The 57671-nt window shown below is 39.2% G+C and carries 43 protein-coding genes (1 of these 43 only partly in view); 22 read left to right on the top strand and 21 right to left on the bottom strand.

The window, feature by feature from the left end; all coding sequences use genetic code 11:
* The first annotated feature begins 67 nt into the window (after nt 1-67).
* The 7 genes from A3GM_RS0103800 to A3GM_RS0103765 all read left to right on the top strand — a co-directional run bounded on the left by A3GM_RS0103800 (nt 68) and on the right by A3GM_RS0103765 (nt 8752).
* Nucleotides 68-985: a dihydrodipicolinate synthase family protein gene (locus A3GM_RS0103800; RefSeq protein WP_018362064.1), complete on the top strand. Its 918-nt coding sequence runs from the start codon at nt 68-70 to the stop codon at nt 983-985.
* Between the two features lie 107 nt (nt 986-1092).
* A complete protein-coding gene (locus tag A3GM_RS0103795; RefSeq protein WP_018362063.1) occupies nt 1093-2283 on the top strand; it encodes an AGE family epimerase/isomerase in 1191 nt (396 codons plus the stop codon).
* A 31-nt stretch (nt 2284-2314) separates the two neighbouring features.
* Nucleotides 2315-3550: an MFS transporter gene (locus A3GM_RS0103790; RefSeq protein ID WP_018362062.1), complete on the top strand. Its 1236-nt coding sequence runs from the start codon at nt 2315-2317 to the stop codon at nt 3548-3550.
* Between the two features lie 234 nt (nt 3551-3784).
* A complete protein-coding gene (locus A3GM_RS0103785) occupies nt 3785-4849 on the top strand; it encodes a cyclically-permuted mutarotase family protein (RefSeq protein WP_018362061.1) in 1065 nt (354 codons plus the stop codon).
* Nucleotides 4850-6153: 1304 nt separating this feature from the next.
* Nucleotides 6154-7206, top strand: a complete 1053-nt coding sequence (locus tag A3GM_RS0103775; protein ID WP_018362059.1) for a pyridoxal phosphate-dependent aminotransferase — start codon at nt 6154-6156, stop codon at nt 7204-7206.
* Entirely contained in the window at nt 7203-7931 is a 729-nt protein-coding gene (locus A3GM_RS0103770) for a phosphocholine cytidylyltransferase family protein (protein WP_018362058.1), read from the top strand. Before A3GM_RS0103775 ends, A3GM_RS0103770 begins: the two co-directional genes overlap by 4 nt.
* Nucleotides 7932-7933: 2 nt before the next feature.
* Nucleotides 7934-8752: a LicD family protein gene (locus A3GM_RS0103765; protein ID WP_018362057.1), complete on the top strand. Its 819-nt coding sequence runs from the start codon at nt 7934-7936 to the stop codon at nt 8750-8752.
* Between the two features lie 448 nt (nt 8753-9200).
* On the opposite strand, the gene A3GM_RS0103760 is transcribed toward A3GM_RS0103765, so the two are convergent.
* The 6 genes from A3GM_RS0103760 to A3GM_RS0103735 form a co-directional block, all read right to left on the bottom strand.
* Nucleotides 9201-9854: an alpha-crystallin domain-containing protein gene (locus A3GM_RS0103760; protein WP_018362056.1), complete on the bottom strand. Its 654-nt coding sequence runs from the start codon at nt 9852-9854 to the stop codon at nt 9201-9203.
* Between the two features lie 25 nt (nt 9855-9879).
* A complete protein-coding gene (locus tag A3GM_RS10965) occupies nt 9880-11340 on the bottom strand; it encodes a leucine-rich repeat domain-containing protein (protein WP_162149444.1) in 1461 nt (486 codons plus the stop codon).
* 303 nt (nt 11341-11643) lie between these two features.
* A complete protein-coding gene (locus A3GM_RS0103750) occupies nt 11644-13158 on the bottom strand; it encodes a PKD-like domain-containing protein (RefSeq protein ID WP_018362054.1) in 1515 nt (504 codons plus the stop codon).
* Between the two features lie 78 nt (nt 13159-13236).
* Complete coding sequence (locus tag A3GM_RS0103745) at nt 13237-13872, bottom strand: DUF4843 domain-containing protein (protein ID WP_162149445.1); 636 nt, start codon at nt 13870-13872, stop codon at nt 13237-13239.
* A 60-nt stretch (nt 13873-13932) separates the two neighbouring features.
* Nucleotides 13933-15234 (bottom strand): RagB/SusD family nutrient uptake outer membrane protein, encoded by a 1302-nt coding sequence (locus tag A3GM_RS0103740; RefSeq protein WP_238299270.1) that lies wholly within the window; start codon nt 15232-15234, stop codon nt 13933-13935.
* 113 nt (nt 15235-15347) lie between these two features.
* A complete protein-coding gene (locus A3GM_RS0103735; RefSeq protein WP_154648083.1) occupies nt 15348-18323 on the bottom strand; it encodes a SusC/RagA family TonB-linked outer membrane protein in 2976 nt (991 codons plus the stop codon).
* A gap of 725 nt (nt 18324-19048) precedes the next feature.
* Between A3GM_RS0103735 and A3GM_RS0103725 the strand changes: the two genes are divergently transcribed.
* The 3 genes from A3GM_RS0103725 to A3GM_RS0103715 are packed head-to-tail and all read left to right on the top strand — an operon-like array spanning nt 19049 to nt 21847.
* Entirely contained in the window at nt 19049-20176 is a 1128-nt protein-coding gene (locus A3GM_RS0103725) for a PCMD domain-containing protein (protein WP_025829879.1), read from the top strand.
* A 17-nt stretch (nt 20177-20193) separates the two neighbouring features.
* On the top strand, nt 20194-20973 hold the full coding sequence (locus A3GM_RS0103720) for a porin family protein (protein ID WP_018362049.1): 780 nt from the start codon (nt 20194-20196) through the stop codon (nt 20971-20973).
* A gap of 19 nt (nt 20974-20992) precedes the next feature.
* On the top strand, nt 20993-21847 hold the full coding sequence (locus A3GM_RS0103715; protein ID WP_018362048.1) for a PfkB family carbohydrate kinase: 855 nt from the start codon (nt 20993-20995) through the stop codon (nt 21845-21847).
* A gap of 373 nt (nt 21848-22220) precedes the next feature.
* On the opposite strand, the gene A3GM_RS0103710 is transcribed toward A3GM_RS0103715, so the two are convergent.
* From A3GM_RS0103710 to A3GM_RS0103680, 6 genes are all read right to left on the bottom strand, one after another.
* Complete coding sequence (locus tag A3GM_RS0103710; RefSeq protein ID WP_018362047.1) at nt 22221-25118, bottom strand: C10 family peptidase; 2898 nt, start codon at nt 25116-25118, stop codon at nt 22221-22223.
* Nucleotides 25119-25755: 637 nt separating this feature from the next.
* Entirely contained in the window at nt 25756-26337 is a 582-nt protein-coding gene (locus A3GM_RS0103705) for a hypothetical protein (protein WP_018362046.1), read from the bottom strand.
* Nucleotides 26338-26773: 436 nt separating this feature from the next.
* A complete protein-coding gene (locus A3GM_RS0103700; protein ID WP_018362045.1) occupies nt 26774-27298 on the bottom strand; it encodes a WG repeat-containing protein in 525 nt (174 codons plus the stop codon).
* A gap of 568 nt (nt 27299-27866) precedes the next feature.
* On the bottom strand, nt 27867-28877 hold the full coding sequence (locus A3GM_RS0103695; RefSeq protein ID WP_025829882.1) for a M28 family peptidase: 1011 nt from the start codon (nt 28875-28877) through the stop codon (nt 27867-27869).
* A gap of 52 nt (nt 28878-28929) precedes the next feature.
* Nucleotides 28930-30735, bottom strand: a complete 1806-nt coding sequence (locus A3GM_RS0103690) for a fused gamma-glutamyl-gamma-aminobutyrate hydrolase/peptidase (protein ID WP_018362043.1) — start codon at nt 30733-30735, stop codon at nt 28930-28932.
* 342 nt (nt 30736-31077) lie between these two features.
* Nucleotides 31078-32763, bottom strand: a complete 1686-nt coding sequence (locus A3GM_RS0103680) for a Na/Pi cotransporter family protein (protein WP_018362041.1) — start codon at nt 32761-32763, stop codon at nt 31078-31080.
* Nucleotides 32764-32911: 148 nt separating this feature from the next.
* Between A3GM_RS0103680 and A3GM_RS0103675 the strand changes: the two genes are divergently transcribed.
* Nucleotides 32912-34582: a nucleoside kinase gene (locus A3GM_RS0103675; RefSeq protein ID WP_202898620.1), complete on the top strand. Its 1671-nt coding sequence runs from the start codon at nt 32912-32914 to the stop codon at nt 34580-34582.
* Between the two features lie 102 nt (nt 34583-34684).
* Nucleotides 34685-35506, top strand: a complete 822-nt coding sequence (locus tag A3GM_RS0103670; RefSeq protein WP_018362039.1) for a pyridoxamine kinase — start codon at nt 34685-34687, stop codon at nt 35504-35506.
* Nucleotides 35507-36057: 551 nt separating this feature from the next.
* Here the strand turns inward: A3GM_RS0103670 and A3GM_RS0103665 are convergent.
* From A3GM_RS0103665 to rplM, 6 genes are all read right to left on the bottom strand, one after another.
* Nucleotides 36058-36642 (bottom strand): hypothetical protein, encoded by a 585-nt coding sequence (locus A3GM_RS0103665; protein ID WP_025829886.1) that lies wholly within the window; start codon nt 36640-36642, stop codon nt 36058-36060.
* A 96-nt stretch (nt 36643-36738) separates the two neighbouring features.
* Nucleotides 36739-37344 carry a hypothetical protein gene (locus A3GM_RS0103660; protein WP_018362037.1) on the bottom strand — a complete coding sequence of 202 codons (606 nt, stop codon included), beginning with the start codon at nt 37342-37344 and terminating at the stop codon, nt 36739-36741.
* 382 nt (nt 37345-37726) lie between these two features.
* On the bottom strand, nt 37727-38569 hold the full coding sequence (tsf, locus tag A3GM_RS0103655; protein ID WP_018362036.1) for a translation elongation factor Ts: 843 nt from the start codon (nt 38567-38569) through the stop codon (nt 37727-37729).
* A gap of 146 nt (nt 38570-38715) precedes the next feature.
* Nucleotides 38716-39537, bottom strand: a complete 822-nt coding sequence (rpsB, locus tag A3GM_RS0103650; protein ID WP_018362035.1) for a 30S ribosomal protein S2 — start codon at nt 39535-39537, stop codon at nt 38716-38718.
* Between the two features lie 356 nt (nt 39538-39893).
* A complete protein-coding gene (rpsI, locus tag A3GM_RS0103645) occupies nt 39894-40280 on the bottom strand; it encodes a 30S ribosomal protein S9 (RefSeq protein ID WP_018362034.1) in 387 nt (128 codons plus the stop codon).
* Between the two features lie 12 nt (nt 40281-40292).
* Nucleotides 40293-40754, bottom strand: a complete 462-nt coding sequence (gene rplM, locus A3GM_RS0103640) for a 50S ribosomal protein L13 (RefSeq protein WP_009227862.1) — start codon at nt 40752-40754, stop codon at nt 40293-40295.
* Between the two features lie 461 nt (nt 40755-41215).
* Between rplM and A3GM_RS0103635 the strand changes: the two genes are divergently transcribed.
* The 10 genes from A3GM_RS0103635 to A3GM_RS0103590 all read left to right on the top strand — a co-directional run bounded on the left by A3GM_RS0103635 (nt 41216) and on the right by A3GM_RS0103590 (nt 55854).
* Entirely contained in the window at nt 41216-43735 is a 2520-nt protein-coding gene (locus tag A3GM_RS0103635) for a ribonucleoside-diphosphate reductase subunit alpha (RefSeq protein ID WP_018362033.1), read from the top strand.
* A gap of 76 nt (nt 43736-43811) precedes the next feature.
* A complete protein-coding gene (locus A3GM_RS0103630; protein ID WP_018362032.1) occupies nt 43812-44855 on the top strand; it encodes a ribonucleotide-diphosphate reductase subunit beta in 1044 nt (347 codons plus the stop codon).
* 297 nt (nt 44856-45152) lie between these two features.
* Nucleotides 45153-45335, top strand: coding sequence for a hypothetical protein (locus A3GM_RS11495; protein ID WP_154648082.1), 183 nt, complete (start codon nt 45153-45155; stop codon nt 45333-45335).
* A 153-nt stretch (nt 45336-45488) separates the two neighbouring features.
* Complete coding sequence (locus A3GM_RS0103620) at nt 45489-48899, top strand: AAA domain-containing protein (protein ID WP_018362030.1); 3411 nt, start codon at nt 45489-45491, stop codon at nt 48897-48899.
* A gap of 163 nt (nt 48900-49062) precedes the next feature.
* The gene (locus A3GM_RS0103615) at nt 49063-49650 is read left to right on the top strand and encodes a porin family protein (protein WP_018362029.1); all 588 of its coding nucleotides are present in this window, start codon (nt 49063-49065) and stop codon (nt 49648-49650) included.
* 131 nt (nt 49651-49781) lie between these two features.
* Nucleotides 49782-50777 (top strand): YqiA/YcfP family alpha/beta fold hydrolase, encoded by a 996-nt coding sequence (locus tag A3GM_RS0103610; protein WP_026216109.1) that lies wholly within the window; start codon nt 49782-49784, stop codon nt 50775-50777.
* 311 nt (nt 50778-51088) lie between these two features.
* Nucleotides 51089-51265 carry a hypothetical protein gene (locus A3GM_RS11670; protein ID WP_018362027.1) on the top strand — a complete coding sequence of 59 codons (177 nt, stop codon included), beginning with the start codon at nt 51089-51091 and terminating at the stop codon, nt 51263-51265.
* A 25-nt stretch (nt 51266-51290) separates the two neighbouring features.
* Nucleotides 51291-53072: a hypothetical protein gene (locus A3GM_RS0103600; protein ID WP_018362026.1), complete on the top strand. Its 1782-nt coding sequence runs from the start codon at nt 51291-51293 to the stop codon at nt 53070-53072.
* A 398-nt stretch (nt 53073-53470) separates the two neighbouring features.
* Nucleotides 53471-54772 (top strand): MFS transporter, encoded by a 1302-nt coding sequence (locus A3GM_RS0103595; RefSeq protein ID WP_018362025.1) that lies wholly within the window; start codon nt 53471-53473, stop codon nt 54770-54772.
* A 107-nt stretch (nt 54773-54879) separates the two neighbouring features.
* Nucleotides 54880-55854, top strand: coding sequence for a glycoside hydrolase family 130 protein (locus tag A3GM_RS0103590; RefSeq protein WP_018362024.1), 975 nt, complete (start codon nt 54880-54882; stop codon nt 55852-55854).
* 448 nt (nt 55855-56302) lie between these two features.
* On the opposite strand, the gene A3GM_RS0103585 is transcribed toward A3GM_RS0103590, so the two are convergent.
* The 3 genes from A3GM_RS0103585 to A3GM_RS10960 form a co-directional block, all read right to left on the bottom strand.
* Nucleotides 56303-56824: a hemerythrin domain-containing protein gene (locus A3GM_RS0103585; RefSeq protein ID WP_018362022.1), complete on the bottom strand. Its 522-nt coding sequence runs from the start codon at nt 56822-56824 to the stop codon at nt 56303-56305.
* Between the two features lie 52 nt (nt 56825-56876).
* Nucleotides 56877-57380 carry a pyridoxamine 5'-phosphate oxidase family protein gene (locus tag A3GM_RS0103580; protein WP_018362021.1) on the bottom strand — a complete coding sequence of 168 codons (504 nt, stop codon included), beginning with the start codon at nt 57378-57380 and terminating at the stop codon, nt 56877-56879.
* A gap of 185 nt (nt 57381-57565) precedes the next feature.
* Nucleotides 57566-57671 carry the 3' portion of a S8 family serine peptidase gene (locus A3GM_RS10960; protein WP_154648081.1) on the bottom strand. It continues 227 nt past the right edge of the window, so the window shows 106 of its 333 coding nt (coding positions 228-333); its start codon lies off the right edge, out of view; the stop codon is at nt 57566-57568.

Genomic DNA, 57671 nt, shown 5'->3' with positions numbered 1-57671 from the left:
TTTGCAAGTTCGTTTCATTTGCTTATCTTTGTGCTATACTAAAAATTCTAAACAACAAAATAAGTAAATGGAAAAGATCAAAGGATTAATCGATGCGCCATTCACTCCTTTTTATAGTAATGGTGAGGTGAATTATGAGCCAATCGAGCGCTATGCAGCGATGTTAAAGAATAATGGTTTGAAGGGAGTTTTTATCAATGGTTCGAGCGGTGAGGGCTATATGCTCACAGAAGAAGAGCGTATGAAGCTTGCTGAAGCATGGATGAAGGCTGCTCCAAGCGACTTTAAAGTGATTGTACATGTGGGTAGTACTTGCGTAAAAACAAGTAGACGCCTTGCAGAACACGCACAAAAAATAGGTGCATTTGGTATTGGTGCGATGGCAACTCCATTTCCAAAGGTTGGCAGAATAGAAGAGTTGGTGAAGTATTGTGAGGAAATTGCAGCAGGAGCACCACAGCTTCCATTCTATTATTATCACATTCCTGCATTCAATGGAGCCTACCTTTCTATGGTAGAATTATTGAAAGCAGTAGACGGAAGAATTCCTAATTTCGCAGGAATCAAATACACTTACGAAAGTTTATACGAGTATAACCAATGCCGTTTGTATGCAAATGGCAAGTTTGATATGCTCCATGGCCAAGATGAAACAATCCTTCCATGCCTCGCAATGGGTGGAGCTCAAGGCGGAATTGGCGGAACAACCAACTATAATGGTCGTTGTTTAACTGGAATCTTAAAGGCTTGGGAAGAAGGAAACATCGAAGAAGCACGTGAACTTCAAAACTTTGGACAAGAAGTGATCAATGTTATATGCCGTTATCGTGGTAATATTGTGGGCGGAAAGCGTATTATGAAGCTCATAGGATTAGACCTTGGACCTAACAGAACACCATTCCAAAACATCACAGATGATGAAGAACGTGCATTGAAAGCAGAGCTCGAGGCTATCGACTTCTTCAATAAGTGCAACGTATTCTAAGCGTTTTACCTTATTATATATAGGGGCTTGCGTGTTACAAGCGTCTTTTTACAACATAAAAGGCTAACACACAAGTCCTTTTTCTTTACTCCTAAACAATAAATAATATGAATTTATCGGCAGAACAAAAAACATATTTAGCTCAATGGGCTAACTCTTATAAGCAAGATTTAGAAGAAAACATTCTTCCTTTTTGGTTAAAATACGGCTTAGATACCGTTAATGGCGGTGTTTATACATGCGTAAACAGAGACGGAAGCTTGATGGATACCACCAAATCGGTGTGGTTTCAAGGTCGTTTCGGCTTTATTTGTGCCTTCGCTTACAACAATATTGCACAAAAAGAAGAATGGCTTGCAGCATCAAAAAGCTGTGTAGAATTTATCGAAAAGCATTGTTTTGACACCGACGGACGTATGTATTTCGAGGTGACTGCAGAAGGAAAGCCACTTCGTAAGCGTCGTTATGTGTTCTCAGAGTGCTTCGCTGCCATTGCAATGTCAGAGTATTCAATTGCCTCGGGCGATAAAACTTATGCTCAAAAGGCATTGAATTTGTTTAAAGACATCTTGCGTTTTGTGAATACTCCTGGTATTCTTGCACCCAAATATTGCGAAGATGTAGAGATGCAAGGACACTCAATCACTATGATTCTCATTAACACTGCATCACGAATTCGTGAAGCAATTCAAGCAGAAGAGCTCGATGCGCAAATCGATCTCTCATTAGAAACCCTACAAAAATATTTCATTCACCCTGAATTCGAAGCTCTATTAGAGACCGTTGGACCTAATGGTGAGTTCATAGATACCATCATTGGCCGTACAATTAACCCCGGACACTGCATCGAAACCGCTTGGTTCTTGCTCGAAGAAGCAAAACATCGCAATTGGGAACCAAAGCTAACACAAACAGCTTTGACCATTCTTAACTGGTCATGGAAATGGGGTTGGGACGAACAATATGGCGGAATTATTAACTTTAGAGATTGTAGAGGACTCCCACCTCAAGACTATTCGCAAGATATGAAGTTCTGGTGGCCTCAAACAGAAGCAATTATTGCAACCTTATATGCTTTCGAAGCAACTGGAGATGATAAGTATTTGGAAATGCATAAGCAGATAAGTGACTGGACTTATGCACACTTCCCAGATAAAGAATATGGCGAATGGTATGGCTATTTGCACAGAGATGGCACCGTTGCACAGCCTGCAAAGGGTAATATCTTTAAGGGTCCGTTCCACATTCCACGCATGATGATCAAGAGCTTTATGCTTTGTAACGAGATAATGAAATAAGAACACTATCCCTAAATGTCAATATTTAGATATGAATAAAACAACAAGTAAATATTATCCATGGGTAGTTGTGGCTCTATTATGGGGCGTTGCGCTACTGAATTACATGGATAGACAAATGCTTTCGACCATGAAAGAGTCGATGCAGTTAGACATTTCAGAACTGCAAACGGCTGAGAATTTCGGACGATTAATGGCAGTTTTCCTCTGGATTTATGGTTTAATGAGTCCTTTTGCAGGTGCTATTGCCGATAGAGTGAATCGTAAGTGGTTGATAGTTATTAGTCTTTTCGTGTGGTCGGCCGTTACTTATGGAATGGGATATGCCAACACTTTCACCGAAATATATTGGCTTCGAGCTCTTATGGGCGTTAGTGAAGCCTTGTATATTCCTGCTGGTTTGTCGTTAATAGCAGACTGGCATAGCGACAAGAGCCGCTCTCTTGCAGTGGGAATACACATGACTGGTCTTTATACAGGACAGGCAATTGGAGGCTTTGGTGCAACTGTCGCAGCTTCATACACATGGCATACTGCCTTTCATTGGTTCGGTTTGATAGGTATTGCCTATGCTCTTTTATTGGTATTGTGCCTAAGAGAGAACCCCAATCACAATGTAGTGAAACCCAATATCGAAACAAATAAAGTAGAGAAAGAATCGATATTAAAAGGCTTTAGTGCCCTTTTCAGTACCGTTGCCTTTTGGATTATCTTGTTTTACTTCGCTGCTCCGAGTCTACCAGGATGGGCAATAAAGAACTGGTTGCCCACACTTTTCTCAGAAAACCTCAATCTTCCGATGGCAGAGGCAGGTCCAATGTCAACCATCACCATTGCACTTTCGTCGTTCTGTGGTGTAGTTGCAGGCGGAATACTATCAGATCGCTGGGTACAACGCAACATTAGAGGTCGTATTTACATCAGTGCAATAGGCTTAGGACTCACCATTCCCGCTCTATTCCTTTTGGGATTTGGTCATAACACCATAGGAGTTATTTCTGCAGGAATGCTCTTTGGAATAGGATTTGGTATCTTCGATGCCAACAATATGCCCATTCTTTGTCAGTTTGTGTCGCCCAAATACCGTGCAACCGCTTATGGAATCATGAACATGACAGGTGTGTTTGCAGGTGCAATGGTTACCAATGTACTCGGAAAATGGAGCGATGATGGCAACCTTGGATTAGGTTTTGCACTTCTAAGTGTGGTTGTTGCAGTGGCTATTGCTTTGCAACTACTCTTCTTAAAGCCTAAACAAGAGAGCTAAACCCATTTTTATTCCAATTGAAATAATTATAAGCAACAGCAAAGAAAGGCGAAATGTTTGCTAATGCAGTATCAACAAAGTATGCAGAGCTATTGAACGACCTCGTTAATGGCGAGTTGTATGCACGTTAATCGTTTGCTTATTGAAATTATGAGATATTTATTTTTACCGCTAACGCTTGTTCTTTGCCTTTGTGCAGTAACGACATGGGCACGCAAGCACAAAAGAAATAAGATGAAACATACATTCAAAATAGAGGTGATGAAGGGCTTTCCTAACACCGAAAACGGTATAGAAAAGGGCGTTTCAGCACCCTTTGGAGGCGTTGTTAACGACTATTTGATTATGGCAGGAGGCTGTAATTTCCCCGATAAACCCGTGTTTGAGGGTGGAAAGAAACACTATTATAAGGGCGTTTATGCTGCAAACCTGGCGCAAGGCAATTGTCTTTCGTGGACAAAAGTAGGCGAGTTGCCCGTAGAAGCAGGCTATGGAGTGAGCATCCCATCACCAAAAGGCATCTATATGATAGGTGGAAACAACCTCGAAGGATCGCTTAAAGATGCTTATGAAATGCTGTTCGACAGTCAAACAATGAGCGTTCAGTTCAATAAACTGCCCTCGTTGCCTTGCACACTCGATAACATGACAGGTACCATCGTGAACAATCACATCGTAGTTGCGGGTGGAGTGGCAGATGGTGCGCCTTCTTTAAAGGTATTAACCCTTAACCTTTCAGATGTAAATAATGGTTGGGTAGAAGCTACAACCCTTCCTTCTTCGCCACGAGTGCAACCCGTTTGCGCTGCAATAGATAACAAATTCCAGCTTTGGGGTGGTTTTTATGACGGCTCAAAGGGTGGAGCCCCCGTTGTTTATACAGAGGGTTTGCAATTTGATTTGACTAAAAAAGAATGGCAACAGCTTGGCTTTATCGGCAAAGACGAGGCTCATTCGCTTACAACAGTAGGTGCTGCGGCAGTTCAACTCAATGCAAACGAAGTGCTATTAACAGGTGGAGTGAATAAAGATATCTTCTTTGATGCTATTAGTGGAGCGTATAAAATGGTTGAAAAGCAAAACTATTTGAAGCGACCAGTTGAGTGGTATCGTTTCAATGGCACCCTTATGCTTTTCAATGCAAAGACCAATAGCTGGACAGAAACCAATCTTTCGTCACCTCATTTGGCTCGTGCAGGCGCTTTGATGGTGCGTGCTAACAACGCAATTTACTATGTTGGAGGCGAGTTAAAGCCTGGAGTTCGCTCGGCAGAAGTGAGCAAAATTACTTGGGAATAAATGAGATAGAAGGCAAGGGGCAATGTTGTTGCAAGATGATGGCACGCTCGGTGCATCTCTAAAGAGCGACTTCTTGAAATAGCTCTCTGCGCTGTTTGAGAGCGATCCGTTCGTTTTCAGTCTTTGATAGAGTTGCGGTTTGCAGGCAAAGAAAGTCGTTTTACAAGCTCAACAGCCAGTATTTGAGTCTCTATCGCATATAAAGTTATTCAGCTTTGCAGTTGTATTGAAAATCAGCAACATACAAAGCACTTTGAAATAGCAATGCTTTTAGATCGTAAAAGCATTGCTATTTTTGTGTAATAACATATCTTTTACACAGCAAAAGCATTGTTTTTAAAAGTGAATAAGAAAGTATTATTTTCGTTTTCTTTATCTTTTTGAAATATGATGAGATAAAGAAAAATTCTATTTTGCATAGATTTACGATGCAAAAAATCTACTAATCGAAAAACTAAAAGTAAACTTTTATTCATAAAATTCTACATTCTCTTTGATAAAAATCAATAAAAATAGATAATTATAAAATTGTTACCGCAAACAACTTGCATTTTTCTAAAAAAGTATTATCTTTGCATTGTGTTTTTCATAGTATTAGATTTAAGGTTAACAAAGGTTGGGACTCGGCGGAGCCCCTTTTTTTTTTGCTCTGCCGAAAACACCCCTTTCTTTTTCGTTTTATGTTAAATATACAAAACAACAAATATAAAGTTACGAATAAAACGAAGTGATATAAATCAATTTTATATATTTGTATCGACTTAAACAATATCAACTTTAAAACGAAAAAACTGCGACTTATGCTGAAAGTATTGGCTATGAAGAATCGAAAAACATTCTAATTGAAGATACTATAAAACACATAAATCATTTAGCGACACAGAAATTCAGAACATCTTACAATGCAAGGAGTCCTCTTTTGATGCGGACTGCTTAGGCGGTTTGTTTGTTGTTGGTGTCTATGCGCTATTACTTTTTAGTTGAAAAACTAAGAGAAATAACCACAATTCGGCAATAAAAAGATACTCAAAGAGCTATTGTGGGTATTTATTTCGCCCTCAAGTAGTTATCAATAATATAAATATAGAAAAAGCGTTATATACCAATTTAATTTTAACAGAACTTTTTTCATAATGCTATTGTAGTGCAATAGCACCTAAGTTTGTAAGCTGTGGGCGTCGGTCTGTAATAGATAGACGCTCGCTTTTTTATGCTTTTAAAAAGAGCAAACATAGTATAACACGAAAGAAAGAGTTGCTTAATTTTGCTATTTTCATTATCTTTGTAGCAAAATCGACGAAAAGATGCAAAATGAATTGAATTATCTTGATAGGAACGAGTTTAACTTCGAGCCATCAAAAGAAGTGGTAGAAGCTTTCAAAAACTTTGATGTTAATAAGTTTGCGTTCTACACTCGCATTTATGATGAAGGTAAAAAGAGCATATTCTCTGTGTATTTATCAGAGTTATACGATATAGAAGAACACCAAGTGATGGTGGGATATGGCGCAGAAGATCTGCTTAAAAAGACTGTTCACTATTTCCTTACAAAGGGAAATAATAGAAAAATGCTCATACCTAAGTTCTCTTGGTGGTATTATAAGTCGATTGCTGATGAGGTAGAGGGTGAAACTGAGTTGTATCCAATGTACGAACAAGAAGATACTTACACCTATAACCTCGACGAACTCAAAGCTATTGTAGAGGAAAAGCAACCCCGTTTGTTATTGGTTGCATCTCCAAACAACCCAACAGGTAACGGTTTAACAGGCGAAGAGATAGAACAAATCCTTTCGTTTGTGCCTTCAAGCACCATAGTTGTGGTGGATGAGGCTTACGCTTCGTTTGTTTCTAAGAGCGGAGACTATATCAAACGCCTTATAAACACTTATCCAAACATCATCGTTTGTCGCACAATGTCTAAGTTCTACGGCCTTCCTGGCTTGCGATTAGGCTATGGTTTTGTGGGCAAAGGGGGCGAAATGGACGCCTTTTTGAAGTATGCTAACATGTATTTAGGCTACGATCGTCTTTCAGAAGAGTTGGGAATAGCAGCTCTTAAGTCTGATGCCCACTACCGAGAAGTGGCTCGTGTGATGGAAGAAGCACGTCAAATGTATACTAATGAGATAGGTGTTTTACCCGGATTTAAGGTTTATAAGTCGGTAGCCAACTTCATATTGATTAAATATCCCCTTGAGTTGAAAGAAGCATTGCAACAGGCTTTTGCTCAAAGTAACTACAAAGTGAAGTTTATGAGCGAGCCCGATATCAACTCACATCTACGCATTACGCTTGGACGAGCAGAGCAAAACCGCTTTGTTTGCGACACCATTAAACGCATAGCACAACCATGATAGCAGTTATTTTGGCTGCTGGCATGGCCAAACGCCTACGTCCTTTAACCGATACAACGCCCAAATGTCTTTTAAAAATAGGGCAAAAATCGTTGTTAGAACGTACCTTTAACGCCCTAAAAAGCGTTGGAGTGACTCAATTTGTTGTGGTTACAGGTTATTTGCACGAGCAAATTGAGGACTTTTTAACCAGTCGTTATCCCCAAGAAGATATACTTTTTGAGCACAATGCAGTGTTCGAAAGCACCAATAACATTTATTCTCTTTGGCTTGCAATGAAGTATGTAAAGGGAAAAGAATTCCTTTTGCTCGATAGCGACATACTTTTCGATCCCCTTTTGCTCCACGCTTTAATGGCAGTTGAAGGCTCTTCGTTAGCCGTTAATCAGCATCCTTTGGGCGAAGAGGAGATGAAAGTGGTAGTAAATGCAGAGAGAACAATAACCCAAATCACCAAAGAATGTAGCCCAGAAGAGGCTTTAGGCGAGTCGGTTGGAATCGAAAAGATCAGCAATAGCTATTCGCAAGCACTTTATGATGAGTTAGAAAAGATGATGAACACAGAGCATCTCGAAAACGTGTTCTATGAGTTAGCATTTGAAAGACTCATTGCTCAAGGTCATTCTTTTAAGGTTGTAGACACCACTTCGATATTTTCTACTGAGTTAGATACGGTAGAAGACTTCCAAAACGCACAGAAAATCATTCCACAACACTTGTTTTAATCATGGCAAACTACGATATTAAAGCCCTTCACAACTGTATTCTTAAAACCCTTCAAACGATAGATAAGGTGTGTAAAGAGCACAACTTGCGTTATTATATATGGGCAGGAACACAGTTAGGAGCCGTTCGTCACGGTGGATTTATACCCTGGGACGATGATATCGACATTGCTATGCCCCGCAAAGATTACGACCTTTTGATTGCTCATGCAAAAGAATGGTTGCCCAATCCCTATGAGATGGTGTGTGCAGAGAACGACGAAAACTATCCAATAGCATTCGCAAAGATTCAAGATAGCAGTACAACTATTATCGAACGCATGCACCTTCGCTATCTTGGAGGGGCTTATATCGACGTGTTTCCATTAGATGGAGTGCCCAATAACTGGTGTAAACGCTGGCATTTTGCACGTTATAAGTTTTATAGAACAGTGCTTTATCTTGTTCAACGTGACCCTTATAAACACGGAAAAGGCCCAAGTAGCTGGGTTCCGTTGCTTTGTCGCAAGCTGTTTACATTGAAAGGTGTTCAAAAAAGTATTCGAAACATTCTTACAAAGTACGACTTCGACAAGTCAACTCTTGTGGCAGACTACGACGATGGCTTGCGCTTTGTGATGCCAAAAGAGGTACTTGGCACCCCAATTCCTTGTAAGTTCGAAGACATAGAAGTGCTTGGAGTGGCTCAACCAGATACTTATCTCAAGATGAAATACGGCAATTATATGCAACTTCCACCCGAAGATAAGCGTCGACAACACAACTTTCACTATCTCGATCTCGAACATTCGTATAGAGAAATGGAGCAAAACAAGCACTAATCGTCTTGTTGTTCTTGCCTCATTTCAATCGATTTTATTTTTACATTCATTCTATTTGTAATCCTATCGGCACTCTTTTCACAAAGAGCGTCTCTTTAGTCGTATTCTAAAAGCAATGTTTTTACACTTCAAAAGCAGTGCTTTTAGGCTGTAAACTCAATGCTTTTATTATTCAAACTCAATGCTTTTGTTTTGAAATATTAATGATAAAGGACGACTTTCATAAAAAGTCGTCCTTTAATTTTATAGATATATTACCATTATACCAATGCAAATCGAAATATTAATATCCAATTAAATACTCGTTCAGTATCGATATAATTTGTTTTTGATGTGTGTTTAAATTACAATCAACAGATCATTCAATAAAAAGTTAAATGTAAAAGAATCTTTATTATTTAGAAGTAATGATCATTATTGTTTCAAATTAACTTGCACATATACTCTTTTAATACTTTTGTACTTTCTTTCTACCTACAATATAAATTCCTTTAGAGAGCAAATGAAAATCTTTTGTGGTGCCAACTCTGATGCCGTCAAGCGAATAAACAATCTCATTAACATCAGAATTTAGGGGTTGGTGTGTAATTCCTGTAATGTCGTTAGGTTCAAGGTGTACTATGATTTTTGTTAAACGAGTTCTACTTGTGCTGTTTTTATATTTTAAAACCAAACCTTTTGCCTTGCTTTTATAGAGTTTATCATTATCAACTTCAGATTCAATAGTTGGCTCATTATCAGTAGATAAATCAAAATCAAAGTCGCTTACACAATAGAAATCAATTCCATTTATTTTGAATCCACGTGGTGCTGTGATTGTTATTCCATTTTTAGAGTATATGGTAAGGCCATCAGCAAACAAGCGATTCCAATACTTGTTATTCATTTTTTGCTGTGTAATAACCACTCCATCTTGCTCAATTTTTACATCATTATCGAGCTTTCCTTCTTCAGGTTCACCGTATTTAGGTGCAACTGGTAATCCCCATGGATTTGCTTTGAAATCAAACTCAACGTCTTTTGCCTGTAAAGCAATACTTGTAAAGAGCAAAACTATTAAGAAAGTAACTCGCATTAATTGATTCATTGTTTTTCTTTTCATTGTTTTTTATTTTAAATGGTTTATTTTAGGGTATTATTGTATTTATGTTTGTAAAGCCCTCTTGCATCCAACTAGATGTTTTATAGGTAGAGATAGCATCAGAAGGAACGAGGAGTTCTTTGCTAGTATATGAGTTTCTAAATGCTCCTTTCATCACTGTTGGAGGTGTATTGGCATGGCATTTCACTTTTGATAAGTTTTTACATGCAACAAAAGCATTTAGTTTTATCTCTTTTAATGATGCGGGAAGATCGATAGAAAGCAAGGTAGTGCAGTTCTGGAATGCAAAATTATTAATCTTTGTAACGCCTTCTGGAAGTGTAATATCTACTAAATTGTTGCAATTTTTAAATGCACTGATACCAATTTCAGTAATCCCTTTATGAAGTAAAACAGTGTTGAGTGATGTGCAATCGTTAAATGTTCCAGCCATAATTGCGGTTATTTGTGAGGGCAATTCCACCTTTTTAAGTGCTTTGCAAGCTGCAAAAGCATAAGCATCTATTAGTTTTATACTTTCAGGGATATTGATCTCGTCTAGATTTTCACAGCCTGTGAATGCTTCTCTACCTATTGTTTCGAGCGTTTCAGGCAGCTTTACGCTTTTCAGTGCAGTGCATTCTTTAAATGTGGTGTTTTCTATTGTAGTTAAACCAATTGGTAGTTCAATAGTTCTTAGGTTTGTACAGGCACTGAAAGCATTATCTTTTATAGTTTTAATGGTGTTTGGAAAGGTGATATGGTCTAATGATTTACAGCCATAGAACATCGATTCTCCAATTAGTTCTAATCCGTTCTGCAGAGTAGCTTCGTGCAAACTGGTGCACAGAGTAAATACGTTAGGTGCAATTTTCTTTACACTTCGTGGCACAAACACTTGTGTAATGTAATGACATTGATAAAAAGCACTCTCTCCAATGCTGTCTATTCCTTCAGGAAGTATTACCTCTTTCAAGCCATTGCAATAGGCAAACGCATCTTTTCCAATAAACTTTAAGGTGGTAGGGAATGTTATTTTTTGTATTGGTGTTTGATAAAATGCCTCACCTGCAATGCCCACAATGCCTTCAGGAAGCACCACTTTGCCGTCTGCAGGAATAAGAGTTGCATCCCATTGTAGCACAATATGGTCTTTTACTATAACGCCTTCAGGAATTGCTGTTGGCTTTTCAGTAACCAAAACCTTCAATTTTTCTTGCTCACTACTGTTCTCGTCGGTGATAGTAAGAGTAGAAGTCCCTGCTGTTAGTGCTTTGATTGATAGTTTCCTATCTATTATTATAGCTTCTGTTACAACACTATTGTCGTTTGATAGTGAATAGGTTCCACTACCAGAGTTAAGTGCAAGTTCTGTGGTTTCACCCACTTCTAGCTTTAATTCGTGTTGTGTTAAACTAAAAGGAGTCTCTATCTCGTCTTCACTGCATGCTCCGAATCCCAGCAACAGCATAAGTAGTAAAGTCACTACCGATTGTTTTTTCATCATTGTTTCTATCATATTATTTCTTTTTATATATGGTTGTTTGTTATCTCTCTTTTGGTATAAAAGATAAGTTTGTAAGTTGTTTTCATTCAATTGTTTATGGGGAGTGTTGCGAAAGCATTGTTTTTAGAGTGTAAAAAGATATCTTTTAGAGTATAATAGTGTAACTTTTACGCTGCTAAAGCAATACTTTTAAAGTACAACAGTTGAGTTCTTTATTGTTCAGGAGAAATACATTGGTTGTAAGCCTATAATTAGTTGATTATTTATAGGTTCACAAAGAACATTTATTTTGCTTTATCTTTTCTACAATCTTGTGTTCTCTCTGTTTTCTCTTCCATTGCCCTTATAAATCAAACGTATTGTTTTCCCGCCAATATGCTCGTCTTTTCGAATAAGTTTTCCTTTGTCCTTAGGATTTACATCATAGATAAAGAGCGAAGAAACCAATCCGTTTTTTATAGAAATATCTTCGGCTGCCACATACAATTCGTTAGGATTATAGGGGTTGAAGATAAGCTGTTTTGCTCGATAATGGTGCCCCAAAGAAATGTAAGGCTCAGTAGAAAAATTGTTACTCTCGTAGTTATAGCTATAAATATTTCCCTTTTCGTCTGAATAATACACAAAAGGTTTTATTGGATTTACCCCAACTGCACTTGTAGGAAGAATGTGTCCTGTGACGTTTGTTTTAGCGATTAGCGTCTCTTCAGAACGTTTTGATGCTGGAGAAAAGCGATAAAGAGTGGTTGAAGTATTGGTGCTACCAATTAAGAGAACTTCTCGTGGCTCGTAACGAAGATCGGCATTTTCGTCAGCATATTGTCCTCCGCAGGCTGTGAGCAACATAGGTTGTATGTTACAAGTTGTGGTTCCAATCTTTAACTCACTTATTCCACTCACGTAAATAAGATGTTTTGAGGTTTTATCGAAATACACTTTCAACATATCTGTGGGGTTGGTGATGAGCGAACAGGCCATATCAGCCAGCTGAACGCCTATTGGTAATTGATGTTTGATGCGTCCTAAAGAGAATTCACGATTAAGTGTCATGATATATTCACGGCCATTTCCAACGAAACAAACAACTTCTCCTCCTTTGTCCCAAAGCATGTTTTGTCCGCCATAAGGCACAAATATATAGTTGGGATGAAATGTTCCTTCAGCCTTATATGATACCTCTGTTTTTACTTTTAGGGTGTTGGCGTCGAGTACAAACACTTTAGTTGGGTTGCTAGAGCTTACGATAACCTCTAAACCATTAGAGAAATCGCTGATGTTATTAGGGTTCGTTATGCCCTCACCAGTCCAACATAGGGATAGAGGTGTTGCTCCTAAGCTGAGTTTGGGATTATTGATTGCGAACACATCTCTTGTGGCAGGGACTTCAAGAGCATCTAAACGTTTATAGGTGAGCATTGATGTGCCATTGTGTTCGGTGAGTAACAATAAACCATGATCGTAGCTAGAAGAAACAAGAAGTTGAAATTCTTTGATTTCTGCATTGCTGTTTGTAGATACTTTTAGATAGCCATAAAAAGATCCAAGCTTTTTGCAAGGCACTTTTAAGTTGGGCTCACGGCTCACAATCTCATTGTTGATGCTCCACTCATAGGACACGGTAGTTGTATCTCCTTCAGTGAATTGCACTTTAGGAGTGATACGTAGTGTGTCGTTAAGTTGTATTTGATACTGTGTTTCAATTCCTTCTATGCGGCGGATGAAAGCGTCTTGTACGTCTTCGGTAGCTTCATCATTGCACGAAAAGAAGAATAAAACCATTAAAAGACCGATAAAGGATAGTTTTTTTGTTAATTTCATTGTTTTATATTTATATTATATTTTGTTGTTGAATAGAGATATTTCAATAGATGATTGATGGAGAGAACAAGGACAATTTTATACCTCCCACGCTACATCAGGAAATGTTATTCCTGTAGAAAACTGTGCTTCGAAGAAGCTCTTCACTCGCTTAAAGATTCTCAGTATATCATATTTACGATCTGCCACATCTTCACTTGTGATGGGAGCGCCATTATATTCAATAAATTTTTGATATTTCCGGATGTCGTATTCACCCAGCCAATAGGCCAGTTCATTCCACCATTGGGGTTTGTCTAATCTGTTTGTGAATGTTATTCTTGTTGTTCTGAGTTCTTCAATTCCTGCAGGTAAAGGCGAAGAGGCAGCAATGCGCAGTGTTAGTTTGTAGTATGTATCGTTATCTAAAGCACGCCTGTTCACCCTTATATATAGGGTGTCGTGATAGGCTTGCGGAGCAATTGTTCGTTCAAAGGCAAAAGGTTGAAAATGAATACCTTGTGTGGCATTTGTTTCCTGTGAGTCTATTTCAATATGATAAGCCTGTGTTTGAGAACTTGTAAAGCCTATTAGCTCAAGTGGAATGGATAGGGTAGTATCGGAAATGTTATAAGGCAAGCTGCCCAAAGCAATATCGTGATGAGCAGAAACAAAGTTGATGCCTTGTCGACCATTATAAATAAAACTGTCGTGTGAACTGCATGCGCTTATCAAAAAGCAACATAAACAGCTATAAACAATATAAATGAAGTGATTGTTGCAATGCATAGAATGTTAAGATATGGATTGTTCACTGTTGGGAAGAGGTAGAACAAAAGTGTTGTTGTTTGCGGGATGGATCTTACCATGTAAACCTTCGAGAGGCATATTTAGGCGTTTGTGGGTGAAAAAGATCTGCCCTTCACCCCAAAACTCCTTAGTAATCTCGTTTATAAGTATGTTTTTAAAGGTGGTGTAAGAGGCAATATCGTTTATAGAAAGAGGATGTAGGCCACGTGAACTGATAACGGTATTAAGAGCATCTATACTTTTCTGGCGGTCGGTGTCATAGCTTGCCTCGGCTATTATATAATATATTTCGGGTAAGCGGATAAGGTTTATGCACGGAATACGTCCTTCCATCCATTGCGATGTTTCGTCGTAATTCTTATCATAGAGCTTTGTTAGTGTAACAACGGGATGTCCCCAGTTGGTTAATGTGAAATAGGCTTGAAAGCGATAATCGTTATTCGAGATGGTAAAAGTGTTGGTCTTAAAAATTGTTTTGTAGTTGTTGCGTACCATATTGAATGTAGAAGTAGAGCGTGCAGGATAGCAAGTGTTGCGCACATCGAGATACATTTTGGGAGTATGGAGAGCAAAAATACATTCAGAGCGAGCATTATATCCCATAAATAGCTGTAATATGGCTTCTTCTTTAGTTAGCTGATAGTTGCTTGCTACTACTTTTTGTGCCCATATAAGGGCTTCCGACTTGTTTCCTCCCCATAGAAAAACACGAGCCAAAAGCGACATTGCGACATCGTGATTAACGTAAAGAAAACGAGGAGATCTATTTATTGTATTTGTATCTGTTGCCAAGATACGTTCTCCTTCTTGCAAATCGGCAATGATATTTTGATAGGTTTCGCCTACTGAAAGGCGTGCTTGAGGTTCGATAGAAAAGGTTTTAACGTAAGGAATGGCTAATGCATTGGGTTGCGATATGTGGGGAGCAAAAAGTCGAAGAAGGTCAAAATGTAACATGGCACGTAGTATTAAAGCTTCACCTTCGAGATGTTTTATATAAGGAGAATTACGCTTCCTAGCTTCTGTAATCATGCTGTTTAATGCGGAAATGGCAGTATATGCATTCTCCCAAATGCTGTTGATGCGAATTTGAACAGCATTATTGCGATATTGAAGGTCGTATGTGCGGGTTAAAGGGGTTTCATTAGGCTCGTGATCGTTATAATAGAGTTGTGCAATTTCATCTATAAATCCATAAGAAAGCTCTTTCCCATAGAGTTTATTCGATGCAATTAAGGCATAGACACCTGTTAAAACTTCATTGAATCCTTGTTCGTTTTGAAACATCTTTTTATGATTAATAACCCCTGGAGTGTCTATATCAACAAAGTTACAGGCCGTTATCTGTATACAAAAAATAATTATTGAAAGATAAAATAGAGTTCTATTCATAGTGATTTTTATAGTTTTATGTTTAACCCCAATTCGTAAATGCGTGCAAAAGGATAGTCTAAACCTCGTTCACGCTTAATGGTAGAGAGGTGAAAGAATTGTGCTGTTGAGGCAGAAATGCGTATATCAGTCACCTTCCATTGCTTGCAAATGTGTTGAGGAATATTGTATGACAACATGAGTGATGATCCTTCTAAGGCATACTCTTTGGCAATAAAGCGTGAAGAAGGTACCACATAGCTATTCCACGCAATGTTTCTATAGCGCACAATGTCGCCTGGTGCTTTCCAACGGTAAAAAAATGCACGATGATCTACATTGTTAGTAGGATCTGCTCCTTCAACTTTGGTTGCCAATGTCTGATTGTATAATGTCGCACCCAAGCGGTAGTTAAATGACACCGAAAGAGCAATGCCTTTCCAATCGGCTACAAATCCCCACGTTCCTTGTGCCCAAGGAGAAGTGTCACCTACAACTATTCGATCACGATAGTCGTAAGAATAAGTTTGGGTTCCATCTCTTTTTATAAAGATTTCCTTTCCGTTGGCCGGATTAATGCCTGCCGACTGCATTACTTTGAGTGCTGTTAACGATTCGCCTTCGGCATATATAGCTACAGGAAGTCTACCACCTTCTTTAGCATTTCGTTCGTTGTAGTTGCGTAAGTATTCACTGATTTTGATAATTCGGTTGGTGTTGTGTGCGTATGTAAGATAGCTGTTTAGTATGAACGAACGCTGTTTTATAAGTTGACCTCTAAGAGATAGTTCCATACCTCGATTATTGATCTGTCCTAAATTCTCACGTGCTTCCTTGAAACCTATATGAGGTGGCTTTGCTACAGTCATAACCAAATCATGTGTTATGTTATTATATATATCCAAAGAGCCACTTAAACGATCCGAAAAAAGTCCGAAATCAAGTCCTATATTGCGTTTGATTGTACGCTCCCATTTTAGGTGTGTGTTCACCATTGCAATGGGTAAAGCTCCTATATCGTTATTATAAATAAGGTTTGAACTATACCGATAGCTCAATTGAGCTTGGTAAGAGTGGAAGCTTATCTTGCCTACAACACCTGTACTGAGTCGTATTTTGAGTAATGAAAAGATCCTTTGGGGTATAAAAGATTCGTTATGGAGATTCCAAGCCACACCTATGGTACCGAAAGGGGCGTATTTATTAGAGGCACCGAACTTGGAAGAACCCTCTCGACGATAAGAAAAATCAATGAAATAGCGGTTGTCATAGCTATAAGCAGCATTGATATAGCCTCCTAATAGGCGAGAACGTTCACGTCCTCCGCTAGGTGTTGATCCTTCAGAAAAGCCTATTGCTTGTGTAACATGATCAGCCTTATCACTCAATACACCAATAGCAGTATAGCCATCACTTGTTCTTTCGATGGCTTGAAGATTGACACCAAGAACTGTGCCGATGCGATGTGTGTTGTTTGCACCGAATAGTTGATTCCAAACCACAAAGACATTACTTGATAAATCGGTGCGTTTGTTATGTGATATATCGAAACTTCCTCGCTTATTCTTTACTAAATGTGAGAATCTTTTTGAGAGTGGAGAGTAGAAAGTTTCATCATTATCATTATCAGAGGTGTAGGATAAGGAACCTTCGATACGCCAGTTAGGGGTTAATACTTTTCGAAAGCGAAGACTATTACTTATAAATATTCCTGAATGCTTAATGTAGCTGTTTAACTGTTGTTCGTAGATAGGATTTGCCTTACCGAAAGATAACTCTTTAACTAGGTTGCCTTGGGTATCGAAAGGGGCATCATAAGGATTTAAAATAGCATAGTCAGAGAATTTACCATAGGGTACATCGTCGCTGGATATGCTTTCAATTCTACCAGTATATTGTAGAAATAGTTTGCTCCAATCACCGTAACTCAGGTTAACACGCAAAGAAGTGGAATGTCTATTGCTTTGCTTCATCACACCTTGTGTGTTGCTTAAACCGCCCGTTAGACTATATCTAAATTGCTCGTTTCCACCCGAAAGTAATAGATTGTGATGCTGAGTTAATCCCATTCGTAAGGGGATTGAAAGCCAATTGGTATTGATTCCTGCTCGCACTTGTGAAAGTTTATGGTAATAAGACTTTTGTTTTGCAATATCATTCTTGTCTTTTCCTTTGAAATCTCCATAAAGTCCAACAAGTCGTTCGTATTCTAATTTCTCTGAAGCGTTTAACAATCGATAGTCAGATAAATTGGCTCTACTGAGTTGAAACTGTCCTGTATAGTCTGCTTGAAGCTTCCCTTGTCTGTTTGGTATAGAGGTAATGACTACAACTCCGTTAGCTGCTTTAGATCCATAGAATAGTGTTGCGGCTGCATCTTTTAGCACAGAGACTCTTTCAACAGAAGAAGGACGAAGGTTAAAGATAACACCCATATCTACTTCTACGCCATCTAAGATGAAAAGAGGTATGTTGGTGTTGTTCCCTTCCACAAAACTACTGCGCCCACGGAGGAACATTTCGGGAAGTTTATTGGGGTTAGAGCCATTCATAATGTCGCCATTTAGTTCGAAACCAGGCGTATTTCGTAAGATAAGATCTAAAAGATTGGTGTTTACTTGGTTGCGTAAAAGACTCTTATCAATAACATAGCTAGAGCCAGAGTAGCCCTCTTTGTTTTTATTAAGGAACCCTGTAATAACCACATCTCTAAGCTGTTCAGAGGCTTCTTGTAGAATAATAGTATAGTGATGTTTATTCTTGTTTATCTTTATTTTTGCCTCTTTGTAACCTAACATACGAACAACCAGTAGGGCATTGGTAGGAAAATGGGAGATAGACAGAGAAAATTTCCCTTGTGTATCAGCAACACTCTGTGTAATGATAGCATCTTTTTGTTGCATCACAATAAATGCTCCTGGTAGTGGCTTGCCGTCTTCTGTCGACACATATCCTTGCAATAGTGTCGAGATGTGTTGTGCACGAGCCGTAGAAAAATGAAGCATAAGGAGCGTAAAAAATAGTAGTAGTCCTGAATGTGCAACTTTCTTGTGATATAAAATGTCTCTTTTCAAGTTTAGCTTAATTAGTTGTTCTTATTGTGGATGCAAAGGTAATATTTTTTAAGAAATCGGAAAATACCTAAAAATAGTGATATTTTAGGGTGCAATAAAGAATATCATATCCCCTCAAAATGGTATGAATGAAAGAGAAAATAAATGGTGATAAGATGCAAATAAAGTGTTTTATTCATATTTTCTTAGGTATCTTTCTTGAAAATAGAGAGTTCTAAATTTTGAGATTCGATTCATTTCAACCGATATTAATATGCTTAAGATATGTATATTTTTTGCTTAATTACAAAAAAAATGTAGAAAAACAATACAATATAATTTTGTAATGAATGGAAAATCAGTGAGTTATAATAATAAATATTCTGTTTTAAGGAACTAACACATTGTCAACTTATTTCCATTTGCATATATATAGTGTAAGAACTGTCCCCCAAAAGGCGGAAAAAAGCGTCAATATTTTTGTTCTTCATCATTATTTTTGCTATCTTTGTAGCGTATTAGCAAACCCTACATACAAATGAAAATGGAGAAAAAATACCCTCTTTATAGTATTATAAAAGGTATTTTTTCCCTTTCTTGGTTATAGGGTTGTCTTTTTATTTATCAATTGCGTTTAGGCATAACACAAACTCTTGTAGTCTTATAATTTACAAACAATGAAAAAGAACCAATTATTTTCGGTCCTTACTTTAATGTTTTTAGTACTTTTAGGTACAACATCTTGTATTAAAGATGAGGCAGCAAATGCTGAAGCCGATATCCTTTCGGTGAGTGTAGATAACGATATCCTTTTGCGAAATCCTATTGTTTCGAACGACGAAGTGAAGCTTTTCACAGCCGACAGTACCGATTTGAGCAAGGTGAAGATACATTTTAACCTTACACAAGGAGCCACAATCACCAGTGGAGACACCACAAACACAGATTATACCAATGCTCGTTTGTTCACCATTACATCGCAAGATGGTAATTGGAGCAAGACATATAAGGTGCATTTCGTGCGTATTGATGGAATAACCGACTTCCATTTAGATGATATGCACTATTATACTTACACCGATCAGTGGGACCCTTCTGCTGCACCAGTAAACAAATTCCACATCCTTTCAGAAACAACTCTTTCTAAAAAGCAGATCAACTGGGCGAGTGGAAACCCTGGTTATTTAATAACAGCAGGCAATTCGCCAGCCGAAGACTATCCAACTTTCCAAAGCAACGATGGCTTTAAAGGCAAATGTGCGCAGTTAGTTACTCGCTCAACAGGCTTCCTTGGCAGAATGTTTGGTGCTCCTATTGCAGCAGGAAACTTGTTCTTAGGTGACTTCCAACTCGATATTTCTAACGCATTGCGTTCAACTCACTTCGGAATTCCATATCTTCAAGAGCCAGTTGCATTGAGTGGATATTATAAATATCAAGCAGGTGCATCGTTCACCGATAAGAATTCGAAAGTAATTGCAGACAAGAAAGATATCTTTACCATATATGCTGTGTTGTATGAGGTAACAACCGAGGTGCCATATCTTGATGGAACCAACTCGTTAACTAGTGAGAATATCGTGAAGATCGCTAAACTTGAGGATAAAAAAGAAACCAATGAATGGACTCGTTTTGAAGTTCCTTTCACCTTCTTAGAAGGCAAAAGCATCGATATAGAAAAGCTTCAGGCAGGTAAATACAATCTTGCTATCGTGCTTTCTTCGAGCGAAGATGGTGCAAACTTTAATGGAGCAGTGGGCAGTACCTTATGGGTTGACGAGCTACACATTGATGTTAAATACTAAAACGACGAATAATTAAAATGAAAAAGATATTATTTTTTGCTCTTGTTGCTATCCTTTCGCACTCTGTTAGCTATGCTCAAAGCGACAGAACAGAAAGCTTAGTGAAGTCAGAAAAGAACGGATGGGAATATGAAGTGCGTGCAGGTGTCAACATAGGAGGCGCAACTCCCATGCCAATGCCAGCAGAAATTCGTAAGATAAAGAGCTATAGTCCTAAGTTTAATGGCACTGTTGAGGGCGTAGTTACTTATTGGTTTGATGGCAATAACAGTCCTTGGGGCTTGTCTACAGGCTTAAAAGTAGAAGAAAAAGGCATGATTACCGAGGCAGATGTAAAGAGTTATAGCACCGAAATCATTCAAGGCTCGCAACGAGTAGCAGGTTATTACACTGGAAGTGTTAAGACACAATATAACAGTACATTGCTAACTGTACCCGTAATGGCAAACTATCGCTTCAACGATCAATGGAAAGTGCGTGCAGGTTTGTATGCAGCTTATCGCTTAGATGGCGAGTTTGCAGGCTCAGTGAGCAACGGTTATCTTAGAGAAGGAAACCCAACAGGAGAGAAACTCTTGTTCGAAGGCGACGCAACTGCAAGCTATGACTTCTCAAATGAATTGCGTCGATTCCAATGGGGAATGCAATTAGGTGGTAGTTGGCGTGCTTTTAAGCACTTTACTGTTAATGCTGACCTTACATATAACATCAACGGAATATTTAAAAACACCTTTAAAACGGTTACATTCCCATTATATCCGCTCTACCTTAATATCGGATTTGGATATCGTTTCTAAAGACTTACACCACAATACCATGACAAAAAAGAAATTATGTTGTGTAGGCCATATTACAAAAGACAAGATCATCACTCCTAAAAACGAGTTTTCTTTGTCGGGAGGAACTGCTTTTTATTTTGCACATGCTATTAATGCGTTACCTAAAGCCGTTCAATTTGAATTGATTACAAAGGTTGGAGAGAACGCAAAGGCAACTGTTGTAGAACTAAAAGAGTTGGGCATTGATGTGCAAAACTTCGATAGTGAGAACACGGTTTACTTCGAAAACAAATACGGAAACGACCCTAATCACCGTACACAACGTGTGTTAGCGAAGGCAGATGCGTTCGAAATACAAGATGTTGTCAACTCAAGTGCCGACATTTATCATATCGGTTCGCTCTTAAACGACGACTTTTCGCCCGAAGTTCTTCAGCTTTTGGCTCAAAAAGGCTTGTTATCTATCGATGCACAAGGCTTTTTACGTCGTGTAGAAGATAAGAATGTGTTGGCAACTAACTGGTATCATAAGCAAGAAATTCTTGAGGTTACTCACTTCTTAAAGGTGAATGAGCACGAAATGGAAGTGCTCACCAACTATAAAGACCCACGAGAAGCAGCGCAATTACTTGCCGAAATGGGCGTGAAAGAGGTGATTATTACCCTCGGAAGCTATGGCTCTTTGATTTATACCAACAACACTTTCTATGAAATTCCTGCTTATAAACCTGCTCAATTGATTGATGTAACAGGTTGTGGAGATACCTATATGGCTGGATATTTATATGGAAGAGCAACAGGAATGGGTATTCAAGAGAGCGGAGAACTTGCTGCTCGCATGTGTACTCGTAAGATAGAGGGAAGCGGTCCGCTAACCTCTTTCGAGCAATAAGAAGGCTACACAAAGGCGATAGGAGAGCAGTTGGAGAGCAAGGTTGCCGACATCGTTGGGCAAAGTCAATGCTTTTAGTGCCTAATATCAATGCTTTTGCATACTAAAAGCACTGCTTTTACACCGCAAACTCAATGCTTTTCAAAGCAAAACACAACAAAGAAGATTTTTATAAAACATCTTATACAGAATGAGAGTCTCAATTCTTTATTGAAAAGAACGAGACTCTCATTTTTTATTTCACCTTCTATTTCGAATGGATTAACAAATACTTATTATCCATCTCTATTCTCTATAAAGATGTTTCCACCTTTATAAAGAAAGAGATGTGTGTTTTCTTAGTTTTAGAATGTAAGACTTTTGAACGACTATCTTATTTCTTTATGAAACGAGAAGTGTGTTCGTTGGTCTTTAAGATATAAACACCTGCTGTGTAGTGGCTAATGTTTATTTGGTTGTTTCCTTCTCTCAACTCAACCTTTTCCATAAGAACACCATTGCTGTTGAATATCTGTGCCGATGTAGCCTTTGCGCTTTCTACGTTTAATACCGATGTAGCAGCGGTTGGATAGATATTCATTCCCTTACTGATATCGTTGCTGTTGATACCTGTAATGGTGCCATTTTCGATGTTAGTGTTGCCTAAGTCTAAACCAATAGATTGGGTAACGCAACATGAAGATGGTGCTTCGTTGAAGTGTAAGGTCTCTCCCTGAGTTGGAGTGGTGTCGCTATTGCCCTCAGAAGGCATCACGCCATAATACCAATTGGTGCGTACATAGAATGGAACTTCTTTCAAAGGATTGTATTTCCAATAGCCTGTTTGACCTGTGCTGTGTAGAATGTTGAGGTAATAAGTTGATATACCGAACTTCGAAATGTCGAAGGTTATGTCTACATAGCCATTTGTTGAAGGATTGATCTTGATGTTTTTCTCTACCAAAAGACCGTTTTCTGCGTTGTAACTTCTTGATGTACTGGTGACAAAGAAGCGTATTGGACCAGTGTATCCGTTAGTACTCTTCAAGTAAACACGGGCTGTTACGTTGCCACTTGTGCGATAGATGGTTGCATAATCTGCACCTAAATAAGTGCCATTTTGATAGAAATAAACACTCTGAAGCTCTACATCGTGATTGCCAACAACAGGGTTATCGTTGTCGTTATCATTGCTACTGTTGATGGTTAGCTCGCCAATGCAAGGGTTCTTCTTGTCGTCTCCTAATGTAACAAATACCTCTTTGTTGTTCAATACATAAGAAAGAGCGATGTTCCATTTGGTTCCTTTGGCTCCATTGGTGTTCTTCAATTGCTTGAAATTGCTGTTGGTATAGAAGGTAAACACCGCTTGTACGTTTGAACTTAGTGTGCCAACGCCTTCAGAAATGAGCGTTTTATTGCCCAAATTGCTTTCGTCTCCGGTGCAAGCATATAGGCGCATAGTGCCTTTATAGGTTGCTCTTCCTTCGTTAGAAAGCGATACTGGGATTTTAATAGCTTCGCCTTCGAGGGCAGAAGCAAAGCACTTCGCACCTGCAAAGATCTTCACTTCGTTTGAAATAGGTGTTGGTGTAGGCGTTGGAGTAGGACTATTGCTTTCGATAGTCAATGTTCCTGCCACGGTTTGAATAGCTTTATAGGTGCTATTGCTTAGATAATTCACCACAAGATAGTAGGTGTCGGGCTCTAACTGAGTGGTATTGATGTTGAACGACACTGCTTTTGAAGCCGAACCAGCTATGGTTGCATTGGCATAAGCAATGATGGTAGATTGCGAATCGCCCTCTTTATAAAGCGAAAGAGCAAGTTGGTCGTTGAAAGATGCATTGCCTCTGTTGCCCACTTCGATGGTTACGGTTGCGTTTCCAGTCGATTGTTTGAACGTGTTTTTAGCCGCTTTGTGAATGTAGAGGTCTACCGTTTGCTTGTTATCTGGTTGAGGCTGTGGTTTAGGTTGAGGTCTTTCGTTATCGGGTCTGTTAGGAGATAGGTAGCGAAGCATCTGTTGACTGCTTCTATAACCACCGCCTCCGCCGCCAATTCCTTCAGATCCTGGCTGCAAAACGTCGAGCAAATACCAACCGTTTTCCGATCCATTCCAACCCCAATCAACGTGAACATAGCCGTTAGTTGCATAGCCATCGAGTACGAAACAGTGGCCTCCTCTTGCTGAAAAACCAGCGTAAATAACAGGTCCATAGTCTTCCATTTCACTCTTAATCTCCTTTAACCACGCATTATTTGAGTAGTTGTCACGTTGCAAGAAACGAAGATCTTGCTTATAACCGAAGTGCTCTGTCAATGCACTTGGAGCGTTATAGACATACGCTCCGCTACCTCCTGTAGACGCAGGACCATACGACATTTGCACAGAATAGCCGATATCACGAAGCAAACGACCAATGTTATCGGCCTGAGTGTTCGACAACTTTCTGTTATTAGATAAGTCGTAACCATTGTGAGACACTGCAGCTGGCATCTGACTCCAATCGTATGCTTTATTTTCTGCACCGCTTCCATCAAAGTTAAGCGATAGCTTTTGACCACGCCAATAGTAACTTAGGGCTCCAGTTGCTTTGTTAGGCCATTGATGCCAGCGCAAAACTGTACATATTGCAGTGGCTACACAGCCCGCAACTGTTGGATAAGAGGTGTTTCCATACACGTAGTTTGGAGCGTAAAGGTTGAACGGCCAGCTCTGACCCCACTGTATAGCGTGAGGCAAACGGGTTGCTCTATCGTTGTTAAAGGCAAGCAAAGGCTGTATTTCAGTTTGATAATTCGCAGCTCTTGTCGATGCAAAAATACGTCGAAAACCTGCATTTTGCTTGTCTTCCATATTGTTTATAGCCCATTGAATTTGGTTTTTATACTCATCAAACATCCACTTTATAGAAGGATGATGCTCGATTTCGTCTTCAGTTAAACCGCCTTTATCGGCATAAGCAAGTACGGGTTGAACTCTATCATCACCCGAAACAACAACATATCCGTTGCTTTCTCCACGATTAATAACGTAATAGAGTGTATGAGTAGACGCTGTTTTAAGACTCTGAGTGTTAATTCCATTTGTGTTTTTCTGTGTTTTGTTGGGCTCGGTTGGGGTGCCTTTGGCTGTGAATTGCACTTTTAGTTCGCCTTGATTGGATGGCGATGTTGTTGCAAAGAACCGCTGTGCCACCTGCAAAGCCTTTGAAACACTCACTGGAGATGCATGTACATGCAGAACGAGGGCTATGAAAAGGCCCAGAAATGAGATAATTTTTTTCATGTCATATTAGTTTTAGTTCGAAAATAGAAAATGTATTTTGTGCTTAAAAAGTTAATTATACTCCCGCTGCAAAAATAGTATAATGAGAAAAAGGGCAGTGAAAAGCCGACAAATTATTATGTTTAATTTAGGTTCTGGAGAGTGAGAAGAACAAAAATTAAACGAGATGTTATAATGTGTTTATCGCTGATTTACAGTTATTTATGAATTTAATAAGGTGCGCTTAACGTCTCTTATAAAATGCGCCTTGATAGCTATTGTAGTTCTTGAATTTTGTTATTTGCGCACAATTTTTGTGCAATTGCGTTGTTTTGTTATTTTAAGTGTGTGCCAAAAGCATTGCTTTTAGAGCGTAAAAAGACTGCTTTTACAGCACAATAGTTATGCTTTTGCATTGTGAAAGCATTGGTATTAGAAGGCAAGTAAAGTGCTTTGGGTGAAAGAGGGAGTTTTGTTAATGATGAAGATGAAGGGTAGTTGAGGTGCTATTAGGAAGAATTTGGAGCGTAGAAAGGTTGGTGTTGACTTGTAAATAAAAAACAGAGAACACACTATCTTGTTATTTTTAGTAGATAGTATGTTCTCAGAAGAGTGTTATTGACGCTTTGGGTCAATAGTATTTGTAGTGTATGTGCGCTTATTTTACAACCTCTTTGCGAGCAGAGTTGTCGCTCATTTGCACGATGTTGATTCCCTTTTCAGGACGAGTTAGGCGTTGTCCGTTGATGTTGTAACGTGCTTTCTCAGCAATTTCAGTATTCACTTTCAAGCTTTGTACGCCAGTTGTGGTCTTCGTAAAGGTCATTGTGCCCTTCTTAGTCTGTAGTTTTAGAGTGTTATTGCTAAGCTCTAAGATCTTGAAACGTAAAGAAAATTTGTCTCCAATGATGATATGAAGTCTGTTATTGCCTGTAATAAAGTAGTCAAGGATATGCTCTGTGTCGTTTTTATCAAAACGATGGTTGTCTTTATTTGCTTCTTCTGCTTTTTGAGTCCACTCATATGTAATAAAACCTGTGCGGTAATCAGTATCGTATTCGTCCTTTTCTAAATGGTTTCCGATCACCATTTTCTGGATAGAACCAAAGTAATCGTCGTATTCCATGCCGTCATTATTAGAAATCCAAGTTCCTTCTAATTGCTCTTCGTCGAATGATTGTGCACTAATTTGTATTGTACAAGTTAATAATAACGCAATACTAAATAAAAATTTCTTCATCTTTTTGGTAAAATTAAAATTATAAATAATAAAATATAATCACGCCACAAAGATAAATATTAATTATAAATAATAAGATAAATTATTGTTAATTTGAAATAATAAGAATTCATCTCTCATTTTTTTGTTAGATACTGATGTTACAATGGCAAGAATATTAGGAGGCAAAGAGGAAGTGTTTAGAGGTGAGTATGGTGTTTTAAAGTGATGAAAGGGGAAGAAAGAGAAAGGCGAAATGATGTGGAAGGGGGAGCGAAGGTGTGTAGATAGAAGACAAGGAGGGCTTGAACGTCCTTAATATAGGGGAAGATACTTCTTCAATAGGGGGCGAGATGCAAGATAAATAAGGGAGAGATACAAGTTATATAGGGTTGAGGTGCCAAGCGAGGTGTGTGCTTTTAGGTGACGAAGAGGCTTTGAAAAGAAGGAAATAAGTCTATTGTGGACGAGTGATAACTTGCCAGTTGTCCGACTGCCAATACTCATGAGCATCGACATTGCTACTATCTTTCATCATTTTTCCGCTGTTTGTCACTCGCGCTTTGCCGTCTTTAAAGGGGCGAGCAAACTGATATTGGGGTGTAATGACAATGTTGCCAAGTGTATCGGCAAAGCCAATGAGATTGTTTTCGCCCACTATTCGGAACAAACCCTCGACAGGATAGTCGGGTCCGTTATCGAATTGGAACACATTAAAAAGGAATTTGCCCTCGTTGTTGAAGCACTTTATCACGCCATTGCTATCCGACACAAAGCCAATGTGGGTGATAGTATCGGTAAAAGCCATAGGATAAATGCAGCGAATGATGGTGTCGCCCTTGTCGTTTACATAGCCATAAAGCTCGTTTTGCTCTATCACAACGAGGCGATTGCTGGTGGTTTGACAGCTACCAAACAAGAGAATAGCCAATAAAACAACGATTGTTGCACTGCTTTTTAATAGGGTTCTTCCTTCTTTCATCTGTAAGTTGATTTGTATAAATAGGACATTTGCATTGTCGAGGCACAAGAATCTTGTCCGATGAATGGTGTGTCCGCTCTTCTTGTGTCGTTCTTTTTATTGATAAGACGATAGTGCAAATATATAAATAAAAAGACGAATGGTTGCTGGGTTCATCGTTAAATATGCTCCCTCGCAATCCTTTTGTTTTACGGTGGTGCAGACCTTCGCTTGTAAAAGCATTGCTTTTAACAATTAAAAGGGCATCAATTAGAGTGTAAAAGCAGTGTAATTGTATGGCAAAAGGACTGTTTTTGCAGAGCAAGGGCGGAGAGAATGGGGTAAAAAAATAATGTAAAAGAAAGCATAGTGCCTGTCTTTTACATTATCATTTATCGTGTTTCTTCTTAATATATTATGTTGATGAAGAAGATTTCTTGGTGTTTTCAAAACCCAATCGTCTTGCCCTTGTCTGCCTAAACCATCACTTTTAGGGTCTAAAAGAAAGGGAGTGAAGAGCGGGTTGTATCGACTTTCTACCTCAGATCTCTACCTTATATATAATAATAGGTGAGGAGAGGGTGTTGAACTACTCCTTTTCTTGGCACAAAACATTCATCACTGTTTGTCCAACTGCTTTGAGTGTTTTGCGATCGATGTTATCTATATTATCATTAACCGTGTGCCATACGGGTCCAAAGACATTAGGACTCATCTCGGGATAGTATGGAATGATGTCGATAGTAGGTATCTTTGCGATTTGATTAACAGGGATATGGTCGTCTGTTATCGCTCCTCCTGTTTGGTTGATAAATACATTGCTGTATCCAGCATTAGCCGCTTCGCCCCATACTTTCGCTACAATTTCGGGCGCATAAGCCATCGATGCTTGCTCAATATAGAACTTTGCGTTCTTACCTCCAACCATATCGAGAAGTATTCCATATCGAGCTGTGTAGTTATTGGGTAGATTTTTCGACCAATATTGTGCGCCTAACGCCCATGTATCTTCGTCGTTTGTCTTCTCAATCCATTCTGGTGTGCCCCAATCTTCAGCGTCGAAACATACAAAGTCGATACCGATATTGCCCAAGTTGTGCGATTTTAGACTGCGAGCAAGCTCTAACATCACTGCAACTCCACTGGCACCATCGTCTGCAGCCATAACAGGTTTCTTCCAATTGTCCTTGTTAGGGTCGTTATCTGCCCATGGTCTGCTGTCCCAATGTGCACAAAGTAGGATGCGAGTGGTGGCATTTGGGTTGAGTTGAGCCATGATATTGGTGGCTTTTAGCGGTGTTCCATCATAGCCTTTTAGCATTGCTTTTTGTTCAGACACAGTACAACCAAAGCTCTTAAACTTGTTAACAATCCACTGAGCACATTGTTCGTGCGCTTCACTGTTCATCGTTCTTGGTCCAAAGTTGCATTGTTCTGCAATGTAAGTGTAAGCGCTGTCGGCATTGAAAGCGGGTGCATTCACTTGCGTAACCTGTTCTTCTTCAACAGGCTTTGCTGTCTTTTGTTTTATGAAATACCCGCCAATGGCTCCTGCCAGCACAATTATTGCGCCTATTTTAATCATCTTTGTATTTTTCATTTGTTGTTGATTGTAATATGATTGCTCACAACTGATATTGCGATTATTTAGTTTATCGTTTACCTATCTTTTGCACTTGTTCCATCACTCTTAGCCAGTTGCCACCCCATATCTTTCTAATGTCGCTCTCAGAGTAGCGTTTTCTAAGTAGAAAAATGGTGAAACGGATGAGCTCAGACGAGTCTCTAAGACCTAAAATGCCTCCATCTCCATCGAAATCAGTACCGAGTCCGACGTGATCAACGCCCATTATGTTGATGAAATGATCGAGATGACGTATTGCATCTTCGATAGTTGCGTTGCCATCTCTTGTTAAGAAGCCCTTATAAAGGGTGATATGAGCCACTCCTTTGTGCTCTGCAAGAGCCAAAAGCTGTTTATCTGTGAGGTTTCGAGGCACGTCGCACAATGCTTTAGAATTGCTATGACTGCACACTACGGGTGCTTTACTGGTCTTTAAGACATCGAAAAAGGTGCTTTCGGCAGCGTGACTAAGGTCTACCATGATGCCATATTTATTCATTTCGGCAACTACTTCTTTTCCATAAGCACTTAGTCCGCCATGTGTCTTGCTACCTCTTGCGCTGTCGCAGATAAGGTTATCGCCGTTATGACATAAGGTAATGTAGCTTATTCCACGCTTAGCAAAATGCTTAACGTTGGCAATGTCTCGTTCAAGAGCTAAGCCGTTTTCTATTGCAAGCATAATAGAACGACGTCCTTCGAATTTGTTTTGCATCACTTCGAAAGGCGTTTTGGCAATAGAAACATAGTCTTTGTGATTAGAAATCATGCTTTCTACCTTATCAAAGATAAAGTCTGCATACTTCTTAGGACTGTCAATACCAAATGTATTCTTGTTTTTAAAGTTCTCGTTTCCTATTGTTTGAGGCAAATAAGCAACCATAGTGGTTACGTCTTGCTTGCTTTCTGCCATCTTATGCAAATCAACTAAAACCTCTTTGCAGCGTTTTGTGATGTCTACCTCTTCGTTATCGAAGAACATTGGGGTATCGCAATGCGAGTCGAGGGTGATGATTTTGCTGTGAAGAGCTTTGGCTTGAGCATATTCTTTTGCCTGAGTTGTGAGCCATTCGAATAGCTTTAATCCATCTTCCTCTAACCATTCGGGGTGCCATTGCACTGCAAGGAAAGGCTTAAACTCGGTGCTTTCGAGTGCTTCTACAACGCCATCGGCTGCCTTTGCTGTGATTTTTAGCTTAGGACCGATATAACTTACGGCTTGATGATGGAAAGAGTTAACAAAGAGTTTCTTTGTTTTGTAAATAGAGTAGAGTATTGAATTGGGGTCTATCTCAACAGAATGGGTACACTCTTTGCGGTCGGCCTCTTGGTTATGTTTAATCAATCGCACCATTTCTCCGTCCGAAAGCAAGCTCTTTGCGGCAAGTTTTCGACTCTCTTCGATGTCTTGTGCCACCTTACCTCCAGAGGCAATGGCAATGCATTGCAATCCTCTACAAATGCCAAGGATAGGTATTTGTCGGTTGCGAGCAAGTAAAGAAGTGAGCAATTCGAAATGATCTCTGCTGCTATTGATGCGTCCTAAGCGTGGAGAAGGCTCGTCGCCACTCCATAAAGGATTGAAATCACCGCCACCAGAGAATATTATTCCATCGATAGAATCAAGAATATTGATAATCGTTTCTGGGTCTTCTGTAGGTGGAATAATGACTGGTGCGCCTCCAGCTTTCATCACTTGTTGGCAATAAGGGTTACGAACAAGCACGTCGTTTCCTTCCACATCGCCTGTAATACCGATGATTGGGCGTTTTGTACTCTCTGGATATTTACTGTAAATTTCCTTGAGATAGGTTTTAATGTCGTATGATTTCATTTGCTATCTTGAAAAGTCTCGTTCGCACATTGTCATCATTAGTAGCACAATACCTATAAGACATTGTGGCTCTTGCCGTATTTTTACGACAAGAAACATAAAACTAAGAGTGGTGTTTATTCAATGGTTAGAACGAGATTATTGTTGTTTTGCAAAGCAAATGTAGCTATTTTTTATGGATTATGCAACAGCTTACCCCGTTATTTATAGCTATATATGCTATTTTTGTAATCTTTTATTCATTCGAAATGATAGGCCATTGGCAGGCAATAAAAAAGAAAGAGATTGCCCATTGTGTTGAGCAATCTCCTTGATGTTATTTCTTTTCAATTTCGAATTATCTTATCTTTGACGCAAGCCTAAACGTGCTTCTACCACATTTATAACATAGTCGCCAAGCTTTTCACATTCTGTGATGATGTCCATGTATAGCGTACCCATTTCATAAGTGTACTTATGCTCGTTGATATCGCTGATGTTTTGGTTGCGAAGTTGGTTTCTATAGTTGTTAATCTCATTTTCGATGTTGAATGAAAGATGAGCATCCATGCGGTCTTTATGACCATTAAAGAGGAGATTCATTTGTGTTAAGCTGTCATCTGTCAATTCAAACATCTGATGAATGTGTTGATATTGTTCTTCAGTGAAGTCTTCATTTTGCTCCGACTTGCGGTGAATGGTGCGTGCAATGTTATAACAGCTGTCGCCAATACTTTCGATTTCGGTAATCTGACGCATCATACTTCTAACCTTAGCCTTTGTTTCATCACTCAAATGAGCATCGCTCACCCCGTTCAAATACTTCGCAATTTCGATCTCCATATTGTCCGAAATGTCCTCATATTTCTCAATTCTTGAGTAAAGTTTATTGAAATTAGTGATGTCTTTCTCGTGAAGTAGGTCACGAACCATACCGAACATACGTTGAATGCGCTCTGCAAAAGAGGTGATTTCCTTTTGAGCTTCGAACAAAGAAAGCTCTGGTGTTGCCATAATACCAGCTTGAATGAAACGCAAACGGAACTCTTCTTCCTCGTCGTTCTTCTTTGGTTTGATGATCATACACGCTAAACGCTCGATTTGTGGAATGAACCAAATAAGAATGAAGGTGTTGGTTACGTTAAACATTGTGTGGAATGCAGCCAAAGCAAACGACAAACGAACAGGATCGAGGTTGCCGCTTGAAGGGTTAATACCCACTAATGAGCAGGCCATATCAACAAACCAATAGAATACGCACATAACCCAGAACACGCCAAAGCAGTTAAAGAACAAGTGAGCAAAGGCTGCTCTGCGTGCTTGTGTGTTAGCTGTTAGGGCAGCAAGGTTTGCAGTTAGGGTTGTTCCGATGTTCTCTCCCATCACAAGAGCAATACCTAAGTAGATAGGAAGCACTCCTCCTGTACATAGAACCATGGTGATAGCCATCAAAGCAGCCGATGATTGCACGATGCAAGTGAGGATGGTACCAATTAATACGAATATGATTATAGTGAGATAGCTATCTGGATTGAACGAAGCAAAGAACTTAATCAAAGCCTCATTGTGTGCCAAATCCATCTCTTTACCAGTCATACTAAGTATTCCGAGTGAGAAGAACATGAACGAAACACCAAAAAGAAAGTCGCCAACATACCTATAACGTTTTGTATAAATAAGTATGATTGCGACTAAAAACACAGGCCATACAACCGAAGTCATATTAAATGAGAAACCAGCACTCATGATCCAAGCCGTGAATGTTGTACCAATATTGGCACCCATAATTACAGAAATGGCTTGAGCAAGGGTGAGAAGACCTGCATTTACGAACGAAACGGTCATTACAGTTGTAGCTGTTGACGACTGAACGGCAGTGGTAATGAATGTACCAGTAAGCATACCTGTGATGCGGTTGGTGGTCATTGCACCTAAAATGTGGCGTAGTTGAGAACCTGCCATCTTTTGAAGTGCCTCACTCATAACCTTCATTCCGTAGATAAGTAGCGCTAATGCTCCTACTAACTTTAAAATAATTAATATTGACATAGTGTTGTTTTTGTTGTCTATTTTGCGTATTTGTTACCCTATTTTTGCTAACTTTGTGCTTAGAGATGTGCTAAGCAAGAAGAGTAATAACTCTATTACTCTTTTATTTAGAATGTTATATGTTTTAATTCCTAAATCGTGTAAAATTATGTCCATATCAGAATTGATACAAATACGTTGCAAAAATAATAAAAAAAATGAGAATGTTGAAATGGGAAGCACTCTTTTTGACATTTTTCCCAAATTAAATTTGAAAATGGTTCACGGCCCTTTATCTGCCAAGGTGAATAACAAAGTAGAGGGAATGCATTATAGAGTGTATCGAAATAAAGAAGTAGAGTTTCTCGATATCACATCACCTTCGGGAATGCGCACCTACACTCGCACCTTGTTCTTCGTTCTTTGCAAGGCTGTTCACGACCTTTTCAAAAGCAGTTTGGTAGTTATCGAGTTCCCTGTTAGCAACGGTTATTATTGTAATGTGCAACTGGGTAGACCTATTTTGGCTGAAGATGCAGCGAAAATAAAGCAACGAATGCAAGAAATTATCGATAGCAAGATGCCCATAAGACGTTTTGAGCAACCCACCGACGATGTTATTGCCTTGTTTAAAGAGAAAGGCGACGAGGCAAAGGTGAAGCTATTGCAAAGCACAGGTATGCTTTATAGCGTGTATTATGCCATCGACGACTATGTAGATTACTACTATGGATCGCTTTTAACCAACACTTCGCAACTCTATCTCTTTGGATTAGAGTTTTATGAAAATGGACTTTTGCTTCGTGTTCCCTCATCTTCTAATCCCGAGGTGTTAGGGTCTATGGTTCAACAAGATAAGATGTTCGAGATGTTTAGAGAGCATCACCGCTGGCAAGGCTTGTTAGGAGTGCGCACAGTGGGCGACTTTAACGAGAAAGTTGAAGAGGGACAAGGGTCGGATTTGATTCGAGTTTCAGAGGCATTGCAAGAAAAACGCATTGCAAAAATTGCCGATGATATTGCTCAGCGCAAAAATATCAAGGTGGTTTTAATCTCTGGTCCGTCGTCATCGGGCAAGACAACGTTCTGCAAACGCTTGTCTATTCAGTTGCTAACAAACGGTATTCACCCCGTACAACTATCGCTCGACAATTATTTTGTAGATAGAGATAAAACCCCAAAGCAACTCAATGGCGACTATGATTACGAGCATTTGCACGCAATTGATATCGACTTGTTGAACAAACAATTGAAAATGTTGTTGAATGGTGAGCGAGTGGAATTGCCAAGATATAATTTTATGACGGGAAAGAGCGAGAAAGAAACGGGTGATTTTGTGCAATTAAAACCCGATAACGTGCTGTTGATTGAGGGAATTCACGCCCTTAATCCCGCCCTTACGGCTCAACTGCCTGGCGATTCGCTCTTTAAAGTGTATATTTCTGCCCTCACCACCATTCTACTCGACGACCATAACTATATCCCCACTACTGATAATCGACTCTTACGACGCATCATTCGTGATTATAAATACCGCAATGCGTCGGCAGAAAACACCATAGATAGATGGCAATCGGTGAGAGATGGCGAAGAAAGATGGATTTTCCCTTATCAAGAAGAGGCTGATGTGATGTTTAATACAGCTATGTTGTTCGAATTTGCCGTTATTCGTTCGCAGGCCGAACCCTTGTTAGAAAGAGTGCCACAAAACTGCAGTGCCTACTCAGAAGCCTTGCGTTTGTTGGGCTTTTTGAAGTATGTAACGCCCATACACGATAATGAAATTCCTCCAACAAGTTTGTTAAGAGAGTTCCTTGGCGGTAGTTCTTTCTTGTATTAATAGGCAAAATGGGTGGTAGAATATGGTCCTTAGCCAACCAATATCACACCTTATTATATATAAAAGCAACAGAATAGAAATTCAATAAAAAGAGATAAGAATATGAGCAATATACTTTTAATCAACGATATGCCTGGAGTGGGCAAGGTGGCAACGGCTGCAATGCTCCCCATTTTGTCGTATATGGGGCACTCGGTGTGCAATCTTCCAACCGCATTGGTGTCTAACACGCTCGATTATGGTAAGTTTAGTATTCTCGAAACCACCGACTATATGCAACAAGTCATTCCCATTTGGCAGCAATTGGGATTCGGGTTTAATGCCATTGCCACAGGTTTTATTATCTCAGAACAGCAGGCGAAGCTTGTGGCGGACTATTGTTTGAGCGAGAAAAAGAAGAAAACCAAGATCTTTGTAGACCCCATTATGGGCGATAATGGTAGCTTGTATAACGGCATTTCGCACGAAACAGTTGAGATGATGAAGCATCTTATTGCCGTGGCAGATGTGTGTTATCCTAATTATACAGAGGCTTGTTTCTTAACCGACACGCCTTTTAAGAGCGAAGGAATTAGTGAAGACGAGGCGAAAGACTTGCTTTTGAAACTAAAAGAACAAGGTGCTGCGGCTGCACTCATCACAAGTGTGAAGGTGAATGGCGCCATGTGCGTGGTGGGTTGCAGTGAAGAAAGAGGCAATAAAGATTTCTTTTTCTTACCATACGATGAAATTCCTGTGCGTTTTCCAGGCACTGGCGACATCTTTTCTGCCATTCTTATGGGCGAAGTGATGAAACAACGCTCTTTAATTGATTCTACCCAAAAGGCGATGAACGTTGTAGAACGATTGATTAAGCTGAGTCAACACAACGAAGATAAGAAGAGAGGAATAGACATCGAACGCCATTTGGCAGACGTGTTATAGGTCTGTTCGCTATCAAAAAGCAATAAAAAGCCACCTAAAATGCAAAAAGTTGCAGTTTTAGGTGGCTTTTCTTTTTATTTAAAACAATAGAAGGGGTAATTTAGATGAGATTTACTTGAGAAGTGATTAAAAGCTATATTTTAAAGGGTTTTCTGTTAAATAAATTGCATTTCGTAAGTTTGTGTACGGAAACAATCGCTTGATTATAGTCAAATAAACGCACTTTTATAAATATTTTTCATGAAAACTCTTGCACGAATGAACATCTCTTACTACCTTTGCATTGTCAAAAGGTTAATAGATTGTTTAGGTTAGTAGTAATAGATTTATGTTTTTAGTTATTAGTTTAAGGTAAAAAACATGATTGTTTAACAGGAACTTGGACGTCGTGAGACATTCAATACCAAATAGAAATTAAGATGTTAAACATAGAAACACGCCGTAGCTCGCTGAGAGCTGTGGTGTTTTTCTTTTTATATACCTATCGAACTAAAAGAACAAACGGCTCGTTCGTCATTGCAAATTCTGCATTTCGAGCGAGCCGTTTGTTGTTATTGTAAGCTTTTGAGTGCTTCTTCGTAGGTGGAGAAGTTTCCTATATAAACTCCATTTTTAAAGGAAAAGAATCTTTTAGAATTGTTTATTCTCTTGTTAGAGTTGGTTACGTCTTTATAAAACAGCTTGGTGTAGCTTCGCCATTTGTTTGTTTTATAAGGTTGATGACGAATCATCAGAACTGGAACTCCTAATTTTCTCACCTTGTCGAGGCCTAAATACGAGTTGGCAATAGGCAATGCATTCACTCCATTTGCTTTGCACATATCTACAAAATCATTTGCATTTAGATTTTTATTCATTATATAAGATGGAGAGAAGTTATAGATAATCACATTTGAATGTTGCTTGCAATAGTCTTTCACTTGCTGTGCATTGATGAGATATATTGCCCTGTCGTCTTTTAATTCGTCGATAGAACCGGTGGTTAGGGTAACCCTTTCCCGTGCTTCTTGTCGTAAAAATTTATAATCATCTGTTATATTTTGAACGTAACAAGAACTTAAAATGGCGATAAAACCAAGTGCAATAAAAATATGTAGGATAGCAAAACGACTGCTTTGAGTTTGATTTCTTTTCATTTTTAGATGTCTTTTATAGGTGAAAACAATGTGTTTACTTTCATCTTTGATGCGTTTATTGTTTCTTTTTATGCGGAACAATAACAATTATTGCTTCTACAATGTTTTTACATCTTTGATGTTAAGAGCTTCGAGGGCTTCTTTGCACGAACTAAAGTTGCCGATATATTTGCCGTTTTGAAACGAGAAATAAAGTCCTTGGGGAGGATTTGGCGAATTACTATCTATCAATTCATTAAAGAAAAGACGGATGTATCGTGATCTCCACTTTGTACCTAAGGGCTGAGGGTCTATCATGAGCAATGGAATTCCAAGTTTTCTTGTGTCGGCAAGTCCCCAAAAACTATTGCCAAGAACTAACGGATTGGTGCCATTTGCTTTGCACATATCCACAAAATCGTTTACTTGCATGCATGCGCTGCTACCGCAATTGGGGGTATAATCGTATATAACAACCTGTTGGTGTTTATTGCAATAGTCTTTAACCTGCTGAACTTCTACAAGATAGATGGTGTTGTCGGCTTTCAATTGGTCTATATCTCCAAAGCTTTTCACCACTCGTTGCTTCTCTTTTGCAGTGAGTTTGTTGTAGTCGGAGGTTAATCCTCCAATAGCACAAGAGCTTATAAGGGTGGTAAATGCAAGGACTGATAGAATTAATTTCGTTTTGAAACAATTGTTTTTAGGTGTTTTTAGTGTCATATTGTGAGGTGTTTGTTAGTTAAGTAAAGTTCTTCTACAAATATAATTAAAAAGTTTTTTCTTTCAAAAGGAAAGCTATTCTATTTCAATAGAAAGTGTGGGTGGATTGTAAAAGCATTGAGTTGGTGATGCAAAAGGGCTGTTATTGCACGGTAAATGCAATGCTATTGCGGTGTAAAAGGACTGCTTTTGCGGGGATGTGAGGCTCTCTTTGGGGTAGAAAGGAATAAAATATAATCGAAGAGTGGTGTTGCTTTCTGCGAAAAAGAATAGTCGTTGTAAGGAGAGGGCATAAAAAAAGAGTGTTTAAACGTATCTTTCTAAAGCGAAAGACGCCATTTAAACACTCATTATTTTTCTGAATTAGAATCTTCTTGTAAGCTTATTCTGCACGCAAAGTAAAGCGACGGAATGCAGTTACAGTTAGATCTTTATCTGTTTGGTGAAGATATTCTGCAACGCTTAGCTTGCTATCTTGAATGAATTCTTGTTCAAGAAGGCAGTTTTCTTTGTAGAACTTCTTCAATCTTCCTTGTGCAATTTGTTGTAACATTGCGTCTGGAAGGTTCTTACCTTTAGCTGCTTGCTCTTCACGAGTCTTCTCAATAGCAACCTTTAACTCTTCGTCTTTAACCTTTTGAGGTACACCTGCTTCATCAAGAGCAACAGGGTTCATAGCAGCAACTTGCATAGTTACAGCGTGACCTTGAGCTTCTGCTGGCTTGTTTGTTTGTACCATTGTGCAAAGAACGTTGATGTTTTGGTGGTTATATGTGTAGATGTTTTCTCCTTCAAGGTAGTTATAACCATCTAATTCCATCTTTTCTCCAGTGATACCAGAACGCTCTGCAACTGCTTCAGCAATCTTTCTGCCATCAGCAAGAGTAAGTTCTTGTACTTCTTCAAGGCTCTTAGCTTTAGCTGAAACCGCTGCATCTAGGATGTCTTGAGTTAGTTGAATATAGTCTTTTCCGTTAGCAACGAAGTCTGTTTCGCACTTTAATGCGATGATTGCACCGAAGTTATCTTGTACTTTAACAAGCACACAACCGTTTGAAGTTTCACGATCTGAACGCTTAGCAGCAATAGCTAAACCTCTTTCACGTACAAGTTCTATAGCACGATCGATATCGCCTTCAGCTTCAACAAGAGCTTTCTTTACATCTGCAAGACCTGCACCTGTAAGCTTACGAAGCTTTTGAATCTCTGCAATTGTTACACCCATAGTATGTATTTATTATTTTATTGAGTTAATGTTTTCTGTTAAAAGAATTGACAAACACCGTATTTCTGAAATGAATATATTGTTATTGAAACCGCTGTTTGTCAATTCAAAGAATGTCCACCACGTGATGTGATGGACAAAAATAATTATTCTTCTGTCTTAGCTTCAGCTTGTTCTGTAGCAGGAGCTTCCTCTTTGCGAGTCTTGCGAGCACGCTTTGGTTTAGCATCTGCAGCTACTTCAGCTTGTTCTGCTGCTGCTTTCTCGTCTGCTTTTTCAAGCTTACGTTCTGTTAAACCTTCAGCAATTGCAGAGCAACAAGCAGTAAGGATTACATCAATACTGTCTTTTGCGTCATCATTTGCAGGGATAACATAGTCTACAAGAAGAGGATCAGAGTTTGTATCAACGATTGCAAATACAGGAATACCTAAACGTTGAGCTTCTTTAATCGCAATATGTTCTTTCATAACATCGATTACGAAAAGAGCAGAAGGTAAACGAGTAAGGTCTGAAATAGAACCTAAGTTCTTTTCAAGCTTAGCACGTTGACGTGTAATTTGAAGCAATTCACGCTTTGAAAGGTTAGAGAATGTACCGTCATTCATCAATTTATCGATGTTAGTCATCTTCTTAACTGCCTTACGAATAGTAGGGAAGTTGGTAAGCATACCACCTGGCCAACGTTCAACTACGTATGGCATGTTAACGCTAGAAGCCTTTTCTGCAACGATTTCCTTAGCTTGTTTTTTAGTAGCGACGAATAAAATCTTCTTACCTGACTTAGCGATTTGCTTTAAAGCGTCTGCTGCTTCGTCTACCTTAGCAACTGTTTTGTTAAGGTCGATGATATGAATTCCGTTACGTTCCATGAAGATATATGGAGCCATTGCGGGATTCCACTTGCGGCGAAGGTGTCCAAAATGACTACCTGCTTGCAATAGTTGGTCAAAATTTGTTCTTGACATTGTTTCTTTTCTTTTAATTGTTTACTTTCTTTTTAATTCCTTTTTAGGATCAGCCAACAAGTAGCAAAGTGCATTGTGACATGTCTTTGGGTCTTATTGGTTTAGATACTAAACTTTATCATGGGCGTTGTTGGTGACCACATGATGATTACCTTCTTCCTAATAGTAATGCTTTTGTTCTGTAATATGGCTGCTATTAGGAGATAAAAGCATAGCTATTACCTTGTATTTGCAGTCTTTTTACGAATGAAAAGCGAAGAAGGGTGCTGTCGTTTTCGGTCGATGGTGCTGCGACATGATGACAATCGTGATTGTAAAAGTCACTGCTATCGGCGAAATAAACAGCGTGTCGAATATTAACGCTTGCTGAATTGGAAGCGACGACGAGCCTTTGGTTGACCTGGTTTCTTACGTTCAACTACACGAGAGTCACGTGTTAAGAATCCTTCGTCTTTCAAAGATTTCTTGTCTTCTGCGTTAACTTTAACCAATGCACGAGCGATTGCAAGGCGCAATGCTTGGCTTTGGCCTGTGAAACCTCCACCATCGAGGTTTGCTTTGATGTCGTATTTGCCTTCTGCTTCAAGTAGTTGAAGTGGTTGTTTTACCACATACTGCAAGATTGCAGATGGGAAATATGTTTCGAGATCTTTCTTATTGATTGTGATCTTGCCGGTTCCTTCTGTTAAGTAAACACGTGCTACTGCACTTTTGCGGCGACCAATTGCATTAATCATTTCCATCTTTTACCGTCTTTATTTGTATTGTTTAATATCTATTGCTTTTGGTTTTTGAGCTTCTTTGTTGTGCTCTGTACCTTCAAACACATAGAGGTTCTTCAATATTGCACGTCCTAAAGGACCTTTTGGTAACATTCCTTTAACGGCATGACGTAAGATTCTGTCTACACCGTTTGGTCTTTTACGAAGTCCTTCTGGTGTATTAAAGCGTTGTCCACCAGGATAACCAGTGTAATGTGTATACACTTTATCGGTTTCTTTCTTACCTGTGAATACTACTTTTGCGGCATTAATAATGATAACATTGTCTCCACAATCAACGTGAGGAGTGAAGTTGGGTTTGTATTTACCACGCAAAATCTTTGCAACAATAGAGCAAAGACGACCTACTACCATGTCTGTTGCGTCGATAACTACCCACTCTTTTTTTACCGTTTCCTTGTTAGCGGAAATGGTTTTGTAACTTAAAGTGTTCATTCTTTTGATTAAATATTACTACTAAAAAACGTTTTTAATTCTTTTGTGCAGTCGATTCACTAACCGTTGTGCCTGGCCTTAAGCATCAACTATTAACACTTCCACACAGGGGTTACTAAGTTTAGCCCCGTAATAATCGGACTACAAAGGTATTACTTTCTTTTTATTATAAGGATAAGTGATTATCTGTGGATGTGATTATTTATTTATTATTAACATTTTTATTCTTTCAATCGGGTCCTTATATACAATATATGTGTAAAAGGAGCGATTCTTTCATTTCGTAAATGTTAAGTGTATTCATTCCTATGGAATTGATATTGATTCTTAAAAGACATCTTTTTGCATGAAAAAGTGTCGAAAGATGCTATACTTTTTGTATCTTTGTAGCAATAGTTTAGTAATTAAAACGGATAACAATTACACTCGAATTGGTATCTCATTAGTAGTTAATTAATTTCATGGAAATAATAAAGAGAAACGGCAATGTTGAGCAATACGACAAAAAGAAAATTGCCGTCGCAATACAAAAGAGTTTTGCAAGTGTTGGAACAGAAATAAAAGTTGTTCTAATTGACGAAATGGTAGATGCCGTTGAGCAGTTTATTGAAGCGCATTCAGATATGCGTAATGTTGAAAGTATTCAAGATCAGGTAGAGAAAACCTTGATGCAGAACGGCTTTTACGATGAGGCAAAGAGCTATATTCTATTCCGTTTTCAGCGCACAGAGCGTAGAAATGCAATCAATAGCATAGTTGCAGACGCAGAAGACGAAGATTTAAAGCCTATATTAAAAAAGATATCATCTGATTACACCAGTGTAGAATATAGTTTGTTGTTGCTTTCAGATAAGTTTAAAAGCTTCTGTAAAGACGATATGAAGCAAGCTGATAAATTGTCAGCGTTGGTGAAAGCGGCAGTAGAAATGACCACTCAAGAGGCTCCCAACTGGGAGTTTATAGCAGCACGTCTATTGTCTTACAAGCTCAATCTCAGCATTGCAGCTTTTGAAGAGTCTGTAAGTGTGCACTCATTCTACGACAAGTTGCGTTATTTAACCGACGAACGTCTATACGGAGAGTATATTCTTGCATCTTATTCACCTGAAGAAATTGAACAGGCAGCAACCTTTATCAAAGAAGACCGCAACGACCTTCTAAACTATTCAGGTTTAGATTTATTGATGAAGCGCTACCTCATTCGCACCTATAGCAATAAACCTATCGAGTCAATACAAGAAATGTATCTTGGTATTGCGTTGCACCTTGCAATCAACGAGAAAGAAGATAGAATGTTATGGGTACAGAAGTTCTACGATATTCTAAGTAAGTTAGAAGTGACAATGGCTACTCCAACCTTGTCAAATGCCCGTAAACCATTCCATCAATTATCAAGTTGTTTCATCGACACCGTGCCCGATAGCCTCGAAGGAATATACAGAAGTCTCGACAACTTTGCTCAAGTGAGTAAGTTTGGCGGTGGTATGGGAATGTACTTCGGTAAAGTTCGTGCTGCAGGAGGAAAGATTAGAGGATTTAAAGGCGCTGCAGGTGGCGTGATTCGCTGGATGAAATTGGTGAACGACACAGCCGTTGCAGTAGACCAATTAGGTATGCGTCAGGGTGCAGTTGCCGTTTATTTAGATGTATGGCACAAAGACTTACCCGAGTTCTTACAGCTAAGAACCAACAATGGAGACGACCGAATGAAGGCACACGACATCTTCCCGGCTGTATGTTATCCCGATTTGTTCTGGAAAATGGCGCAAGAAGATATCAACCAACCTTGGCATTTGTTCTGTCCTAACGAGATATTAAGTATAAAAGGCTATTGCCTTGAAGACTATTATGGCGAAGAATGGGAAAAGAGATACATTGATTGTGTGAATGATGCACGCTTAACTCGCCGTACACTCAGCGTTAAAGACATCGTACGTTTAGTGCTTCGTTCTGCTGTTGAAACAGGAACTCCATTCACATTCAATAGAGATCACGTAAATAAAGCCAATCCAAACGGACACAAAGGCATGATTTATTGTTCTAACCTTTGTACAGAAATTGCCCAAAATATGTCGGAGATCGAAAGCGTTTCTACCGAAGTGAAAACCGACGATGGCGATACTGTTGTAGTTAGAGCATCTAAACCAGGCGATTTTGTGGTATGTAACCTTGCAAGTTTGTCGTTAGGTCATTTGCCACTCGAGAACGAAACCGAATTAACCGACGTCGTTCGCACTGTTGTTCGTGCTCTCGATAACGTGATAGACATCAACTTCTATCCATTGCCTTATGCAAAAATCACCAACCAACGCTATCGAAGCTTAGGCTTAGGTGTAAGCGGTTATCACCATGCGCTTGCAGTTCGTGGCATTAAGTGGGAGAGTCAAGAACACTTAGACTTTGTAGATAAGGTGTTCGAAACAATCAATCGTGCTGCAGTAGAGGCAAGTTCGGATATAGCTAAACAAAAAGGAAGCTACAAATACTTTGAAGGTAGCGACTGGCAAACAGGCGAATACTTCACAAAACGTGGCTACACATCGCCCGAATGGACCGCTCTTGCTGCTAAGGTGAAAGAACAAGGAATGCGAAATGCTTACCTTCTTGCCATAGCACCTACATCAAGTACAAGTATTATCGCAGGAACTACAGCAGGAACCGACCCTGTTATGCAACGATTCTTCCTCGAAGAGAAGAAAGGAGCAATGCTTCCACGTGTAGCACCAGAGCTTTCAGACCGTACATTTTGGGTGTATAAGAGCGCATATAACATCGATCAGCAATGGACAGTGCGTGCTGCAGGTGTTCGTCAGCGTCATATCGACCAAGCACAAAGCCAAAACTTATACATCACCAACGACTTCTCAATGCGTCAATTGCTCGAACTTTACTTGCTTGCATGGCGAAGTGGGGTGAAAACCATCTACTATGTACGAAGCAAATCGCTTGAAGTAGAAGAATGTGAAAGCTGCGCCTCTTAATCAATAGAGGGGCCTTTGCATTTAGAAAGACAATAAAGAATTTATAAACATACAAACAGTTATCCTATAAAACAATATGGAACAGCTTAAAAGAAACGCCCTTTTTAACCCAATGGGTGATACAGATTTGCGTTTAAGACGTATGATTGGAGGAAATACAACCAACCTTAACGACTTCAATAACATGCGTTATCAATGGGTTAGCGACTGGTATCGCCAGGCGATGAATAACTTTTGGATTCCAGAAGAAATTAACCTAACTCAAGACACCAAAGACTATCCAAAGCTCGATAAGGCAGAACGCACAGCATACGATAAGATTTTAAGTTTCTTGGTCTTTCTAGATTCATTGCAAAGCACCAACCTTCCTTCGCTAACAGAATATGTAACAGCCAACGAAGTGAATCTTTGCTTGCACATACAAGCCTTCCAAGAGTGCGTACATAGTCAGAGTTACAGCTATATGCTCGACACCATTTGCTCGCCAGAAGAGCGCAACGACATTCTATATCAATGGAAAACCGATGAGCATCTTTTGAAAAGAAACACCTTTATTGGCGACCTTTATAACGAATTTCACGAGAAAAGAGATCGTTATACCCTTGTAAAAACCTGCATTGCCAACTACATTCTCGAAGGAATTTACTTCTATAGTGGTTTCATGTTCTTCTATAATTTAAGTAGAAATGGCAAGATGTCGGGTTCAGCTCAAGAGATTCGATATATCAATCGTGACGAGAATACCCACTTATGGTTGTTCCGTAACATCATACAAGAATTGAGAAAAGAAGAGCCAGACTTGTTTACTCCAGAGAAAGTAGCCGTATATGAGGCGATGATGCGTGAGGGAGTAGAGCAAGAAATAGCATGGGGTCAATACGTAATTGGTAACGATATTCAGGGATTGAACGCTCAAATGGTAGACGATTATATTCGTTATTTGGGCAACTTGCGTTGGCATAGTCTTGGATTCGATTATCTATACGAAGACAATAGAACCGAACCAGAGAACATGCGATGGGTGTCTCAATATTCAAATGCAAACATGGTGAAAACCGATTTCTTTGAAGCTAAGAGCACAGCTTATGCAAAGAGCACCGCACTTGAAGACGACCTATAAGCAAAAGTATTAGCAAATAGAACAGAATATGTGTTGCACTGCGAGAGAATAAATCTCTGCGGTGCAACATTTTTTATGTCCTTACGTCATCACCGCTTTTCACTTGTGTTCTAAAAGCATTGCAATTAGCTTGTAAACTCACTGCAATTGCACCCTAAAAGCATTGATATTACCTTGCAAAAGTATTGCTTTTAGAATCCTAAAAAAATACCATTTGTAAGGCAAAAATAATGCTTTAAAATTTGTAAAATAATCGTATTTTTCTTATTTTTGCAACCCATTAAAAAACACTACTTATTGATAATCGAGAAAACCATGAAGAAAACCAACTACTCTAAGCCTGATATTGTTGTGGTAAAGCGGTGGGACGACCGCCAATTTATGCCCACAGCAAGCGGAAAAAACAATGCACATGGAGAGACATTGAAAACAAAGATGCCCACCATTGCAAAGTATTCTAATAACGATAAACCCCTATAATCTGCGTCCTTCTATCATTTCTGCATTGAAAAAGATGAGCATTTAAAGTCATATTCACGCCTAAGAATCGTATCTTTGTATCTATATTTCAACCCCAAACCGCTTAGGCAGTTTCGCCATTCAAGGGTTTACACCTTATTATATATATAAGAAATGATTATTGCAGAAGAACTTTTCGACCGCATTGTTGCCCTCATTCAGCTCGACAAACATCGTGCACCCGAGGTAACAGGTATGCTCTACGACACCTTGAAATTAGCTTGTAGAGAGGCGTTGTCAAACAATAGAGAGTTGTTTGGTAACCTTTTTTCGCAGGTCGACTATCTTTCTCGCAAATATTCCATGCACTTACGAGACGTGGTAGCTATTCAAAAGATGCGTAGCGAAACCCGAACAGGCATGCAATTCTCGTCGAAAGAGTTGCTATCTCACGCTCGTGCCTTGTCGATATTCATTTCAACCATCTTTCAAACAGCCATTCCCACCCGCCTCAATCATCTGCTCCCACGGGTTTATTACATCTCGAAAGCCAAACGAGAAATCAACTATCGCCGAATAAGAGCCTTGGTGCTTTCGGTGCAAAGCGATGCTTTAAAGGTGCAATGCGAGCAGTTCGAAGATATAAAAGAGATGACAGTGCCCCTCAACGAGCCACATCTTTTGTATCTTTCTACCTTATTACAAGAGGGAATGCAAGTGAATTTGCTCGATTGCAACGTCGAAAACGATGTGATAGAAACCGCTCTTGTGGTGGTAAACCCCGACTTTTTGGTGGATATTAGTGCCATTGCACGTTGCTTTACCGATTGGGGACATCACCCATTAAGCTATACTTACAATCGACTTTCACCCTCTGCCAACTCAAAAGCCATTCTACTTGGTCATTATAGCGGTGTGGCTTTAGATGATATTATCAATAAAAAAGAACATTATAGCTGGCAAGAAAGCTTGAAAAAGAGCTTTAGTAAGAAGGCTCTTGAATATTGCACGTGTGGCGATATGAACGTGGGCGACGACTTTAAGTATAGCGCACAGCAACAAAGTAGCAATATTCAACAGATTGTAGACGAGCTTTTTCATAGCGAAAAAACGTCTTTCGACGAGTCGAAAGCTATTCTCGAGCCTTCGTTTATTTGCGAAGAATTAGGCATACAGGGACGTGTTGACTTGATGACTACAGACTTTAAGCTGTTGATTGAACAAAAGTCTGGGGGCAATTTCAATATCGAACGGGGCATAATTAACAAGTATGGAAGCTATCAAAGAGAAGATCATTATGTGCAGTTACTTCTATATTATGGCGTGTTGCAACACAACTTCCGACTTGGACGCAACGACATCGACATTCGTTTGCTCTACTCTAAATATCCACTTCCAGGCGGTTTGGTGGTAGTTGCATTCTATCAACAGTTGTTTAGAGAAGCTATTGAGTTCCGAAATCGTGTTGTTGTTAACGAAATAGCAGTGGCACAGCAGGGCTTTGGCAGTATTTTAACAGAGCTAACTCCGTTTACACTCAATGCAAACAAGTTGACATCGAGCTTTTATCAGCGTTATATTCAACCTCAACAAAATCGTGTTCTTGAGCCACTTCAACAGCTTTCGCCCCTCGAAAAGGCTTATTTTAACCGCATGATGACCTTTGTTTATCGTGAACAAGCATCGTCTAAAACAAGCGAAAACGAAGGACATGGAGGCTGTCAAGCCGACCTTTGGAGTATGCCTCTTAGCGAAAAACGAGATGCAGGCAATATTTATACAGGCTTAGTGATTGTGAAGAAAGAACGAAGCGATGCCACTTCGGGAATAGATCTACTTACATTCGAGATAACAGAACACGACCCTTACTTCCTTCCTAACTTTAGAAAGGGCGACAGCGTGTGCCTTTATACCTATTTAAAAGATAACGAGCCACTGGCAACAAGGGCTATATTGTATAAAGGAACGCTTGTAAGTATTGGTCAAGAACAACTTGTTGTGCGCTTGAACGATGCGCAACAGCACAACGAAATATTTGAGAAAGACCCCTCTAATTTGATCTTCTTTGCCCTCGAACATGCAGGTTCAGATTCGGCTTTCACTGCCTCTATTCGCAGTTTGCACGAGATGATCACCGCACCAGCAGACCGAAAGAACCTACTTTTAGGTGTTTTAGAGCCTCGTAGCGATGCAAGTAAACAGCTAACAAAAAGCTATCACCCTGCATACGACGATATTTTGTTGGGCGTTAAGCAAGCTCTCGACTATTATTTGCTCATCGGTCCACCAGGAACAGGCAAGACATCGATGGCGCTTCGCTTTATGGTTGAAGAAGAACTCACCGCTCCCAATGCGTCGGTATTGCTGCTTTCCTACACCAATAGGGCGGTAGACGAGATTTGTGAGATGCTTTGTTCTGCCCAAATAGACTTTATTCGCTTGGGCAATAGCGATGCTGCCGACCCCAAATTTGCACCTTTCTTTATTGAAAGAGTGGTAGACGAGTGCCCTAAATTGAATGATGTGAAAGACCGAATATGCTCTGCTCGGGTGATAGTTTCAACCACTTCTACCTTGCAAGGCAAGCCTTATCTGTTCGCACTAAAACGCTTCTCGTTAGCCATCATCGACGAGTCGTCGCAGATAGTCGAGTCGTCTATCGTGGGATTGCTATCTGCTCATAGTCATAGTGCATCTCATTCGCTCGCCATCGAACGTTTTGTTATGGTGGGCGACCATAAACAATTGCCTGCAGTGGTGCGTCAAAGTGCCGAAGAATCGGCAGTAGAAGAACCTTTATTGCACGATATTGGCTTGATGAACTGCCGTGAGTCGCTCTTTGAACGCTTATTGCGAAAGGCTCGAAAGCATAATAACAATGCCGTTATAGGGTCGCTTCGCTATCAAGGACGTATGCATTTTGAGTTGGCAGAGTTTGTTTCTAACAACTTTTATGCAAAGGAACAGCTCACAGTTGTGCCCCTTCCACATCAAAAAGAAGAGCATTTAAACTATCAAGTGCCATCTGTTGACGAATTAGATGAGGCGTTGAAAGCACATCGTTTAATGTTCTTTCCATCGCCAAAGAATGGTGTTTTAGGGCAAAACGATAAGACCAACGCCTATGAAGCACGCCTTGTTGCCTTGCTATTGGCACGGGTATATAAACAATATGAGCATTGTTTCGATCCAAATAAAACGGTGGGGGTGATCATTCCTTATCGCAATCAAATTGCAATGATTCGCAAAGAAATCGACAAATTGGGCATCGAGGCTCTGCAAAAGATATCTATCGACACGGTAGAAAGGTATCAAGGCTCGCAAAGAGAGGTGATTATTTACTCGTTTACCATACAACATCAGTATCAAATGAGCTTTTTAACAAGTAACACTTTCGTTGAAGATGGGGTGGTGATCGACCGCAAATTGAATGTAGCTTTAACTCGAGCACGACAGCAAATGCTGATAACTGGCTACGAACCGCTACTCGAACGCAACGAGATTTTTAAGGACTTGATAGAGCACATCAAGCAAAAAGGTGGTTATATGGACGCTTCTAAATATGTCGTATCTGATGTTAAATAGCCTATAAATAAAGGGATTGAAAGAATGCTTATTGTTTTTTAACTGCAATATGCAATGCCGTAACACCGAAAGGACATAACTTTGCACCTCGAAGAGATAGAAAAAGATTGATATAATTATCGAGATAACATATTAAATTATAAATTATAAGAAAGGTAAAACTATGAAAAAGTTAATTTTGATGGCAGCTTTTGCCCTTACAAGTGTGGTATCTTTTGCTCAACAAAGCGTGGGAACACTCCTTGTTAGACCAAAAGTTGGTTTGAATGTAGCTGACTTAACAAACATGAATACAACTGCAAGAGTTGGTTTAGTGTTGGGTGCTGAAGCAGAATATCAAGCAACTGACATCGTTTCTGTTAGTGTTGGTGCTCTATATTCAACACAAGGAGCTAAGTTAAAGAGCTTTACACTACCTACAATCAATGCAACTATGAATGATAAGGTTACAGCTAACTTCAATTACATCACTTTCCCAATTCTTGCAAACGTGTATGTAATGGATAACTTCGCTGTAAGTTTGGGTCTACAACCAAGTTTTAACGTTACAGGTAAGTATGAAGCAGGTCCTTGGATTTACAAAGATGCAGCTAAAACATTCGAATTATCAATCCCTGTAGGTGTTTCTTACACAACTGGTAACCTTGTATTTGATGGACGTTATAACTTCGGTATCAGCCGTGCTACAACTCTATTAGATTCTAAGAACAGTGTGTTCCAATTCACAGTGGGTTATAACTTCGCACTATAATAAAGCAAAACACATTTAAAACACACATATAAAGAGGGCTGCCCGTTACGAGGTGGTCCTCTTTTTCGTTGTTAAGTAGTTTTCTTTTGTAATTCTATTGCTGTTTCATTACTATGTAGTAACTTTGTGATATGCAAACATCACTATTCAACAATGCCTCTAATTTGATGGCAGGAAAAAAGGTCTTGTATGTCCATGGCTTTATGTCTTCGGCTCAGTCGGGCACGGTTCATCTACTAAAAGAATTGATGCCTCAGGCGGAAATCATTGCAGAAGACTTGCCTTTGCACCCACAAGAGGCCTTAGATATGCTGAGAGAGCTTTGCAAAAGCGAGCAACCTGACCTTATTATTGGCACTTCTATGGGTGGAATGTTCACTGAAATGCTTTACGGTTACGACCGTATTGTGGTGAATCCTGCCTTTAAAATGGGCGAAACAATGAGTAAACACGGGCACATGGGTAAGCAAGTGTTTCAAAATCCACGCAAAGATGGAGTGCAAGAATTCATCGTTACCAAGGCTCTTGTTAAGGAGTTCGACGAGGTTACAGCACAATGTTTTGCACAAGTAACAAGCGATGAGCAACAAAGGGTGTATGGCTTGTTTGGCGACGAAGATGAGTTTGTGAGCTGTTCTGATCTTTTTGAACAGCATTATACCAACTCTATCAGCTTTCATGGAGGTCATCGACTCACCGATAAGGTGGCTCTTCACTCGCTATTGCCTGTTATTCGCTGGATAGACAATAAACAAGAGCAGCGTGAACCGCCTGTTGTTTATATCTCATACGAAACGCTTTTAGACTCTTATGCAAAGCCTAAATCGAGCTTGATGAAGGCTTATGAGATGCTCTTAGCCAACTATAATGTGGTGATTGTTGCTCCTTCGGCTCCTTATCACCCTGAAATAACAGCAGAAAAGCAACAATGGATTGAGCAATATCTTAGTGTTCCTGCCTATAAACACGTGGCTTTCTGCGACGACATCAGCTTACTTTATGGCGATTATCTCATCACTACCAACGAAGATGCACCTTTCTTGGGTACGGTTATCACTTTTGGTAGCGATGAATTTAAATCGTGGGAAGATATAATTGTTTATTTCTCCCGACTCGGAGGACAATAAACTGTCTTTTAAAAGAGAACTATCACGAAGGTAGTTCTCTTTTTTTTATGCCTTAATGGCTACGAAATTCTAATGAAAAGAAATAAAAATACACTTTCTTATAAATAAATTTTGAAGTTTGTTTTTTTTTTTTAACTTTGTCGGCAAAATGCTATTCTAACGAAATTGTATACAATATCTAATTGATAATTAAAGCTTTATATAGACAAAATTTCCATAATTGATTTATTAGATGTTGAGAATATGAAGTTATTTTTAAATTAATATTATTCTTAAAATTAAAAAAACGAATCTTTTAATGAATAAACAAAATGAAACAAGAAAACAAAGCAAAATTAAAACGTGAGTACATCCCTTGCAAGTGTGATGTAATCGCAGTGGAGTATGAAAGGTTTTTGTGTGTATCAGTAGACTTGAATGGTTCCGCTTCACAAGAAGATGGTTGGGGAACAAATCAAGATATTGACGGTGGTGAACTCGAATTGTAAACTAAAAGGTAAACGATAAAAGGTAATGAAAAAGATTTTATACAGCTTTATAGTGCTATTAAGTGGATTAATATTTAATAGCTGTAGCACAGATGAACAACAAAATGATTCAAAAGGTTTAGTTGATTTGCGTACAATACAATTTACTTTGTCTGAAGGATCATTTGGAGAAGATAAACAACTTACACGTTCTTTGGCAGAACCTACTAAACAAATGGTTGACTTAGGTGATGGACTTACCGCAGAAGTTGCAGTGGAACGTGATGCAAAAGATAAGATGGCGACACGTGCTGGAACATCTTTGAAAGATGGAAACTATTTTATTTATGCTGTAGGTAGTGATGGAAAGCGCATTAAAGGTGCAGGTAAGATAGCAAAAGGTGTAGTGAAAGATGGAGAACTAAAGTTAGATGAACGCACATCTCTTATCCTTCCTGCAGGTCAATACACTTTTGTTTGCTATAATGAGTATGTAACTGACGATGGAGATAAACTCACTTTTACAGACGATAGTCGTGCTCTTGTGGGCACAACTACCCAAACTATCACTGCATCTCCTCATATACAAAAGGTTGCTTTCGTTATGAAACGCCAGGTTGCACGTGTTCGTTTCAAAATAACAGCATACACTCAAGCAATTTCAAACATTGATGCTAAACTTGTTTCTACTGCCAATCAGCCCGCTTCTATTAGCTATTCAGATTTGATTGCTAATCCTCAAACGGTTACTTCGATGCCTGTAGATAACGAAGTAACATTCCCTACAACCTCGAATACAAAGAATATCTTAGCATTCGACTACTTTACTCCTTATCAATATTACCTTGCAGGCACTGATGGAACAGCATTAAAGCTTAGCTTTTCTCAAGGAACTGTTTATCTAAAGAGCTTAGCTGGTAAGGAATTTACATTGAATAATCTTGGAATTCTTGAGGGTAATGGTTCTTACACTGTGCGCATTAAACTCATGACCACTCCGCTTTATTTGTATCAAGATGGTACTATTGGCATTTATGAAGAGCGTGGAACACGAACACCTATTGGTGTAATGGTTACCGAAAAGACCAAAGAAAACGCTCAACCAGGTGAAGAAGGAGCAGGATTAGCTATTTCTTTAAAGTATGTGGATCTTGGAACAGTTGAAAGTGGAGCGGCAAAATTGTCTAAATTTCCTATCGGAGAATCTTTAATTGATAATAATGTTGCCTATGATGAAGATGAGAATGAAGGAGGAACACCTGCATGGGCTAAAAGGCTGTACAATGATTTGAATGGCTATTATAATACATGGAATACAGCAAGTCATGGACCTAATGCTAAAGTCAAATATCCCACAACTCCTAAGGCAGATATAAATATGATTGTTGGTCCTTATAATGTCAATCAACCCTATTATCTTGCAGGCCATTATAATCCAGGTGTTGCTGTTACAGGTTCAAATGTAAGCAAATGGTTTTTGCCAACGATAGGACAAATCATCTTAGCACTTCGAACATTGAAGATTGTTGATGTGCCATTAAATACTTTTATTACAGAACCTGGTGAATATTATGGTTTATCGTTCACTCTAAAAGAACCTGATGAAGAAACCGGAGAGTTTAATATTAAGGATATAGCTTTCACTAAGGTTGGTGGACATACTTTAGACGACGACGACTTTGAGAACACATCTGCTGGTGTAACTTATATATCTACCAGTACATTCACTTCTAAGCGCAACGCTAATGCTTTAGTTGGATTTGGTGGGGATCTACATATAGAGAGAAGAAATGTCGGGACTGCAGTTCGCCCATTCGTACATTTTTAATAGAATGTAATTAGAGCCAAATAGCGTGCAAAATGGTTGTAAAAGCAATGCAATTAAGGTGCAAAAGCAATGCAATTGAAACGCAAAAGCAATGCAATTGCCCATAAAAAGCAGGCTATTTAGAATAAAGAAAGTACAAATTGATAATGAATTAAAATTCATATAAAAGCGCAATGAGCTAACAGAAATTTTCTGTTAGCTCATTATTTTTAAGTAGATATTAGATTACTTGATTTTTAAAAGCTATCGAATTGCAAAATACAAACGCTAAAAGCAATTCTTTATAACACCTCTTTATCAGCCCTTTTACTGCATTTTGCCCCTTTAAAATTGCGCTAAATCAAAAAAAAAGACTACATTTGCACTAATAAAAACAAGATTCACAATCTATTAAAGATATGGAAAAAACCTCAAAAAGCCCAATAACTTGGGTGCCAAGTGTTTATTTTGCGATGGGATTACCATTCGTGGTACTCAATATGGTGTCTGTTTTAATGTTTAAAGGAATGGGTATTCGCGATGGACAAATTACCTTTTGGACTTCGTTAATCATGATGCCTTGGACATTAAAGTTCCTTTGGAGCCCCTTTTTAGAGATGTATAAAACAAAGAAATTCTTTGTTGTTCTCACCCAACTCGTCACAGGTTTGGGCTTTCTTCTTGTGGGATTGGTGCTTCATTTGCCATGGTTTTTCTCATTATGTATCTTCTTAATGGCCATTATTGCATTCAGCGGGGCTACCCACGACATAGCAACCGATGGCGTGTATATGGCAGAATTGAGCAAAGAAGAGCAGGCGTCGTGGATCGGTTGGCAAGGAGCTTTCTACAATATTGCTAAGATTGTGGCATCAGGAGGATTGGTTTGGGTAGCAGGAAGACTAATAAAACATTTCGGAGGAGTAGAAGGAGCGACCAAAGAAGTGATGCACTCGGCAGCTACAAACGCATGGATGATAGTGATGATAGCTATCGGTGCGCTTATGATTCTTTTGGGTTTGTATCACATAAAGCAACTTCCAAGTGGCAAAGGAACCGCTGTTAAAACCGAATCTGCAAAGGAAACATTCGATCGTTTGGTTGAAGTTTTAAAGAATTTCTTTACAAAGAAACACATTGTTTACTATATCTTCTTCATCATTTTATATCGTTTTGGAGAAGGATTCGTTATGAAAATCGTGCCATTGTTCCTTAAAGCTGCACGAAGCGCAGGTGGTTTAGGACTCAATGAAGAACAAATTGGTTTGTATTATGGCACCTTTGGAGCCGCAGCCTTTGTGCTTGGATCGGTTCTTGCGGGCTATTATATCTCGCATTTTGGACTTAAACGCACGCTATTCTCATTGTGTTGCATTTTCAACCTCCCATTTGTTGCTTACACCTTCCTATCTCAAGTACAGCCAGAAAGCGGCTTGTTAATTGGAAGTATGATTACACTTGAATACTTTGGATATGGCTTTGGATTCGCAGGTTTAACCCTTTTCATGATGCAACAAATTGCTCCCGGAAAGCACCAAATGGCACATTATGCCTTTGCATCAGGCATTATGAACCTCGGAGTGATGCTTCCTGGTATGGTAAGTGGTTTCATTAGCGATGCCATTGGTTATAAATGGTTCTTCGTATTCACATTGATTGCAACCATTCCAGCATTCTTAATCACCTATTTTGTGCCCTTTACCCATTCTGATAAAGAATAAAATAGGGTGATATCGCAGGCGCTTTATCCCTTTACTAAACAGACAAAGCACCGCAATAAAAAAGATAATACATAGCAAGAATATAAAAACAATAAACAAAAAACTATATGAAAGTATCTAAAGACTTGATGCCTTGGGAAGAAAGACCTCAAGGATGTACCGACGTTTTGTGGCGTTATTCAAAGAACCCAGTGATTGGAAGATATCAAATTCCAACATCAAACAGTATCTTTAACAGTGCTGTTGTGCCATTCGAAGGCGGTTTCGCTGGCGTATTCCGTTGCGACAACAAAGCAGTTCAAATGAATATCTTTGCAGGTTTCAGTAAAGATGGTATCAATTGGGAAATCAATCACGAGCCAATTGTCTTCAAAGTAGGTAATACTGAAATGATTGAATCGGATTATAAATATGATCCTCGAGTAACATGGATAGAAGATCGCTATTGGATTACATGGTGTAACGGTTATCACGGACCAACAATTGGAATTGGATATACCTTCGATTTCAAGGAATTCTATCAATGCGAGAATGCCTTTTTGCCATTCAATAGAAACGGAGTGCTATTCCCTGAGAAGATAAATGGAAAGTATGCGATGCTAAGTAGACCATCAGATAACGGCCATACACCATTCGGTGACATCTATTTAAGCTTCAGTCCAGATATGAAATACTGGGGAGAGCACCGCAATGTAATGAAAGTTACACCATTTGAAGATAGCGCTTGGCAATGTACTAAGATTGGAGCAGGCTCTGTTCCCTTCTTAACCGACGAAGGTTGGTTGATGTTCTATCACGGAGTTATCAACACTTGCAATGGTTTCCGCTATTCAATGGGAGCCGCAATTCTTGATAAAAACGACCCAACAAAGGTGCTTTATCGCACTCAACCTTATCTTCTTGCACCTGCAGCTCCATACGAATTACAAGGAGATGTGCCCAATGTGGTGTTCCCTTGCGCTGCTTTACAAGACGGAGAGCGTGTTGCTGTGTACTATGGAGCAGCTGATACAGTTGTTGGTATGGCCTTTGGTTATATCAAAGACATCATCGAATTTACAAAGAAAAATAGCATAGTATAAGCTATTCTCAATATCATTGATCTCCCGATACATTCGTTTGTGTCGGGAGATTTTTTGTTGTTACGTCCCAAAGCTTCATCTCTTGTTTGGCAAAGTCAATGCTCTTGCGATGCAAACTCATTGAGTTTTGGGTGTAAAAGCAGTGCAATTGCCAGCTAAAAGCATTGCTTTCGCAAGCGAAGGGCTACACTGCTGATGAATAAAGGGAGAGGGGAGAGACCGAAAAGAGAGATAGATAGCGAGCGAGATGCTTTGACATAGGCATAGAAAAAATGCACTGCCTTTCGACAATGCATTTCTTAAAACCGAAAGAGTTTGCCTCTTGCATCCACCACAAACCTACTACAAACAAATGGAAATGAAAAACAATGAGACAAACTCTTATATTAGTTTCGTTCATTTAGCGCCCTCTTTATTCGCTCATAAAGCAGCAACTAAAAGTGTATTCTTATCTAACTTCGCCCTCAAGAGCTATTGCTTGTGGGAAAATTAGCTCATCTTCGATATAGATATGTTCAAGAAGTGCCTCTCTAAATTCCTTTAATCCGTTGAGAACTGCTTGATATTCTTCGTTCGAACCTGCTGGAGCTGTGTAGTTATTGGTTAGCTCTGCAATGCGATTATGGCGATCAGTTTCACCCACATGGTCTGCCATCATCACCGAAATAGGGTTTTGAACGGTTCCACAATGAAAGCCTCCAAGTTGCTTATTCTCAATAGCTGCACGGCGAATGTCGTCTACTAATGGGAAAAGAATGTTCTCTTCTTTCATCAAGTGCTCGTCTAAGTCTGTCAAAGACTCGCTAAATAGCTCGTAAATAGTGCTCAAATCATCGTGTTCAGCACTTAACTTTCCGATGCGATAAAGCAGCTCTGGGCCCACTTCTCTAATGGTTCTATGATGTATTTTCAATGCATAATCGATCAATAAGTCGATTGGCCATTGTTCAAAATCTATTCTTGCTTTCATAATGTTATTATTTTTTTTATATATGTTTAGTTGATGCATGCAACCCACTTGCTTAATAACTCTTGCGCACTTGCTTTGCCGTTTTAGCCTTTCCGCTAAATGATTCGATATCTATTCGAATGATTTCAACCCTGTTAAACGACTTGTGTGCGTAGGTATCTCCTAACTCTTTGAATTCAGGTGATAGCTTATCAATAAGCAGATGCAACGCCTTCATTTTCTCTTCTTCGTCTAATTGTGCTCGGGCAGTTCCAAAAAACACCGCACTTTCGTATTCAGTTGTGAAATACTTTGGCAGTACATTGGTTCTACCAACAACGCAAAAAGAAACATTAGGATGATGTTCTATCGCACGAAGTTTCTTTCCTTCGGGTGCACAATGAATATAAATAGAGTTTTGTTTGTCCCAAACATGGTTAACAGGAATACCATAAGGCAAACCATTTTCATCGATCATCGAGAGTATTCCATATTCGGTTTGCGCTAAAAGGTCGAGTGCTTCTTCTTCATTTAGCACACGGTCTTGGCGTCTGATCTCATTATTTACACATTTCATATGCAGACATCTTAGTCCTAAAGGGCCTTTAAAGCCTTTTGAAGTTACTTAAAATGATTTCTAATTACTTTGTTATCTCTGAAAACAACTTCATTCTTTAAAAACTATTGCAAAGATACTTCTATATTTAAAATATACAAGTAATATTTATAATTGTTTTTAGTTAAAAGAAAATAAAATGGCAATTACTTGATTTGCAATATGCGATCGTAGTTCACCTGCAATACACCATTTACCTTTTCAAGTTGCTTTTTCGCCTTAATGATATCCGTTTTTTCAGGCAAATGAATG

Source organism: Hoylesella nanceiensis DSM 19126 = JCM 15639, from assembly GCF_000379965.1.
GTDB lineage: Bacteria > Bacteroidota > Bacteroidia > Bacteroidales > Bacteroidaceae > Prevotella > Prevotella nanceiensis.
The sequence above is the reverse complement of the archived record's forward strand: the minus strand, read 5'-3'. Positions and strand labels throughout refer to the sequence as shown.

What these genes read in the sequence shown, in the direction of transcription:
- tsf (WP_018362036.1), bottom strand. Translation starts at nt 38,569, where the DNA reads ATGGGTGTAACAATTGCAGAGATTCAAAAGCTTCGTAAGCTTACAGGT.
- A3GM_RS0103615 (WP_018362029.1), top strand. Translation starts at nt 49,063, where the DNA reads ATGAAAAAGTTAATTTTGATGGCAGCTTTTGCCCTTACAAGTGTGGTA.
- A3GM_RS0103670 (WP_018362039.1), top strand. Translation starts at nt 34,685, where the DNA reads ATGAGCAATATACTTTTAATCAACGATATGCCTGGAGTGGGCAAGGTG.
- rpsB (WP_018362035.1), bottom strand. Translation starts at nt 39,537, where the DNA reads ATGTCAAGAACAAATTTTGACCAACTATTGCAAGCAGGTAGTCATTTT.
- A3GM_RS0103595 (WP_018362025.1), top strand. Translation starts at nt 53,471, where the DNA reads ATGGAAAAAACCTCAAAAAGCCCAATAACTTGGGTGCCAAGTGTTTAT.
- A3GM_RS0103725 (WP_025829879.1), top strand. Translation starts at nt 19,049, where the DNA reads ATGAAAAAGAACCAATTATTTTCGGTCCTTACTTTAATGTTTTTAGTA.
- A3GM_RS0103735 (WP_154648083.1), bottom strand. Translation starts at nt 18,323, where the DNA reads ATGCTTCATTTTTCTACGGCTCGTGCACAACACATCTCGACACTATTG.
- rplM (WP_009227862.1), bottom strand. Translation starts at nt 40,754, where the DNA reads ATGAACACTTTAAGTTACAAAACCATTTCCGCTAACAAGGAAACGGTA.
- A3GM_RS0103710 (WP_018362047.1), bottom strand. Translation starts at nt 25,118, where the DNA reads ATGAAAAAAATTATCTCATTTCTGGGCCTTTTCATAGCCCTCGTTCTG.
- A3GM_RS0103760 (WP_018362056.1), bottom strand. Translation starts at nt 9,854, where the DNA reads ATGAAAAGAAAAACAATGAATCAATTAATGCGAGTTACTTTCTTAATA.
- A3GM_RS11670 (WP_018362027.1), top strand. Translation starts at nt 51,089, where the DNA reads ATGAAACAAGAAAACAAAGCAAAATTAAAACGTGAGTACATCCCTTGC.
- A3GM_RS0103705 (WP_018362046.1), bottom strand. Translation starts at nt 26,337, where the DNA reads ATGAAGAAATTTTTATTTAGTATTGCGTTATTATTAACTTGTACAATA.
- A3GM_RS0103630 (WP_018362032.1), top strand. Translation starts at nt 43,812, where the DNA reads ATGGAACAGCTTAAAAGAAACGCCCTTTTTAACCCAATGGGTGATACA.
- A3GM_RS0103795 (WP_018362063.1), top strand. Translation starts at nt 1,093, where the DNA reads ATGAATTTATCGGCAGAACAAAAAACATATTTAGCTCAATGGGCTAAC.
- A3GM_RS0103665 (WP_025829886.1), bottom strand. Translation starts at nt 36,642, where the DNA reads ATGAAAAGAAATCAAACTCAAAGCAGTCGTTTTGCTATCCTACATATT.
- A3GM_RS0103690 (WP_018362043.1), bottom strand. Translation starts at nt 30,735, where the DNA reads ATGAAATCATACGACATTAAAACCTATCTCAAGGAAATTTACAGTAAA.
- A3GM_RS0103750 (WP_018362054.1), bottom strand. Translation starts at nt 13,158, where the DNA reads ATGAAATTAACAAAAAAACTATCCTTTATCGGTCTTTTAATGGTTTTA.
- A3GM_RS0103790 (WP_018362062.1), top strand. Translation starts at nt 2,315, where the DNA reads ATGAATAAAACAACAAGTAAATATTATCCATGGGTAGTTGTGGCTCTA.
- A3GM_RS0103715 (WP_018362048.1), top strand. Translation starts at nt 20,993, where the DNA reads ATGACAAAAAAGAAATTATGTTGTGTAGGCCATATTACAAAAGACAAG.
- A3GM_RS0103580 (WP_018362021.1), bottom strand. Translation starts at nt 57,380, where the DNA reads ATGAAATGTGTAAATAATGAGATCAGACGCCAAGACCGTGTGCTAAAT.
- A3GM_RS0103660 (WP_018362037.1), bottom strand. Translation starts at nt 37,344, where the DNA reads ATGACACTAAAAACACCTAAAAACAATTGTTTCAAAACGAAATTAATT.
- A3GM_RS0103800 (WP_018362064.1), top strand. Translation starts at nt 68, where the DNA reads ATGGAAAAGATCAAAGGATTAATCGATGCGCCATTCACTCCTTTTTAT.
- A3GM_RS0103600 (WP_018362026.1), top strand. Translation starts at nt 51,291, where the DNA reads ATGAAAAAGATTTTATACAGCTTTATAGTGCTATTAAGTGGATTAATA.
- A3GM_RS0103775 (WP_018362059.1), top strand. Translation starts at nt 6,154, where the DNA reads ATGCAAAATGAATTGAATTATCTTGATAGGAACGAGTTTAACTTCGAG.
- A3GM_RS10965 (WP_162149444.1), bottom strand. Translation starts at nt 11,340, where the DNA reads ATGATGAAAAAACAATCGGTAGTGACTTTACTACTTATGCTGTTGCTG.
- A3GM_RS0103635 (WP_018362033.1), top strand. Translation starts at nt 41,216, where the DNA reads ATGGAAATAATAAAGAGAAACGGCAATGTTGAGCAATACGACAAAAAG.
- A3GM_RS0103785 (WP_018362061.1), top strand. Translation starts at nt 3,785, where the DNA reads ATGAAACATACATTCAAAATAGAGGTGATGAAGGGCTTTCCTAACACC.
- A3GM_RS0103590 (WP_018362024.1), top strand. Translation starts at nt 54,880, where the DNA reads ATGAAAGTATCTAAAGACTTGATGCCTTGGGAAGAAAGACCTCAAGGA.
- A3GM_RS0103585 (WP_018362022.1), bottom strand. Translation starts at nt 56,824, where the DNA reads ATGAAAGCAAGAATAGATTTTGAACAATGGCCAATCGACTTATTGATC.
- A3GM_RS0103765 (WP_018362057.1), top strand. Translation starts at nt 7,934, where the DNA reads ATGGCAAACTACGATATTAAAGCCCTTCACAACTGTATTCTTAAAACC.
- A3GM_RS0103720 (WP_018362049.1), top strand. Translation starts at nt 20,194, where the DNA reads ATGAAAAAGATATTATTTTTTGCTCTTGTTGCTATCCTTTCGCACTCT.
- A3GM_RS0103700 (WP_018362045.1), bottom strand. Translation starts at nt 27,298, where the DNA reads ATGAAAGAAGGAAGAACCCTATTAAAAAGCAGTGCAACAATCGTTGTT.
- rpsI (WP_018362034.1), bottom strand. Translation starts at nt 40,280, where the DNA reads ATGGAAATGATTAATGCAATTGGTCGCCGCAAAAGTGCAGTAGCACGT.
- A3GM_RS0103675 (WP_202898620.1), top strand. Translation starts at nt 32,912, where the DNA reads ATGTCCATATCAGAATTGATACAAATACGTTGCAAAAATAATAAAAAA.
- A3GM_RS0103770 (WP_018362058.1), top strand. Translation starts at nt 7,203, where the DNA reads ATGATAGCAGTTATTTTGGCTGCTGGCATGGCCAAACGCCTACGTCCT.
- A3GM_RS0103695 (WP_025829882.1), bottom strand. Translation starts at nt 28,877, where the DNA reads ATGAAAAATACAAAGATGATTAAAATAGGCGCAATAATTGTGCTGGCA.
- A3GM_RS0103680 (WP_018362041.1), bottom strand. Translation starts at nt 32,763, where the DNA reads ATGTCAATATTAATTATTTTAAAGTTAGTAGGAGCATTAGCGCTACTT.
- A3GM_RS0103620 (WP_018362030.1), top strand. Translation starts at nt 45,489, where the DNA reads ATGATTATTGCAGAAGAACTTTTCGACCGCATTGTTGCCCTCATTCAG.
- A3GM_RS0103740 (WP_238299270.1), bottom strand. Translation starts at nt 15,234, where the DNA reads ATGTTTCAAAACGAACAAGGATTCAATGAAGTTTTAACAGGTGTCTAT.
- A3GM_RS0103610 (WP_026216109.1), top strand. Translation starts at nt 49,782, where the DNA reads ATGCAAACATCACTATTCAACAATGCCTCTAATTTGATGGCAGGAAAA.